Origin of the sequence: Stenotrophomonas sp. C3(2023) (assembly GCF_032911385.1) — a bacterium.
Taxonomy (GTDB): Bacteria; Pseudomonadota; Gammaproteobacteria; order Xanthomonadales; family Xanthomonadaceae; genus Stenotrophomonas.
Genome location: NZ_JAWJLO010000001.1, coordinates 3,501,853 through 3,559,523 on the forward strand (window position 1 = coordinate 3,501,853; position 57,671 = coordinate 3,559,523).

40 protein-coding genes and 1 pseudogene (2 of these 41 only partly in view) are annotated in these 57,671 nt (G+C 66.4%); 7 read left to right on the plus strand and 34 right to left on the minus strand.

The features are described from left to right. The 8 genes from RZA67_RS15550 to RZA67_RS15585 all read right to left on the minus strand — a co-directional run. On the minus strand, positions 1–684 hold the start of the coding sequence (locus RZA67_RS15550) for a DUF885 family protein (RefSeq protein ID WP_317214046.1). The gene continues 1,062 nt to the left of window position 1, outside the view; the window shows 684 of its 1,746 coding nt (coding positions 1–684); it begins with the start codon at positions 682–684; the stop codon falls past the left edge of the window. 201 nt (positions 685–885) lie between these two features. Beyond that, positions 886–1,227 carry a lipid-A-disaccharide synthase N-terminal domain-containing protein gene (locus tag RZA67_RS15555; RefSeq protein WP_317213628.1) on the minus strand — a complete coding sequence of 114 codons (342 nt, stop codon included), beginning with the start codon at positions 1,225–1,227 and terminating at the stop codon, positions 886–888. After that, positions 1,227–1,949, minus strand: a complete 723-nt coding sequence (locus tag RZA67_RS15560; RefSeq protein WP_317213629.1) for a glycosyltransferase family 2 protein — start codon at positions 1,947–1,949, stop codon at positions 1,227–1,229. Before RZA67_RS15560 ends, RZA67_RS15555 begins: the two co-directional genes overlap by 1 nt. Positions 1,950–2,039: 90 nt before the next feature. Next, positions 2,040–3,005: an NAD-dependent epimerase/dehydratase family protein gene (locus RZA67_RS15565; protein WP_317213630.1), complete on the minus strand. Its 966-nt coding sequence runs from the start codon at positions 3,003–3,005 to the stop codon at positions 2,040–2,042. Positions 3,006–3,060: 55 nt separating this feature from the next. After that, positions 3,061–3,984: a ParB/RepB/Spo0J family partition protein gene (locus RZA67_RS15570; protein ID WP_317213631.1), complete on the minus strand. Its 924-nt coding sequence runs from the start codon at positions 3,982–3,984 to the stop codon at positions 3,061–3,063. Beyond that, positions 3,984–4,781: a ParA family protein gene (locus RZA67_RS15575; protein ID WP_317213632.1), complete on the minus strand. Its 798-nt coding sequence runs from the start codon at positions 4,779–4,781 to the stop codon at positions 3,984–3,986. The genes RZA67_RS15570 and RZA67_RS15575 overlap by 1 nt, the downstream gene beginning before the upstream one ends. Before the next feature lie 113 nt (positions 4,782–4,894). Then, the gene (gene rsmG / locus RZA67_RS15580; protein ID WP_317213633.1) at positions 4,895–5,533 is read right to left on the minus strand and encodes a 16S rRNA (guanine(527)-N(7))-methyltransferase RsmG; all 639 of its coding nucleotides are present in this window, start codon (positions 5,531–5,533) and stop codon (positions 4,895–4,897) included. A 19-nt stretch (positions 5,534–5,552) separates the two neighbouring features. Continuing rightward, positions 5,553–6,161, minus strand: a complete 609-nt coding sequence (locus RZA67_RS15585; RefSeq protein ID WP_317213634.1) for a 4'-phosphopantetheinyl transferase superfamily protein — start codon at positions 6,159–6,161, stop codon at positions 5,553–5,555. Positions 6,162–6,242: 81 nt separating this feature from the next. Here RZA67_RS15585 and RZA67_RS15590 point away from each other — a divergent pair, with 81 nt between their 5' ends. Beyond that, positions 6,243–6,494: a GlsB/YeaQ/YmgE family stress response membrane protein gene (locus RZA67_RS15590; protein ID WP_317213635.1), complete on the plus strand. Its 252-nt coding sequence runs from the start codon at positions 6,243–6,245 to the stop codon at positions 6,492–6,494. A gap of 69 nt (positions 6,495–6,563) precedes the next feature. Here the strand turns inward: RZA67_RS15590 and xth are convergent, their stop codons facing one another. The 4 genes from xth to RZA67_RS15610 all read right to left on the minus strand — a co-directional run bounded on the left by xth (position 6,564) and on the right by RZA67_RS15610 (position 12,189). Further along, positions 6,564–7,331 carry an exodeoxyribonuclease III gene (gene xth, locus RZA67_RS15595; RefSeq protein ID WP_317213636.1) on the minus strand — a complete coding sequence of 256 codons (768 nt, stop codon included), beginning with the start codon at positions 7,329–7,331 and terminating at the stop codon, positions 6,564–6,566. A gap of 71 nt (positions 7,332–7,402) precedes the next feature. Beyond that, complete coding sequence (locus RZA67_RS15600) at positions 7,403–8,812, minus strand: coniferyl aldehyde dehydrogenase (RefSeq protein WP_317213637.1); 1,410 nt, start codon at positions 8,810–8,812, stop codon at positions 7,403–7,405. 187 nt (positions 8,813–8,999) lie between these two features. Beyond that, positions 9,000–10,658: an MFS transporter gene (locus tag RZA67_RS15605; RefSeq protein WP_317213638.1), complete on the minus strand. Its 1,659-nt coding sequence runs from the start codon at positions 10,656–10,658 to the stop codon at positions 9,000–9,002. A 94-nt stretch (positions 10,659–10,752) separates the two neighbouring features. After that, a complete protein-coding gene (locus RZA67_RS15610; protein ID WP_317213639.1) occupies positions 10,753–12,189 on the minus strand; it encodes a DcaP family trimeric outer membrane transporter in 1,437 nt (478 codons plus the stop codon). A gap of 257 nt (positions 12,190–12,446) precedes the next feature. Here RZA67_RS15610 and acs point away from each other — a divergent pair, with 257 nt between their 5' ends. From acs to RZA67_RS15625, 3 genes are all read left to right on the plus strand, one after another. Further along, positions 12,447–14,390, plus strand: coding sequence for an acetate--CoA ligase (gene acs, locus RZA67_RS15615; protein ID WP_317213640.1), 1,944 nt, complete (start codon positions 12,447–12,449; stop codon positions 14,388–14,390). Positions 14,391–14,509: 119 nt separating this feature from the next. Further along, positions 14,510–15,175 (plus strand): response regulator transcription factor, encoded by a 666-nt coding sequence (locus RZA67_RS15620; protein ID WP_317213641.1) that lies wholly within the window; start codon positions 14,510–14,512, stop codon positions 15,173–15,175. 303 nt (positions 15,176–15,478) lie between these two features. Then, positions 15,479–16,054 carry a manganese efflux pump MntP family protein gene (locus RZA67_RS15625; RefSeq protein ID WP_317213642.1) on the plus strand — a complete coding sequence of 192 codons (576 nt, stop codon included), beginning with the start codon at positions 15,479–15,481 and terminating at the stop codon, positions 16,052–16,054. A 117-nt stretch (positions 16,055–16,171) separates the two neighbouring features. On the opposite strand, the gene RZA67_RS15630 is transcribed toward RZA67_RS15625, so the two are convergent. From RZA67_RS15630 to RZA67_RS15710, 17 genes and pseudogenes are all read right to left on the minus strand, one after another. Beyond that, on the minus strand, positions 16,172–19,627 hold the full coding sequence (locus tag RZA67_RS15630) for a PAS domain-containing hybrid sensor histidine kinase/response regulator (protein ID WP_317213643.1): 3,456 nt from the start codon (positions 19,625–19,627) through the stop codon (positions 16,172–16,174). 139 nt (positions 19,628–19,766) lie between these two features. Then, positions 19,767–23,069, minus strand: a complete 3,303-nt coding sequence (locus RZA67_RS15635) for a hypothetical protein (protein WP_317213644.1) — start codon at positions 23,067–23,069, stop codon at positions 19,767–19,769. Positions 23,070–23,327: 258 nt separating this feature from the next. Next, complete coding sequence (locus RZA67_RS15640; RefSeq protein ID WP_317213645.1) at positions 23,328–26,126, minus strand: hypothetical protein; 2,799 nt, start codon at positions 26,124–26,126, stop codon at positions 23,328–23,330. Positions 26,127–26,378: 252 nt separating this feature from the next. Beyond that, positions 26,379–29,660: a hypothetical protein gene (locus RZA67_RS15645; protein WP_317213646.1), complete on the minus strand. Its 3,282-nt coding sequence runs from the start codon at positions 29,658–29,660 to the stop codon at positions 26,379–26,381. Between the two features lie 71 nt (positions 29,661–29,731). Then, complete coding sequence (locus tag RZA67_RS15650; protein WP_317213647.1) at positions 29,732–32,680, minus strand: hypothetical protein; 2,949 nt, start codon at positions 32,678–32,680, stop codon at positions 29,732–29,734. A 118-nt stretch (positions 32,681–32,798) separates the two neighbouring features. Further along, positions 32,799–34,490 carry a type IV secretory system conjugative DNA transfer family protein gene (locus tag RZA67_RS15655; RefSeq protein WP_317213648.1) on the minus strand — a complete coding sequence of 564 codons (1,692 nt, stop codon included), beginning with the start codon at positions 34,488–34,490 and terminating at the stop codon, positions 32,799–32,801. Continuing rightward, the gene (locus tag RZA67_RS15660; RefSeq protein ID WP_317213649.1) at positions 34,487–35,842 is read right to left on the minus strand and encodes a type IV secretion system protein; all 1,356 of its coding nucleotides are present in this window, start codon (positions 35,840–35,842) and stop codon (positions 34,487–34,489) included. Before RZA67_RS15660 ends, RZA67_RS15655 begins: the two co-directional genes overlap by 4 nt. A 14-nt stretch (positions 35,843–35,856) precedes the next feature. Further along, positions 35,857–36,621 carry a hypothetical protein gene (locus RZA67_RS15665; protein WP_317213650.1) on the minus strand — a complete coding sequence of 255 codons (765 nt, stop codon included), beginning with the start codon at positions 36,619–36,621 and terminating at the stop codon, positions 35,857–35,859. Beyond that, complete coding sequence (locus RZA67_RS15670) at positions 36,596–39,079, minus strand: VirB4 family type IV secretion/conjugal transfer ATPase (protein WP_317213651.1); 2,484 nt, start codon at positions 39,077–39,079, stop codon at positions 36,596–36,598. The genes RZA67_RS15665 and RZA67_RS15670 overlap by 26 nt, the downstream gene beginning before the upstream one ends. Positions 39,080–39,112: 33 nt before the next feature. Then, positions 39,113–39,436 carry a VirB3 family type IV secretion system protein gene (locus tag RZA67_RS15675; protein WP_317213652.1) on the minus strand — a complete coding sequence of 108 codons (324 nt, stop codon included), beginning with the start codon at positions 39,434–39,436 and terminating at the stop codon, positions 39,113–39,115. Further along, positions 39,424–39,750 (minus strand): TrbC/VirB2 family protein, encoded by a 327-nt coding sequence (locus RZA67_RS15680; RefSeq protein ID WP_317213653.1) that lies wholly within the window; start codon positions 39,748–39,750, stop codon positions 39,424–39,426. The genes RZA67_RS15675 and RZA67_RS15680 overlap by 13 nt, the downstream gene beginning before the upstream one ends. Positions 39,751–39,965: 215 nt before the next feature. Beyond that, positions 39,966–40,337: pseudogene (locus RZA67_RS15685) on the minus strand (lytic transglycosylase domain-containing protein); the annotation flags it as partial. A gap of 26 nt (positions 40,338–40,363) precedes the next feature. Further along, positions 40,364–41,431 carry a P-type DNA transfer ATPase VirB11 gene (gene virB11 / locus RZA67_RS15690; RefSeq protein ID WP_317213654.1) on the minus strand — a complete coding sequence of 356 codons (1,068 nt, stop codon included), beginning with the start codon at positions 41,429–41,431 and terminating at the stop codon, positions 40,364–40,366. Then, positions 41,428–42,642 carry a TrbI/VirB10 family protein gene (locus tag RZA67_RS15695; protein WP_317213655.1) on the minus strand — a complete coding sequence of 405 codons (1,215 nt, stop codon included), beginning with the start codon at positions 42,640–42,642 and terminating at the stop codon, positions 41,428–41,430. The genes virB11 and RZA67_RS15695 overlap by 4 nt, the downstream gene beginning before the upstream one ends. After that, positions 42,639–43,367 (minus strand): TrbG/VirB9 family P-type conjugative transfer protein, encoded by a 729-nt coding sequence (locus RZA67_RS15700; RefSeq protein ID WP_317213656.1) that lies wholly within the window; start codon positions 43,365–43,367, stop codon positions 42,639–42,641. The genes RZA67_RS15695 and RZA67_RS15700 overlap by 4 nt, the downstream gene beginning before the upstream one ends. 8 nt (positions 43,368–43,375) lie before the next feature. Next, a complete protein-coding gene (locus RZA67_RS15705) occupies positions 43,376–44,128 on the minus strand; it encodes a type IV secretion system protein (protein ID WP_317213657.1) in 753 nt (250 codons plus the stop codon). Then, on the minus strand, positions 44,125–44,511 hold the full coding sequence (locus tag RZA67_RS15710) for a TcpQ domain-containing protein (RefSeq protein WP_317213658.1): 387 nt from the start codon (positions 44,509–44,511) through the stop codon (positions 44,125–44,127). The genes RZA67_RS15705 and RZA67_RS15710 overlap by 4 nt, the downstream gene beginning before the upstream one ends. 333 nt (positions 44,512–44,844) lie before the next feature. Here RZA67_RS15710 and RZA67_RS15715 point away from each other — a divergent pair, with 333 nt between their 5' ends. Continuing rightward, positions 44,845–45,231 carry a helix-turn-helix transcriptional regulator gene (locus tag RZA67_RS15715; RefSeq protein WP_345784955.1) on the plus strand — a complete coding sequence of 129 codons (387 nt, stop codon included), beginning with the start codon at positions 44,845–44,847 and terminating at the stop codon, positions 45,229–45,231. 59 nt (positions 45,232–45,290) lie between these two features. On the opposite strand, the gene RZA67_RS15720 is transcribed toward RZA67_RS15715, so the two are convergent. The 5 genes from RZA67_RS15720 to glyQ form a co-directional block, all read right to left on the minus strand. Next, entirely contained in the window at positions 45,291–47,438 is a 2,148-nt protein-coding gene (locus RZA67_RS15720; RefSeq protein WP_317213660.1) for a S46 family peptidase, read from the minus strand. A gap of 207 nt (positions 47,439–47,645) precedes the next feature. Continuing rightward, positions 47,646–51,485 (minus strand): translocation/assembly module TamB domain-containing protein, encoded by a 3,840-nt coding sequence (locus RZA67_RS15725; protein WP_317213661.1) that lies wholly within the window; start codon positions 51,483–51,485, stop codon positions 47,646–47,648. Beyond that, entirely contained in the window at positions 51,482–53,266 is a 1,785-nt protein-coding gene (locus tag RZA67_RS15730) for an autotransporter assembly complex family protein (RefSeq protein WP_317213662.1), read from the minus strand. Before RZA67_RS15730 ends, RZA67_RS15725 begins: the two co-directional genes overlap by 4 nt. A 140-nt stretch (positions 53,267–53,406) precedes the next feature. Then, entirely contained in the window at positions 53,407–55,482 is a 2,076-nt protein-coding gene (glyS, locus tag RZA67_RS15735; protein WP_317213663.1) for a glycine--tRNA ligase subunit beta, read from the minus strand. 65 nt (positions 55,483–55,547) lie between these two features. After that, positions 55,548–56,459: a glycine--tRNA ligase subunit alpha gene (gene glyQ / locus RZA67_RS15740; RefSeq protein ID WP_317213664.1), complete on the minus strand. Its 912-nt coding sequence runs from the start codon at positions 56,457–56,459 to the stop codon at positions 55,548–55,550. A 358-nt stretch (positions 56,460–56,817) separates the two neighbouring features. Here glyQ and RZA67_RS15745 point away from each other — a divergent pair, with 358 nt between their 5' ends. Together RZA67_RS15745 and RZA67_RS15750 are read left to right on the plus strand one after the other, a co-directional pair. After that, positions 56,818–57,564, plus strand: coding sequence for a glutamine amidotransferase (locus tag RZA67_RS15745; protein WP_317213665.1), 747 nt, complete (start codon positions 56,818–56,820; stop codon positions 57,562–57,564). Positions 57,565–57,612: 48 nt separating this feature from the next. Continuing rightward, a protein-coding gene (locus tag RZA67_RS15750) for a BPSS1780 family membrane protein (RefSeq protein WP_317213666.1) crosses the window boundary here: on the plus strand, positions 57,613–57,671 show its beginning. It continues 829 nt past the right edge of the window; the window shows 59 of its 888 coding nt (coding positions 1–59); the start codon lies at positions 57,613–57,615; the stop codon falls past the right edge of the window.

Genomic DNA, 57,671 nt, shown 5'->3' on the forward strand with positions numbered 1-57,671 from the left:
CGCCGCCTGCAGTGCGGTCTTCTCGGCCGCCGGCATCGACGCCGGCAACCTGGTGAACGGCGCATACAGCGGCGAGGCGGTCGGGTCACGCAGCTCGGACACGGTGGCGATGGAGACCTCGCGGCCGTCGAGCACGGCGCGCGGCACGCTGAAACCGCGTGCGAGACCGGCGCGCATGTTGTCGGTCTGCTGGCTGAAGTAACGCGGTACATCGTTGAGCCGCGCGATGTAGTTGCGGTAGTCCTGCGCGGTCTTCATCTCGCGCCGGGCCATGAAGGAGAGATTGGACCAGAACGAGGAGTCGGAGTTGAACGGCATCTCGTAGGTGCGCAGGCGCACTTCCTGGGCCAGGTTGAAGACCTGGTCGCGGTAGATGGCGTAGTTGATCTGCTGCGCGTCGGACAGGGCCTTGACGTCGAGCCGGTCGAGCTGGGCCAGCACGTCCTCCCAGACCTTCAGCCGGCTCTGCTGGGCCGCGGCGCTGACATCGGGCAGACGCGAGGCACTGGCAGGTGCATCGCCATCTTCGCTGGCTTCACCGCCACCGGCCTGTCGCCAGGCCCATTCCTTCTCGTAGATGGCACGGAAGGCCGCATCGGCTGGCGATTCGCTGGCCACGCTGGCAGGTGCGGTGGTGGCGGGGGCGGCGGCGAGGGCCAGCGAGGGGGAGGCAAGCGCGAGCATCAGCGCGACAGCAAGACGGGTTTTCACAAGCAGCAGGTTCCCGGAAGAGGCAGACCCCGATCATCGCACCCCTGTCCGGTATGGACATGGGATAAAGGTCCTGCCCGCGCAGCGCCGCACGGTGCCCGTACCATGTCACGGGCAGCCGACCGTGGGGTCGGCATGTTGCTGTCTGACAGGAGAGCAGCCGGGGGCCCGGCTCTACGATACGGCCTTGTCGCGCTTCCAGCCGTGGTGCTGGATGTCCAGGTGCAGGCTGTACAGGGCGGTGAACGCCGGGAACAGGTTCTGCAGCACGCCCACCGAATCCTGCTTGGCCGAAAACATGAAGTAGCTCAGCGTCATCAGGCTGCCAATCACGCTCATGTACCAGAACAGCCGGGGAATTACCGGCCTGCCGGCGCGCCGTGAGGCGACGAACTGCACCAGCCAGCGCCCGCCGAACATCAGCGCGCCGGTGTAGCCGATCAGCTTCCAGCCGGTGACATGCAGCCCGGTCCAGTACAGCCAGGTCAGCGGCTGGTCCAGCCAGTGAAGCTCCATCAGCACTCCTCCACGTCGGTACAGCGGCTGCGGGCGATCAACCAGGCCACGCCGCGCAGGTCGCGGATGCCGACCAGCGCGCGGCCCAGGTTGTTGTACTTGGAAACCCCTGCGGTGCGGTGGCGGTGGTTGACCGGCACGCTCACCGTCTTCCAGCCGGCGCGCTGCATCAGCGCGGGCAGGTAACGATGCATGTGATCAAAATACGGCAGGTCAAGGAAGGCCTCGCGCTCAAACAGCTTGATGCCACAGCCGGTATCCGGCGTATCGTCACGCAGCACGCGGGCCCGGATGCGGTTGGCCCATCGGCTGGCCCAGCGCTTGCTGCCGCTGTCCTGGCGGTTGACCCGCCAGCCGGCGAACAGCTTGACCTGCGGCGCAGCGGCAGCGCGTGCAGCCAGCAGGCCCGGAATATCGGCCGGGTCGTTCTGCCCGTCGCCATCGAGCGTGGCGATCCACGGCGCGCGTGCCTGTTTGACGCCGGTGCGCACCGCCGTGCTCTGGCCGCTCTGGCTCACGTGGCGCAGCACCCGCAGTTCCGGAGTACTGACCTTGAGCCCCTGCAGCACGGCCAGGGTGTCATCGCGCGAATGGTCGTCGACATAGACGATCTCGAACGGCAGCCGCCCGCGCAGGGCCGCCACGATCTCGGCCACAAGCGGAGCGACGTTGTCGCGCTCATTGAAGACAGGAACAACAACGGAAAGCTCGGGATGGCTCATCGGCGACTCGGCCAGAGGGATCGGGGTATCCGCGCATTCTCCGAGGCCGAGGTTATCCGATGATGAATACGCCTGCACGCGCTCCCTTGCTCAGGCGCGCTCACCAAAGTAATCGCGGCACCAGGCGACAACCGGGGGAAGGCCGACGTTGATCGGCGTGATCGGATCAAAGCCGAACGCGTCATGGGCGCGACGGGTATCGGCCATCGTGCGCACCATGTCGCCCGGCTGCATCGGCTTGTACACCTTGTGTGCCGGGCGCCCGGCCGCTTCCTCGATCACCGCGATGAAGCGCTCCAGCTCCACCGGCGTGTGATTGCCCAGGTTGAATACCCGGTGCGGCACGCGCTCGTGGCTCGGATGCGCGAACGCGCCGAGGATACCGGCGACGATGTCGGACACATGGGTGAAATCGCGCTGCATCCGCCCTTCGTTGAAGACCTCGATCGGTCGCCCGGCCAGCACCGCGCGCGAGAACAGCAACGGCGCCATGTCCGGCCGGCCCCAGGGCCCATACACGGTGAAGAAGCGCAGCCCGGTGGCTTTCAGGCCGTATAGCTGGGCGTAGGTATAGGCCATCAGCTCATTGGCGGCCTTGGTGGCCGCGTACAACGAGCGTGGCTGGTCCACGCGCTGGTCTTCGGAGAACGGCGGCACCGCCGAGTCACCGTAGACCGAGCTGCTGGAGGCATATACCAGGTGCTGCACGCCGCGATGGCGGCACAGTTCGAGGATGTTGACGAAGCCGGTCAGGTTGCTGTCGACGTAGGCATGCGGGTTCTGCAGGGAATAGCGCACGCCGGCCTGTGCCGCCAGATGGATCACCGCGGTCGGCCGGATCTCGTCGAACAGCGCGGCCAGTCCCTGCTGGTCGGTCAGGTCCAGCTTACGCAGGTCCAGCGTGGGGCATAGCGCGGCCACCCGGTCACGCTTGATCTGCGGGTCGTAATAGTCGTTGAAGTTGTCCAGGCCGACCACGGTGTGGCCGGCCTGAAGCAGCGCGCGGGCGGTGTAGGCACCGATGAAACCAGCGGCGCCGGTGAGCAGAAGGGTCATGTCCAGATCCGGGCGTTGGCGCGGACGTCGGGCCGCCCGCGCGTGAAGGGGCGGCTCAGGGCTCGCGGCGGGCGCGGAGCTTTTCCAGCACGCCGTCCAGCGTGTCCAGATCGGTGTAGTGGATGACCAGCTTGCCCTTGCCACCGCGGCCGTGGTTGATCGCCACCCGGGTGCCCAGCGATTCGGACAGCTCGGTCTCCAGCGAGGCGATATCGGCCTGCGGCGCGCTACGGGTGGGCGCCTGGGGACGGTTGCTGGGCACCTTGCCGGCGGCGAAGGCCTGCGCGCGGCGCTCGACCTCGCGCACCGACCAGCCTTCATCGGCCGCTTCCTGGGCAAGCTTGCCAGCCAGTTCCGGGGCCAGGGTCAGCAGGGCGCGGGCGTGGCCCATCTCCAGGCGGCGGCTTTCCAGCAGCAGGCGGATGGCGATGGGCAGCTCCAGCAGGCGCAGCAGGTTGGACACCGCCGCGCGCGAACGCCCCACCGCCTCGGCCGCCTCGGCATGGGTCAGGTCGAACTCGCTGATCAGCCGCTGCAGCGCTTCGGCTTCTTCGAGCGGATTGAGGTCTTCGCGCTGGATGTTCTCGATCAGCGCCATCGCGATGACGGTGCGGTCTTCCAGCTCGCGCACCACCACCGGCACTTCGTCCAGCCCGGCCAGCTGCGAGGCACGCCAGCGACGTTCGCCGGCGACGATCTCATAGTTGCCCGCCGGCAGCTGGCGCACCAGGATCGGCTGGATGACGCCCTGCGACCTGATCGAGTCGGCCAGCTCGGCGAGCTTGGCCTGGTCCATTTCGCGGCGTGGCTGGTATTTACCGGGCTGCAGCTGGCCCACTGCGAGCTTGCGCAGCACTTCACCGGGCAGTGGCTCGATCACCGACGTCTGCACCTGGCTCACCGTCGACTTCGGGCCGAGCAGGGCATCCAGGCCACGGCCGAGGCCACGTTTCTTGCCGGCGGCGGGCTTGCTGCTCATCAGGCGGTCTCCACGGCCGTGTCGGCCTTGCTGCGTTCGTTGTTGCGGCGGATGATCTCGCTGGCCAGACCGAGATAGGCCACACCGCCGCGCGAGGCGCGGTCGTAGCCGACGATGCTCTGGCCATGGCTGGGCGCCTCGGCCAGGCGCACGTTGCGCGGCACGATGGTGCGGAACACGCGGTCACCGAAATACTCGGTGAGCTGGGCCGAGACCGCATTGGCCAGGTTGTTGCGCACATCGAACATGGTGCGCAGCACGCCTTCGATCTCCAGCGCGGGGTTGAGGTTGACCTTCAGTGCGTCGATGGTCTCCACCAGCGCGGTCAGTCCTTCCAGCGCGTAGTACTCGCACTGCATCGGCACGATCACCGAATCAGCGGCGGCCAGCGCATTGAGCGTCAGCAGCGAAAGTGCCGGCGGGCAGTCGATGAGGATGAAATCGTACTCGTCGCGTACCGGCGCCAGCGCGCGCTTGAGACGCTGCTCGCGATCGTTCTGCGCCATCAGCTGGATTTCGGCTGCGGTCAGGTCGATGTTGCCCGGCAGCAGGTCATAGCCTTCCTCACAGGCCACACGGACCTCGGCCGCACTGCCTTCGCCCAGCAGCAGGTCGTAGGTCGAGGCGACCAGCTCGCGCTTGTCCACGCCGCTGCCCATGGTTGCGTTGCCCTGCGAATCCAGGTCCACCAGCAGCACACGCTTGGGGGCCTGGGCGAGGGACGCGGCCAGGTTGACGGCGGTCGTGGTCTTGCCGACGCCACCTTTCTGGTTGGCGATGGCGATGATGCGGGCCATGCAGGTGAGCCTCGTCGACGGTTACTTCGGATCGGTCATTATGCGTACAACCGGCCCCGGGCGGAAATCGTGCGTTGCCACACGCGGGCCGGAACCGGTGGCGGCGACCCGTTTCAGGGGCCGTGAACGGCGACCAGGTGGCGTTCGCCGTCCAGTCCCGGCACCTGCAGCGCGGTCACTTCGCGTACCGACCAGCCCGCCGGCAGCTCGGCGATCTCTTCATGCGGGTACACGCCTTTCATCGCCAGCAGCACACCGCCGGGGCGCAGCAGATGACCACCGACGCGCACGATGCCGGCCAGCGTGTCCATCGCGCGCGCGGTCAACTGGTCGTACTGGCCCGCTTCATCGAGGGCTTCGGCCCGCGACTCGGCCACGCGCGCATTGCCCAGCCCGAGCTGGCGCACCGCCTCGCGCATGAACCGCGCTTTCTTGCCGTTGCTCTCCACCAGCGTCACCTGCAGGCCGGGACAGGCAATGGCCAGCGGAATGCCCGGCAGCCCGGGACCGGTGCCCAGGTCGGCCAGCGAGCCATCGGCCACGAACGGCTGCATCGCCAGCGAGTCGAGCAGGTGACGGGTCACCATCTCCTGCGGGTCGCGGATGGCGGTGAGGTTGTAGGTCTGGTTCCAGCGGTGCAGCAGGGCCAGATAGCGCAGCAGCGGCGGCGCCAGGTCGGCGGCCAGGCCCATCTGCGCCAGGCCGCGCTCCAGCGTCTGCACGACGCCGGGCGGAAGGGTGGATTCGCTCATACCGGCATTATCGCCGGTTTCAGCGCGTCTGCGGGTACCACGCCAGCGCCGCGCGGAAGCGGTCACTGGCCTGCCATTCGTGCAGATGCCACTGCGTCGGATCGCCCAACGCGGGGTCGCACCAGGTCAGATGCAGCGCGCCATCGTCGCCCGGGGCCAGCAGCAGGCGGTGCAGGCCAAACGAAAGCCCCTGCCCCTGGGCCTTCAGCAGCGCTTCCTTGGCACACCACAGACGGAAGAACCAATGCTCGCGCGCGGCCAGGTCCAGTCCCTGCAGCCACTGGTATTCCTGCGGATGGAAAAAGCGCTCGGCGATTTCCAGCATGCGGGGGCGGGGACGCAACAGCTCCAGGTCGACCCCCAACCGCACGCCTTCGCCCAATGCCACCAGCAGCACATCGCCACTGTGACTCCAGCCGGTGCCGTACTGCGAGAATTCCGCGGTCAGCTCCGGGCGGCCCCGCGGGTCGCGACAGATCGGCACGGCGTCCGGCGCAAGCGACAGGGCCAGGGCCAGCACCTGCCGCGCCTGCGGCTCGCCGCGTTGGCCGGGTTGATGGACGCGCCGCCATACGGTGACCGGGCCGAAGTGCCAGGGCCCGTCCAGCGTTGCCGGCAGGGCGCTCATCGCGCCCTCCTGCACGGGCTGCACGGCGGTTTCACGGCCAGGCGCGTCAACTGGTCACAGTCCACCCCGGGAGTCATCGCAATGGGCATCATCATCTGGTTGATCGTAGGCGGTGTCGTCGGCTGGCTGGCCAGCCTGATCATGCGACGTGACGCCCAGCAGGGCATCATCCTCAACATCGTGGTCGGCATCGTCGGCGCGCTGATCTCGGGCTGGTTGTTCGGCGACGGCATCAACGCTGCCATCACCCTGCGCTCGTTCCTATTCTCGCTGCTGGGTGCGGTGATCCTGCTGGCCATCGTCAACCTGTTCACCCGCAGAAGCCTGCGCTGACCATGTGGCACGGCAGGTGGCGGCCCATGGTCGTCACCTGCCCCCCGCCGGATGCGAGGTTGATCGGCATCAGCCCAGCTGCACCCACGCCGGCGCATGGTCACTGGGACGCTCCCAGGTGCGCGGCTCGCGGTCGATACCCGAGGCCACGGCAGTAGCCTTCAGTGCATCGGAAACCAGAGTCAGGTCGATGCGCAGGCCCAGATTGCGACGGAAGCCGGCCGCACGATAATCCCACCAGCTGAACACCCCCGCCTCCTCGTTGTGCAGGCGGAAGCCATCGCTGAGACCCAGCTGCAGCAGCTTGTTCAGCGCGCCGCGCTCGGCCGTGGAGGTCAGGATGTGGTTGTCGTTCCACACCAACGGGTCATGCACGTCGCGTTCGTCCGGCGCGATGTTGAAGTCGCCCAGCACGATCAGCCTGGGATGGCGCTGCAGCTCGGTGGCGATCCACGCGTGCACAGCCTCCAGCCAGCGCAGCTTGTAGGCGTATTTGTCGGTGCCCACGTCCTGGCCATTGACCACGTAGAGGTTGATCACCCGCAGGTCGCCAAAGGTGCCGGCAATGACGCGCTTCTGCTCGTCCTCGAAGCCGGGAATGCCGATCTGCACGTCCTGCGCCGGCTCGCGCGAGACCAGCGCCACCCCGTTATAGGTCTTCTGGCCGGCAAATACACTGCGGTAACCTGCCGCAGCCAGCGCCGAGTCGGGGAACTTGTGGTCCTCCAGCTTGGTTTCCTGGATGCCCACGATGTCCGGGCCGAAGTCCTTCAGCCACTGCTCCAGGTGCGGCAGACGGACATTGAGCGAGTTGACGTTCCACGATGCGATTTTCATGGCCGCATTCTACCCGGCACCTCCCTGTGCTGCCGGACTCTGCCCGCCAGGCTCACAGATCGCCGCTGCCTTCAGCGCAGCAACATCCGCAGCAACCCGGCAGTCCTCGCGTACGGCGGGCGCAGCAGGTCGGTGACAGCCCAGCGCGACTGCCACAGCACCGGCAGCAGCTTGCTCATGCCATCAAAGCCGGCGCGGCCGTGGTAAGCGCCCATGCCACTGGCCCCCACGCCGCCAAACGGCAGGCCGTCGGCGGCGAAATGCAGCAGGGTGTCGTTGACCGTCACGCCGCCTGCCACCACCCGGCCGAGGATATGTTCGATGGTGCGGCGGTCATCACTGAAGGGGTACAGGGCCAATGGCCGGTCGCGGGCGACGATCTGGTCCAACGCGGCATCCAGCGCGCGATAGGCGCATACCGGCAGGATCGGGCCGAATATCTCCTCGGTCATCAGGTCCAGGTCCGGTGGCGGGTCGAGGACCACGGTCGGCACCAGCAGGCGCTCGCGCTCGGCACGCGCCGGGTCCACCTGGGCCAGCGCGATCACCGCACAACCGCGCTCGCGCGCCTGCGCCAGGTAGCCCTGCAGCCGCCGGTACTGCCCTTCATTGATGATCCGGGTGTAGTCGTCGGCCCGGCTGAAATCACCGTAGCGCGCGCGCACCTGCTCCTGCAGGGCCTGCACGAGCTCGCGCTGGCGTGCACTGTCCACCAGCACGTAGTCCGGTGCGATGCAGGTCTGGCCAGCGTTGAAGAACTTGCCGGTGGCCAGCCGCGCGGCCGCCCTGGGCAGGGGGTAGCCGGCACACACGATGGCCGGCGACTTGCCACCAAGTTCCAGCGTCAGCGGGACGAGGTGCTCGGCTGCGGCCGCCATCACCTTGCGTCCTGTTGCGGTGGAGCCGGTGAATACCAGATGGTCCAGCGGCAGCGCGGACACCGCGGCGGCAACATCGGCACCGCCCTGCACCACCGTCACCCGGTCGGCAGGAAACACGCTGGCCAGCAGATCGGCCAGGAAGGCACTGGTGCGCGGCGTATGTTCGGAGGGCTTCAGCAGGACATGGTTGCCGGCGGCAATGGCGGTGGCCAATGGCACCAGAGCCAGAGTCACCGGATAGTTCCACGGCGAGATGACCCCCACCACCCCAAGCGGAGTCGGGCGCAGCTGCGCGCGCGCCGGCCACAGCTTCCAGCCCGCCGCCGCATGGCGCGGACGCACCCAGCGGTGCAGCTGGCGCAGGAGGTGGTCGATGGCCGACAGCACACTCATGCCATCGGCGATGCGCGACTCATCCTGCGAGCGGTGGCCGAAATCGGCGGCGATGGCGCGGGCCATCTCGTCCAGACGTGGCTTCAGTGCCGCACGCAGGCGGCGCAGGTCATCCTCGCGCTGCTGCACACAGGGCCGCTGCCGCAGCCAGGCAGCGCGCAGGGTGTGCAGCAGAGGCTTCAGGTCGGCGGGGATCGCGGCGGTCATGGCCCGACTATAAAGGCAGGGGCGTCGCGCGGGATGCGAAGAGCAGGCCTTGGCCGCAACGGCACGGCCGGCTCAGCACGCAGCGTGACGTCCCACGGTCGCTGCCCACCAGCGGCAACCGGGCGCCGGTGAAAAGAAAGGCCGCGGTTCGCACCGCGGCCTTTCTTCATTACAGAACGTCTGCCGGTTACTGGCGGATATCCACGTTCTTCGTCTCACGCAGGAACAGGCCACCGATGACCACCGACATCAGCGCGATGATGATCGGGTACCACAGGCCGTAGTACAGGTTGCCGGTACCGGCCACCAGCGCGAAAGAGATCGCCGGCAGGAAGCCACCGAACCAGCCGTTGCCGATGTGGTAGGGCAGCGACATCGAGGTGTAGCGGATGCGGGTCGGGAACAGCTCGACCAGGTAGGCGGCAATCGGGCCATAGACCATGGTCACGTACAGCACCAGCAGCCACAGCATGAAGATCGTGCCGGCCCAGTTGATGCGCGCGTTGTCAGCCTTGGCCGGGTAGCCCGCAGCGGTCAGTGCGTCCTTCAGCTCGCCACCGAAGGCAGCGGCCTTGGCCGTGCGGTCCTCGGCGGTCAGGCCCGCCGCCTCGTACGAGGTGACCTTGCCGTCACCCACGCTCACCACCGCCAGCGAACCCGGCTCGGCCGACTGCACGTCATACGGCACACCCGCCTTTGTCAGTGCCGCGGTGGCCACATCGCAGGAGCTGGTGAACTTGCGCATGCCCACCGGATCGAACTGGAAGGAGCAGGTGCTCGGGTCGGCGATGACCAGTGCCGGTGCCGAGGAACGGGCTTCTTCGATGGCCGGATTGGCGAAGTGGGTCAGGCCCTTGAAGATCGGGATGTAGGTGATGGCGGCCAGCAGGCAGCCGGCCAGGATGATCTTCTTGCGGCCGATACGGTCGGACAGCCAGCCGAAGAAGATGAAGAACGGCACGCCCAGCGCCAGCGCGGCCGCGATCAACAGGTAGGAGGTGGTGGCATCGACCTTGAGCATGCTGCTCAGGAAGAACAGGGCGTAGAACTGACCGCCGTACCAGACCACGGCCTGGCCTGCGGCCGCACCCAGCAGCACCAGCAGCATCAGCTTCAGGTTGCCGCCCCTGAGACTGTCACGGAACGGGGTCTTGGAGCCCTTGCCCTCGGCCTTCATCTGCTGGAACAGCGGCGATTCGCTCAGCTGCAGACGAATCCACACCGAGATGCCCAGCAGCACGATCGAGACCAGGAACGGAATGCGCCAGCCCCAGGCTTCAAACGCCTCATTGCCCAGGAAGTAGCGGCAGGCCAGGATGATCAGCAGCGACATGAACAGGCCGAGGGTGGCGGTGCACTGGATGAAGCTGGTGTACAGACCGCGCTTGTCATCCGGTGCATGTTCGGCCACGTAGGTGGCCGCGCCGCCGTACTCGCCGCCCATCGCCAGGCCCTGGGCCAGACGCAGGATGATCAGGATCACCGGTGCGGCAAAGCCGATCGAAGCGTAGTTGGGCAGCACGCCGACGAGGAAGGTCGAGATGCCCATGATCAGGATCGTGACCAGGAAGGTGTACTTGCGGCCGATGCGGTCGCCGAGGCTGCCGAAGAAGGCCGCGCCGAACGGACGCACGAAGAAACCTGCGGCAAACGCCAGCAGGGCGAAGATCATGCTGGTGGTTTCGTTGAAGCCGCTGAAGAACTGCTTGGCGATGATGGCTGCCAAGGACCCGTACAGAAAGAAGTCATACCACTCGAAGACCGTGCCGAGGCTCGACGCGAAAATGACCTTCTTGTGGCCTTTGGTCAGGCTGCCCGCTGGCGCGGCGCTGGGTGTGCTGGACATGAGACGCTTCCCCTCCGAAGCAATCGTTGTTGGTGGTTGCCGGCCGTAGCCGGCAACCGCGTAGCTGTATTGGCCGACCAGGGTCGGCCGATGTTCAGAAGCTGTACTTGGTGGTGAACTGGACGCGGCGGATGTCACCGCGGCGGCCGTCCTCGATTTCGCGCACGCCGTACATCAGCTCGGCGCCGACATCGACCTTGGGCATGGGTGAGTAGAAGACGTTGCCGCGGATGCTCTGCACGCTCTTGGTGACCAGCGGACCGAGGCTGCCGTCGTTGTCGTAGTCGCTGCGCGCATAGATCAGGTTGGTGCGCAGTTTCGGGCTGAAGGCATGACGCCAGCCGACATAGCCGGCGAGCACGCCGGTGGTGGCCAGCTCGTCGCGTGCGGCGTCATAAGCGGTATCGGCGGTGATGCCCAGACCGATATAACGCGAAATACCCTCACCACCGGTCAACTGGTAGTGCAGGCTGTCGCTGTCGGCCATGACCCACTTGCCGCCCAGGGTCAGGCCGCCGGCGACCTTGCTGGCATCAGCGCCCGTGCCCTGGTTGTCGACCTTGAGCTGACGCACCAGGCCGGCCACGCCAAAGGTGCCCCAGTCGCCCTTCCAGCCGTAACGCACGGTCAGGTCAGGCAGGCCGCCCCGGTCGGCGCTGGCGCTGGCATTGGTCCACACGCCGGTGACCGGATTGCGCGTGCCGGTGAGCGTGGTGGTTTCCGGGTTTTCCAGCGCGACGCTGAAGCCGCCGTTGGTGTAACGGATCTGTGCCTGGCGGACGAACACCACGCCATCGGTCGGGCCGACGAAGTCGACCGCCTCCGGCAGCGATGCCGCGTCCATGAAGTTGGACCAGGTCTGGCCGGCCATCCAGTTGTTCCAGTACATGTAGGCGTGACGCAGGGTCACGCCATACGTGTTGGTTGCGGTCTGGTTGCCCAGCGAGTTGCCGAAGAAGTCCATTTCAAAGAACGCACCAGCCTTGTCACCGGACTGGCTGACGTTGTCGATGCCCAGGTTGAAGCGCGAGAACTTGGCGTGCGCGTTGTAGTCGACGCCGGAGCGCTCGCCACTGCCGCCGGCGCCCTGCACCGGCGTCTGCCCGGGCAGGTACAGCGCGCGCCCGGTGGCGTCGTCGGCAAGCTGCCCATCGCCGGTCTGGGTGGCCAGGAAGTCGGCCTTGATGAAGCCGCCGATCTTGACCGTGGTGCCCGGCGCGGCCCCCGGGGTGATGGTGGTGACCTGGATCGGCTGCTTGCCGGCTGGTACTGCCGGGCGCTGCTCGGCCTGCACCGTTCTCACCTCGGTGACGGCCTGCTGGGTCTGGCTGATCTGGCTCTGTTGCTGCTGCTGCGAATCCAGCAGTCGCTGCACCTGGCGCTCCAGGTCGGCGACCCGTGCCTCCAGCGCCTGTTCGCGTGCGGACTGACCCTTTGCGGTCTGTGCGAACGCCATGCCCGGTGCAACCAGCGCGACCAGCAGGCAGGCCGCCAACGGTTTGCGCACGGTGTTCAACGTACGGTGGCTCATGTTGCCCTCTCTCCCAAGTGGCAAGGTTGAAGCCGCGCGTGGGGCACGGTTGACCCGAGCGTGCGACGCCCTGCCGCACCCCCGCTATTGGCCATTAGTCGTACCCGCCTCGTCCCGATACGCGTTACCCCTGCCGGTTACGACCAAGGTCTAAGCACCGTCGACACGCGCGTGCCCGGTGATGGGGCAAACTGGAAGGGAAAGGTCGCGCGGCATGCTGCGACCGCACATAAGTCCACGTGCAAGTGAGGGTGCAGATGGCTGACGTTTATCCGGTCGATTCCCAGTTCGCCGCCAAGGCGCGCATCGACAAGAGCACTTACGAGAAGCAGTACAAGGCGTCCATCGAGAATCCAGACGCGTTCTGGGGCGAGGCGGCCAAGCGTCTTGACTGGCTCAAGGCGCCGACGAAGATCAAGAACGTCAGTTATGACCTGGCTGACTTCCACATCAAGTGGTTTGAGGATGGCGAGCTCAACGCCAGCGTGAACTGCCTGGACCGTCAGCTGGCAACACGTGGCGACAAGACGGCCCTGCTGTTCGAGCCGGACAGCCCGGAAGCACCGGCGCAGCACGTCAGCTACCGCGAGCTCTACGAGCGCGTGTGCCGGCTCGGCAATGCGCTGCGCAACCTCGGCGTGCAGAAGGGCGACCGGGTCACCATCTACCTGCCGATGATCGTCGATGCGGCCGTGGCGATGCTGGCCTGCGCGCGCATCGGCGCGATCCACTCGGTGGTGTTCGGCGGCTTCGCGCCGAACTCCATCGCCGACCGCGTCAGCGACTGCCAGAGCAAGCTGATCATCACCGCCGACGAGGGCCTGCGCGGTGGCCGCAAGGTCCCGCTGAAGGCGAACGTCGACGCAGCGCTGAAGCTGCCGGGCACCAACACCGTTGAAACCGTCCTGGTGGTGCGCCACACCGGCGGCGCGGTGGACATGCAGGCCCCACGCGACCGCTGGTTCCACGATGTGGTCGACAGTCAGCCGGCGACCTGCGAGCCCGAGCGCATGAATGCCGAGGACCCGCTGTTCATCCTGTATACCTCCGGTTCGACCGGCAAGCCCAAGGGCGTGCTGCACACCACCGCCGGCTACCTGCTGTATGCCGCCTACACGCATGAGGCGGTGTTCGACCTGCGCGAGGACGATGTGTACTGGTGCACCGCCGACGTGGGCTGGGTCACCGGCCACAGCTACATCGTCTACGGCCCGCTGGCCAACGGTGCCACCTCGCTGATGTTCGAGGGCGTGCCGAATTTCCCGGACACCTCGCGGTTCTGGAACGTGATCGACAAGCACAAGGTCACACTCTTCTACACCGCCCCGACCGCAATCCGCGCCCTGATGCGCGAAGGCGACGAGCCGGTAAAGAAGACCTCGCGCGCCTCGCTGCGCCTGCTTGGCAGTGTTGGCGAGCCGATCAACCCCGAGGCCTGGCGCTGGTATTACGAGGTGGTCGGTGACAGCCGCTGCCCGATCGTGGATACCTGGTGGCAGACCGAGACCGGCGGCATCCTGATCTCACCGCTGGCCGGTGCGATGGACCTCAAGCCGGGCTCGGCCACCCTGCCCTTCTTCGGCGTGCAGCCGGCGCTGGTCAATGCCGACGGCGAGATCAAGGACGGCGCCACTGAAGGCAACCTGATCATCCGCGATTCGTGGCCGGGGCAGATGCGCACCGTCTACGGCGATGACCAGCGCTTCATCGATACCTATTTCCGCACCTACCCGGGTGCGTACTTCACCGGCGACGGTTGCCGCCGCGACGAAGACGGCTACTACTGGATCACCGGCCGCGTGGACGACGTGATCAACGTCTCCGGCCATCGCATCGGCACCGCAGAGGTGGAAAGCGCGCTGGTCTCGCACCCGAAGGTGGCCGAGGCCGCTGTGGTGGGCTTCCCGCACGATGTGAAGGGCCAGGGCATCTACGCCTATGTCACCCTCGTCGCCGAAGAAGCCCCCAGCGATGAACTGCACAAGGAGCTGATCGCCTGGGTGCGCAAGGAAATCGGTCCGATCGCGACCCCCGACCACCTGCAGTGGGCGCCGGGCCTGCCGAAGACACGTTCGGGCAAGATCATGCGCCGCATCCTGCGCAAGATCGCCGAGAATGCACCTGACCAGCTCGGCGATACCTCGACCCTGGCCGACCCCTCGGTGGTGGCTTCGCTGGTGGACGAGCGCAAGGTCAAGTAACGCCGCACGGCGGTGACGCAGCGATGCGGCCTGCAGGCACCCGGGGTGGGAGGGCTCCGGGCACCGGCACCGCATCGGGCGCACCGCCCTGCCCCCTGTTCCCCCGTATGCTGAACATCATGCCCACCCTCCTGATTGCCGACGATCATCCGCTGTTCCGCGAAGCCCTGCGCGGCGCCGTGCAACGTGTCATTCCGGGTGTCCAGCTGTTCGAAGCCGACAGCGTCGAAGCGCTGTATGCACTGGCCGACCAGCACAACGACGCCGACCTGGTCCTGATGGACCTCAACATGCCCGGCGCACAGGGCTTCAACGCGCTGGTGCACATGCGCTCACTGCACCCGCACCTGCCAGTGGTGGTGGTGTCGGCCCGCGAAGAGCCCATGGTGATGCGGCGCGCACTGGACCACGGTGCGTTCGGTTTCATTCCCAAGTCGGCCGACTCCGACACGATCGGCCAGGCACTTGGTGCCGTGCTTGATGGCGAAACCTGGGCGCCCCCGGAGGCACATAACGTGCCGCCCACCGGCCGCGAGGAGCGCGAGGTCGGCCAACGCCTGCGCGAACTCACCCCGCAGCAGTTCCGCGTGCTGCAGATGCTCGGTGCCGGCCGCTTGAACAAGCAGATCGCCTACGACCTCAACGTCTCCGAGGCCACGATCAAAGCGCACGTCACCGCCATCCTGCGCAAGCTGGGTGTCACCAATCGCACTCAGGCAGTGCTGATGGCCGGCAAGCTGGCCATCGATGACGACGCGATCGTGCTGCCGCCGGAAGAGGACTGAGATCCCGCGGCCGGGCAGCCTTCGCGCCACCGGGTGCTGATATAGCCTTGGCTATGAAAACCAGCCTTCCCTGCGCATTCGCGCGGGGACGGTGACAGCGAGCGCAGGGGTGCTAAGCTTCGCGTCCCCTTGGGGAGTAGCCGGATTCCTTTGCAGGAGTCGTCCACGTCAACATACTCGGCCAGTGCGCCGTGGCGTGGACAACCATGATGGTTGGCGAGACCAGCGGTCTGCGTGCGCAACATGAGGTTGGGCGCGAACGCAGGCCGTGCGTCCGTCTTCGCCCGACCCTCCGCTGCCGCCATGTCTCCTGTTTCCATGCTTCTCATCGGCTTTGCCATGTCCACCGACGCCTTCGCCGCCGCGATCGGCAAGGGCGCGGCGATGCGCAGGCCGGCGTTCCGCGATGCGCTGCGCGCCGGCTTGATTTTCGGTGCGATCGAGGCGATCACCCCCGTGATCGGCTGGCTGCTCGGCCGTGCCGCTCTGCAGTACGTGGAAGCCTACGATCACTGGATCGCTTTTGGCCTGCTCGGGGTGCTGGGCCTGCACATGATCTACAACGGGCTGCAGCCGGAAGAAGCGGAGAGTGACGAAGAGGCCGCACGCCACCATGGTTTCTGGCGTCTGGCGCTGACCGGCTTCGCCACCAGCATCGACGCACTCGCCGTCGGCATCGGCCTGGCGTTCCTCGACGTCCACATCGGCGTGATGGCACTGGTGATCGGCCTGTGCACCCTGACCATGGTGACCGCCGGCATCATGCTCGGCCGCGTGCTCGGCAGCCTGGTCGGCAAGCGCGCCGAGATCGTCGGTGGCGTGATCCTGCTGCTGATCGGCGGCACCATCCTGTACGAACACCTCAGCGGCGCCGCCTGAGCCGTTGACCGGCTTCCGTAAAGCTGCTCCCCGGTCGGCTGCTCTCCGTGCAGATCGCGATCACCCCAACGCGCTGCGCGCGTGAGCCGACCGTAGGGTCGGCTTTACCCGGTCGCGCTAGTCTTCGCTGCGGGTCTCGCGCAGGGCGGCCAGGAAGGCGCGCAGTGATGCGGGTTTGATCGGCTTGGTCAGCACGCGATAACCGCGGTCGCGGGCCATGCGCTTGAGCTCGTCGCGACCATCGGCGGTCAGCAACGCGCCGGGCAGGGGCCGCGCTGCCGCCTCGCGCAGCGCGATCAGGGTGTCCAGTCCGTCAAGGCGATCATGCAGGTGGTAATCGACCAGCATCACATCCGGCTGCTCGGCGACCTTCTGCAGGGCCTGGTCCACCGTGCTGGCGGTGATTACCTGCACCTGCCAGCGGCCGAGCAGCGCGCGCATGCCATCGAGGATCTCCTCATCATTGTCCACACACAGTACCCGCATCCCCGCCAGCGAATCCGATCGCATCGGCGAGGCGGATGAAGCTGGTACGGCTGCCGCTTCTGTGACCCCCTGTGCCGGTACCACCCGTGGCAGGATGATCGAGAACATCGATCCCTTGCCGACGTGGCTGCGGGCATTGAGTCGATGATCCAGCAGGCGCGAGATGCGCTGGCAGATCGACAGTCCCAGCCCCAGCCCCTGTTCGCCCCAGTCGAACGGCTGCTGGTACCGGTGGAACTCCTCGAAGATCTGCCGCATGTGGTGCTCGGGAATACCCGGGCCGGTATCCCATACCTGCAGCTCCACCTCTGCGGCACGGACTCGCACGGCCAATACAATGCGACCCTGCCGGGTGTAGCGCAGCGCATTGGCGAGGAAATTCTGCAGCACCCGGCGCAGCAGACGGCGGTCGCTGCGCACCCAGGCGGGCCGTGCGAATACGTCCAGACGCAGGCCCCGCCCGGCGGCCACCGGTGAGTACTGAGCGGCGAGTTCGCGCATCAGCGCGCTGACGTCGAACTCACCGATCAATGGATGCAGGCCACCGGCATCCAGCCGCGACACGTCCAGCAGCCCGTCAAGCAGCTCTTCGGCGGCACGCAGCGAAGCATCGACACGCTCGGCCAAGTGGCGCTGTTCCTCGTTGTTGCCATGGCTGTCGCGCAACGCAGAGGCGAACAGCCGCGCTGCGTTCAACGGCTGCAGCACGTCGTGGCTGATGGCGGCCAGGAAGCGGGTTTTCGACTGCTGGGCCACCTCGGCTTCGTGCGAGCGCTCGGCAACGCGCTGCTCCAGCGTTTCGTTGGCTTCGAGCAGGGCCTTTTCCGCGTGCTTGTAGTCGGTGATGTCGTTGTAGCTGGTCACATAGCCGCCGCCGGGCAGCGCCTGGCCGCGCATTTCGATGACCTTGCCGTCGCTGCGGGTACGCTCGAACACATGCGCCGAACCGGCCCGCATGTAGCCGATCCGCCGGTTGATCTGGTCCTCGATGTCACCCTCGCCCAGCTCGCCGCGCTCGGCGTTGTAGCGGATGAGGTCGGCCACCGGGCGGCCGACATACAGCATTCCGTCGGGATACCCGAACATGTCCTGGTAGCGGCGGTTCCACGCCGTCAGCCGCATGTCCGGATCGACCACACTGACACCGGCGCTGATGTTTTCCAGCGTGGTGGACAGGATCTCGCGGTTGAAGCGCAGTTCCTGGCCGGCCTCATCCAGTACGGCCACCACCTCGCCCAGGTCCATACCCGAGCCACGCAGCAGACTGGTCAGCAGCAGGCGCGCCGAGGCCGCGCCGATCGACGCGGCCAGCAGGCGCTCGGTGAACTGCACCCAAGGCCGGTCCGCCGCTGCCTGGGTCTGCAGGTCCCGCCCCATCGACTGTGCCTGCTCGAAGAACGAGCGGCGCGCGTGACGTTCACCAACCACGCGCGAAGCCAGCGCGAGCAGGTCGCCGACATGCACGTGACCCGGCCAGCCACCGGCCACCGACGGACGTTGCGCATAGGGGTCAAGGAACGGCGCGGCACGCAGCCGCTCATCCACGCCCGGCCGCCAACGCGCTGATACGAGCATCATGGTGGCTGCATTGACCAGCAGCGACCAGAAGGTGCCATGGGTCAGCGGATCCCAGCCACGCAGGCCGAACAGGGCCTGTGGACGCAGCCAGTCGAGACCGAATGGCCCCTTAAGCACCCAGCCCGCATCCAGCCACCCGGCCAGGGTCAGCGCGGGCAGCAGCAGTGTGTAGATCCAGGTGGCGAAGCCGAAGATAATGCCCAGCTCGACGCCACGCCGGCTGGCACCACGCCAGTACAGCCCACCGATCAGCCCCGGGGCGAACTGCGCAACAGCGGCGAACGCCATCAATCCGTACGAGGCCAGCGTGGCATCGTTGCTGGTGCTGCGGTAGTAGCTGTACGCCATGAAGGCCAGCAGCAGAATCGCCAGGCGGCGGATCCACAGCACCCTTGAGGCGACATCCGCCGCTTCCTGGTGGTCGCCACTGCGGCGCAGCAGCACCGGCATCACCAAGTCGTTGCTGACCATGGTCGCCAGCGCGATGGAGGAGACGATGACCATGCCGGTAGCGGCGGAGAAACCGCCGACGTAGGCCACCAGGGCCAGCGCATTGCGCCCTTCGGCCAGCGGGAAGGCCAGCACCATGGCATCGTCGGCCACGCCACTACCCGCCCCGAACAGGGTGACGCCGGCGGTGGCGATCGGAATCACCATCGCCGAGATCACGACCAGGTAGCCGCCGAACATCCAGCGCGCGCGGCGTACATCGCGCACGTCACCGCATTCAACGACGGCTACATGAAACTGACGGGGCAGACAGATGATGGCCAGGAAGCTGAGCAGCGTCTGCGACACAAACCCCACAGGTGGCAGCGAGGTGAACAGCGTATGTGCCGACTCGACTACTGCATCGGTGCGGTCGTTGAGCCACACATAGGCGAACACGCCCACGGCTACCATGGCCAGCAGCTTGACCACCGACTCGAAGGCAATGGCCAGCATCATGCCGTGATGATGCTCGGTGGCGTCTACCTGGCGGGTACCGAAGAGCGTGGCGAACAGTGCCATCAGCAGCGCCACATACAGTGCCGGGTCGCTGAAGTAACCGGTGGGTCCGTGGTTGTCGGTCAGCACCTCCAGGCTCATCGCCACCGCTTTGTACTGCAGGGCCAGATAAGGGACGATGCCGACCAGCGCGATGACCGCCACCAGCGCGGCCAGCCGCCGTGAGCGGCCGAAGCGCGAGGAAATGAAGTCGGCGATGGACACCACGTTCTGGCTGCGTGCCACCAGTGCGAGGCGCTCGATCAGCCGCCAGCCGAACACCATCATCAACAGCGGGCCGATGTAGATCGGCAGGTAGCCAAAGCCACTGCGCACCGCGGTGCCCACCGCGCCGTAGAAAGTCCAGGACGAGCAGTACACCGCCAGTGCCAGGCTGTAGACCACCGGCCGCAGCCACGGCCGATCGGGGTACATCGGCCGACGGTCGCCCCACCATGCCACGCCGAACAGCAGCGCGGCGTAGGCGATGGAAACCAGCAGAAGAACCCAGTTGGAAACCAAGGCAACGCTCCGGGGCAGGCGGTCGCGACAGTTTAGAGCGACCGCCGCCTGCAGACGAGCCATGCGGTCCGCATGGCCGTTGCTTCAAGCCAGGCCAGTCAGCACGCCGCCAGTGGCGGCCTGACCTGGGCGCGTGCCATCAGCGCGTCAACCCGCGGGTCTTGCCTGCCGAGGCCTCCCGGCGACGTCCGGCCACCTCGGCGACAGCCTCGTTGATACGCTGCTGACGTGCACTCATGCCCGTAGGCGATGAAACTCCAGCCTGTCTCGCCGGCATGGGACCCGACGTGGCGCGTGATTCCCGGTACTGCTGTGCCTGGTACTGCCTGGCGGTCGCCTGCCGCTGCTCGAGAGTATGTTGCCTACTGCCGCCCAGTGGGGTCCCTGCCGATGTCACCGACACGCTCGAGGATCCTGCACGAACGGGCATCAAAGCAGGTGCCCGCTGCGCGGGACCGCGCGCCTCATAGCACTCGACGTCTGGCCCCGGCACCCAGGGATTGGGCGGCCCCGGAATACGCGTCGGCGGGTTCACGACCTCCAGTGGACCAAAGGGCACGTTCGCGCCCGCGACCCGGATCATCGGCTGCACCAGCTGGACCTCGTTGGCAACCTGCGCGCGCGCCTGCTCTCGAAGCAGGCTGCCCATGTCACGCAGCCGGCCTGCGCCGTCCGCCGATGGAGGGGCTACCGCCGCCATTGCTGCAACAGGTGCCGGCTGAACCTGCGGCGGTGGCCGGTTTCCGGAGTTGCCGGCAGTGGGCGTCTGCACCACGACCGATACCGATTCAGTCGTGCCGTCTGCGCGATAGATCACCTGCTGCTGGACCCGCACGGGCTCGACAGGGAGCAGCGAAGCCGCATGGGCCGGCAGGGTCGTCAGCGCCGGCTGACTCGCCCCGGCCGCGGACACCGCCTTCGGCGTGGCGACGACGCTGCCTGGCGGTGCACCTGAAGGAGCATTCTCGGGGCAGCTCCGCTCCAGCAACGCCGGTTGAGCCGAGGAGCATGACATCGACCTGCGGATGGCTGCCCGTTGCGATTTCCTGAGCTCGGTTCGCTGGAACGAGGCGGCACATGCGGCGATGTTGAATGCACTGCTCTGCGCACTCCACCGGGCACTGATCGCCCTTCGCTCGGCTTCCCTGCGATCCCGCTCCTGTGACCGGAGCTGGGCCGAGTACTCCCTGGCATCGGCATACTGGGCCTGCCGCCGCTGTTCATGGAGGAGGTTGGTCGACAGCAGGCTGCCCAGTGCCGCGCGTGATGCAGCTACCGCTTTTTCATGTCTGGCCTGGAGCTGGGCTTCACGTTGACGCTGCTGCGCTGTGGCCTCGATGCCTGCAGCATACGAACGATGGGCATTTTCCTGCTGCGGCGCGACGTTGCGTTGGATCTGCGCGTTCAACGTCTGCAGATCGCGATCCACCGGCATACCTGGCCGATCCCGCAGTGCCTGCGCAGTTGCCGGAGAGCCGAAAACCGGAGACTTTGCCAGCGCCTTCTTCAGCGGTGCTTTCTTTGGCGAACCACTGAAAACGCTTCTCTTCGACTCATCGTAGACATTCAACTCGAGCAGGTCGGGGCAACGCTGCCCGGCAATCTCGCCGTAGATCAACTGGGTCAACGGCTGCAACGCCTGACATGCACGTCCAGGCAGCAGTTCCTGCAGCACCGAAGCTGCGCGTGGCTGTCGTGCAGAGGCGTGCGTTGGGGTTTCCTGCCCGGCGATAGCTCTCCTGACCTCGGCATCCGAGGCATGCGGCAGCGCATCCCGCAGCGATTGCGCCACCATCGCCGGAAGCAGCCCGGCATTGCTGTGCGCACTGCTGCCTGCGGGCGGAAACAATGCCTCGTTCCTTGCCAGACGGACCAGCCCGAGGGTGACGTCCGGAGCAAACAGAACACGGGCGCGATCGCGCGGCGCTGCTCCAGCCAGATCCGCAAGCTGCTGCGCCACCAGGGATACCCGTCCTGAATGACGACGCGCGTCGGTTGGCTGGCATAGGCTGAGGAGCTTCTCCACCACCTGCGCAGGATCGATCTTCTCCCTCGAGGGCAGCGCCCCGCCGCTGACGTCGAACTGGTGGCGATAGGAGTCGATGTCATCCAGCATGAAGTCGGCCAGCCGGTGACGCAATGTCTGCACGGGGTCTGCGCCTTCGGCAAGACCAGGCTCAGCATGCAGCAGCGCGTTGATCAGACAATCCCCATCAGCAGGCACGGTCACGGTGCGCTCGACACGCATCGCATCTGCGCCAACCAGCGCCCTGCCCACATCGTAGTGCAGCGCCCCCGATCGATCCTGGCTCTGGATCAGCACCACATCGTGGGCCAGATCCAGGGAAGCTGCATCCCGGCTCTCGTTGCCCTGAGCGTCGTAACGCACAAATGATCCGGCACGTTCACTGTAAACAACCAGACCGCGCTGTGCTGGCCACGTGGCGAGCCGTACTACCGTGGCCGGTACCAGATCGCCTGCTTGAATGTTCCAGGCGCGAGGTACCCGTAAGCGATCAATCTCCGCAACTGCTGCTGCGAGCCTGTCAGCATCGTGGGTGCTCGTTTCCTGCAGGAAACGCTGCATGGGAGCGCTGTACGCATCCCTCTCTTCCGGCTCTGCAATGGCCGGTACCGTGGGGGCTCGCGTCCATTGCAGCGCAGGGTTCTGGCCACCGGCCCGCGCCATGGCATAGTCCTGGGTCGTCGACCAGTGCTGGTAGGCGACAAACGTATCCAGCGGGACGCCCCGCTGCGCGTTATGCAGATTTGCACCGACGAGTTCTGCAATGAGCCGTTGGGCTGCCGGGTCGTCTGAATCGAGCAGACCCACACGGGAGACCGGCACCGGTCCGATATGGATTTCATCCATACCATCAAAGTCGTAGCGCCCCCCGGACTCCGGGACCGATTCAGCTCCATCGCCATCGACCCAGCCGGCAACATCGATCCCTTGCAGATCCAGCACGTACTGGTACAGGCGGCCGTCGTGCTCCCCCGACCAGGTATCAAAGATGGAGTTGCTTGCCCCGACGGTCGCACTGCCCATCAGCGAGCCGCCACCACGCATGTCATCAATTTCGCGAAAGCTGTCGGATGCTGGGAAGACCCCCATCCGCTGCAGGGCTGCAGGTGTGAATCTTCCGTCCACACGGAAGCCGACGGTACGCTCCGGGTCCGCGCCTGACTCCCGCGCGATCTCCTCCAGCATTGCGCGCCGCTCATCCACGGTCTGTCGCAGCATTTCGACATGGTCATTGCTGATGGCTTCAGCTTCGTCCACTTCCATCATGCTGTAGCCCGCCGCATTGAACGCCGCCTGTATCGAGGCCTGAGTACGTGCGCGGTACGCCGGCCGCAGTACCGCCGGTGCCCGGCGCCTGGCGTGCCTGGCATCCCCGTTGACAGGCCGGGCGTTGTTGCTGTCCTGGTTTTCGTTCACGCTATTGCTCTCCTCGATGATGGGTTGTCCGTTGCTGCGGTGTGAGTGCTGGTTGGTATAGCCGCAGGGCCCGTCGTTGCCAGCAGAGTGACCTGCGGGGGGGGGGCGAACATCAGGGCATGGTGGCGCCTGCCACGATGATCACGCGCCGCCACACGTGCATCTGCGCAACGAGAGCGCTTCGATCGCCACGGATGCCCACAGGCGGCACGGGCGTGCCCCGCGGCCATGTTTCAGTTCCAGGAGTGGATGGCCGCCTCATCGCTCCATGCCCGGTCGCGAACGCGGCGTGCGACAGCCCTGCTCGAGTGCGCGATGCTGTTGCCGGTAGTAGATCGTGCCGCTCTCGGAGTGAAACGAGACATTCGTCCCGCGCGGCAGGACCGCGGCAAACGGCTGCTCGGCGCCGCGGTTGAACAGGATTCCAACCCCGCCCGACGTGACGCGCACATCACCGGGATGAAACGTTACCGGTGCCCGTTCGGGCTGCGCCGCACGGCGGCCACGCTGCGTGTCGAGTCGCGCCGACGACGGTGCCAACCAGTCGCGTGTCTCCAGCGGTCGGCGCAGCTCCGCATGCAGTCGCTGCTGCTCCGTCTGGTGCGGCAGGACCAGTGTCGGTGTTCGTTCCCAGCTGGGCCACGTCGCTTGAAGCGTGCCCTGCTGGTCAAACTCACCACAGCGGGCGGTCACCGGAACGGACACTGTCTGGCCGATCAAGGTCGTACCGGCTGGAACGTGCAGCAGGCACGTAGCATCCGCCGTGCCCGGCAGCACAGCGGGATGCGGCGATGATGCGGCTGCACCGGGCAGCCCGGGCCGGGGCGGGCTGTCGCGCGAGGGCGCAACCGGTGAATGCTCGACAGCCAGGGCGCGCGCCCCCTCCACGGGCCGCATCGGCGGCGGCGCCTGCTGGACCCGGGCGTGACGCCGGGCGTCCGCCTGCGCCATCATCCGCGTGCTGAAAGCCGCCATTTCCACGGCGCACTGCGTTCGCAGCCGGACCCGCTCATCGTGGCTGGCAGCCTCTTTTCTGGCGGCGTCGTGCTCCCATACCTGGCGGACATCGGCACGCGCCATTGCGCGTTGCTCATCATGCCGATGCTGGTCCGCCAGGCGCTTGGTTTCGAACGGCTGCATGAACTCATTCCAGCATTGTTGCTTGAGGGCCCAGCGCGTCTGGGCCGCGATCTCGCTGCCGCGGCGGGCGAGATCGGCCTGCGCTGATGCTTCAGCCAAGCGGATACTTGCAGTGCGCCAGAATCCCGAGGTCTGCCGGACCTGGCCGATGAGCCCATGCAGATCGGATGACGTGCATCCGCCTGCGTCCTGCGCTGTGAGCACCGAGGGATCGAGCACGGTCGGAGGGTAGATCCCGATTCGCGGCTGCTCCTGGTCCAGCACCTTTCTGAGCCGGCGGTGGCTGGCCCGGAACCTTCGTGGTTCGGCTGGAACGCGGGTGTCGTCAAGGCCATTGCCGCACAAGGACGGGGCCTTCTGATAGAACAGAGTCGTCAGCGGCTCAAGTGCCGCCATTCCACGCCCAGGCAGCAGGCCTGCCAAGGGTGTGTCGGGAACAAACACGGTCTGGTCCGGGTCGGCCCCCAGGGCGGCGGCGATGGCCTCCCTGCCTTCCGCCGTGACAGCCATGTCCTCGAACGTCTGATCCAACGCTTCGGCCAGCAGTGCAGCCACCGGCGCAGCGATCGACAGGCCGGTGCGCAGCACGGCCGCAGGTGGGTAGCATGCGTTGTGTACCAAGGCGTTGACCACGCCGTTCAGAATCTTCCTGTCGAGCAGGATCAGTCGCCGGTCGGCCAGGTCGCGCCCGCTCAGCTCGTACACATGCTCGGCCAGCAGGGTGAGCCGCTCCACCCTGTCCGTTTCCGAGGCCGCCGGCATCAGCAGCCGCTGCATCTCCTGTCGCAGCGCCTCTGCGTCGGCGCCGGGGCCGGCAAGGGCGCGCGGCCATTGCGGAGGACCCGGATCCGGCTCCCCGCGAACAGCGGCCCGGGACTTCGCCGAAGCGTCCTTACCTGATTCGCAGACCTCGGCAAAAGCGCTCATGTACTGCGACACCTGGTCCGGCCGCCCTTCAAATGCACCGATAAGCGGCAGCGCCGGCTGCGCCGTCCGGGGCAAGGCGCGGGAGGGATATTCGCCAAGCAGGGGTTGCTCATCGGCGAGGACGCTTGCCAGCTGGACGGCGCGCCCGTCAGCGGTGCTCACCGTGGCCTGCGTGAGCTGCGGCGCCAGGCGGACAGCCTCGTCAAAGATCAGCTCCACAAGCGGCTGCAGCGCCTGCATGCCTCGGCCGGGCAGCAGTTCGGACACAGCGCTTCGGGCATCGGCGGCGTCGCGGCGCAGCAGCCCGACAACCGCTTCGCTGCCGCCGCTGCCAGCTGCAGCATGCAGGCTCGTGCGCAGTGTATCGGCCAGCAGCATGGCGAAGGGGGCGGCCAGCGAAACGTTCGCCTTCCAGGCCTCGTCCAGTGGGTGGCAGGCGATCTGGGTGGCTGCGCTGACCAGGCTGGCAATTACATCCGCATCGTCAAGTACCTCACTGCGCTGCGCCGGCGGTAGTTCGCGGGCGGCGTGCAGCAGGCTGCATAGCGCTGTCAGCGTATGCAGACGCGAAGATGCATCCGGACCGAGCCCGCACAGGCCCACCAGCAACTGACGTGTCTGCGTCGGCGTCAGCGCCTGCGGTGGCCCATCCTGGCCCAGGAAGGGAGCGTAGGCTTGCATGTGCTGGCTCATGTAGTCAGCGACATGGCCGCGCAGCATCCGCACATTGCGCGCCACTTCGGCAGGTGGAAGCAATTCGGGCAGACTATGTAGAACGGCATGGAACAGGCAATCGCCATCAGCTGGCATCCGCGCGGCAACGCGGAATTGGAGGCTGTCATCGACCTGCTCGACAGCACCTGCATCGTAATGCCCATTGTCGTAGATCAGGATGACGTCGTTCTCGACATCAACCCCCTCCCTGCCGTGCACAGGATCGTCTTTCCCGTCGAAACGCACGACGCTGTCCAGCGTGACATCGTGTATCACCAGACGCCGACCCCGTGGCCATCCCTGCAGGCGGGTCAATGTCGGCGCCACAAGGTCGGCCGCAGGCGTGTTCCAGACGCCACGGCGACACAGGGCATTGATCGGGTCCAGAACCGTATCCGGCGCCCGGAAACGGTTCGTGGGGTGTGTTCGTGGCGTCGGTACACGGTGTGTCGCCGGCCTGCTGGAACCTGCTCCCATATGCTGCTCTCCTCGCGTTGTCTGGTTGATGCCGCTGACGTTGCCGCCCTGTCATCGACTCATGCCGCCGCCGGACCTTCCCGGCGTCGACGGGGTGCCCGGTTGCAGAGCACGTGTGGCGGGTTGCGCCAGGCGACGCACCGCTGCACTGTCCGCGATGGCACCCGGTCGCTGGGACCCCCGCAGCATGAGGGTGGACGTGGATACGCCCGGCAGAACCGCAGGTGCCTGCCTGCCGTCACTGCCCGATGGGTGCCGTCCAGCACCCCGCACCGGTACCGCATCGCGCGCTGCCAGGTGCGCAGCGGATGCCATCCGCTGCTGCTGCCTCTCGAGGCTGATCCGCTGCGCTGCCTGTTCGGCATTGGTCTGCATCACCTGTCGATGCTCCGCGCGGAGATGGGCACGACGTTGATCATGGGCCTGCTGCCCCGACACCCGCAGATTGTCGAAGGTCGCCTGCAGCTGCTGCTCGCGTTGCTGGCGCCATGCGGCCTGCGCCGTCTGCTGCGCCTCGCGTATCGCCGATGCAGCCGATGCATGTTCAACAGCCGCGGACACGTGCTCCTGTGCTACGCGAAGCGTTCGACCCCGCATGCGTAACGTCTGCAGCGTCACTGGCAGCATCGCGGGACGGGCAGCCGCCGCCGCGGCTGGGGCGGAGGCGCCGGTCTGCGTTGCTTCGGTCGCGTCCTGCGCGCGTGGATGACCGCCCAGCCTGGGCACCGTCGAGGTGCCCTCCATGGATGCCTGCGTTCGCGCGAGTCCGATCGCGGCCGCGTCTGCTGCAGCCGGCATGCGCCGCCGGTCGGCACGCACCGCCTCCTCCTGCAGTGCCTCTATCTCTCTCCTGCACTGCGCTGCAGCCCTGAGTGCCTTCTCGTTGTAGTCCTGGGTCTGCTCGACCTCCGCGAGGTGGTCCTCCGGTGTCTCCCCTTGGAGTAGTGCAGGCGGCGGTAGTTCGCTGATGGCTTCGTCACGGCGATTGAAGGCCGCCGTGATGCGATCAATGAACCCGCCCGGCAGCAGGTCCGCTACGCAGCGGTGCTGGTAGATGAAGGTGATATGGTCCCGGGACCCGTGCTCACCCCGCACCTCCCCTATGGCGGTCAACGCCCAGAGTTCGGCCTCGCCGAGCCACTGGCCATCCGATGCCAGATTCTGCCCGCCGATGAGCCCGCGTCCGTAGGCCCGCGCGACGCGACGCGCCCGCAGCACGAGCTGGGCTTCGCTCGCCGTCTCCTGGTAGAAGGCCTGCTCGCGTGCGCACCGGTCGAGCATCACGCAGTTGAAGTCCTGTGTGGCTATCTCCAGCCTGGCGGGAAGATCCCGCGCAGAAACCAAACGTTCCTGCTGGTCAATCACCATGCAGGCGTCGTCGAGCGCCAGCAGTGTGGCGTCCCCCCCCTTGCCGGCCGCGCCCTGCAGAATGGTACGCAGCGGCGCACGCAACGGTGCCGCATCACCCTGCATATGATCAAGAAGTCGCGCCACACCCCGCATCAGCGCGGCGTAGCGGGGCGACCCCTGCGCCATCGCGCCTGTGTTGACGACCCCGGCGAGGTCGTCGATGAACTGCCTGGCCGTTTCATCGTCCGCACGCACTCTCAACGCATCAAGATGGGGCGCTGGCGATGCTGGAGGCGTGCCTGCCTCCACGTCCAGTGCCGGTGTCATCGTCACCCGCGTTGCGTCACCGCCGCTGCCGAAACGGTCAGTCTCGGCGGGCGCTGCATGGTACTGGGCTGATAGCGCGCCTACCGTCTCTTCCATCTCTCGCATAGCGACTTCGGAATGCGTCGCGCGCCATTGGCGCTGCTGCGCACCCTCCCTTTGCAGCGAGTCAATCAGCTCGTCGCGCAGCGTCGATAGCTGCTCGTCCTCGTAGGCTTGGAGCCGGTCCTCCGCGATCTGCGCGTGCAGCCGACTCATCTGTTGGACCGCATCCAGCGCGCTCTGTTCCTGGCCAGGCGCGTGCACCTCACCTCGCTGCGCGAGAATATGGCTGTCGAATCCCTGTTGTAACGTGTCCAGATAGACCGGGTTGAGTGAATAGCTGCTCCCGGGCTGGGGATAGATACCGACAGGCGGCTGCTCCCTGGCCAGTACCTGGCGCAAAGGTCGGGCATTCGCCCCGAACAGCCGCCGACGTGAAGACGACACGCGTGTTTCCAGCACCTCATCCCCCAGTATCTCCGGCACTTTCCGAAACACCATGTCGACCAGCGCTTGAATCGCCTGCAGGCCGCGCACGGGGAGCAGGAGCTCCACGGCCGAGCCCGCGGGAGCGCGTTCCCCCGCTCCCCCGTATCCGAGCAGCGCCCGCGCATTACCGATTCGAATGCCGCGGGCCATGATTTCGGCGATGCGGCCACCAGATGGAGGCGCGGGAGGCTCGCCAGCGGCCGCCATCCTCTCAAGGTGGCTTTCGTCACAAACCGCGTTGCTGATCTGAAGGGCGACGGCTTGGGCAAACCCACGCGCCACCGAAACGCCAGGAGCGACTCCGCCTGGGGCGGGATGCTGAGCCAGTTGGATCGCCGAGGCAACCAGTCCGTTCATCACTTCCGCGTCGGCAACGTCGCGCCAGGTGCCGAGCAGCGACCACAGGGTCGAAGCGCGGTCAGCACGATGAGGAACGCCCGGGCCCAGGTCGGCCAGCTCCAGCACCATCTGACGCAGCTCGTCACAGGAGAAGGCACGTGCTCCGCGGTCGTATCGCAGCAGCAATCGCAGGCTGTCGAGGTCGTCCCGACGCAGCTCACCGCGGTCGTCGTCCTCGGGCATGAACGGCCGGTACTGGTCCCGGTGGTCGATCAGATGGGTCACCACCGCATCTCGCAGCGCCTGGACGTTCTGGTCGGCGTCCGACGTACGCCGCAACGCCGGAACCTGGTTGAGAACGGCGTTGAAGAGACAATCACCGTCCTGTGCGATATGTTCGACGATCTCAAAGCGGGGTCCCTCCGGCGTCAGCGTCGCCGAGGCGACGTTGTAGTGACTGCCGTCGTATTGGACGATGACGTCCCGCTCAGGATCGACCTCGCCAGCATCATGCACCACGTGGCCGCCCGGCGTTGCACGCATTACGGCGTTGTTGCGCGCGTCGTGCACCACCAGTCCGCGGTCGGCGGGCCACTCATCCAGACGCAGCAGCGCCACCCACACCAGGTCGGCCGTGTCGCTGTTCCAGTGACCTCGACGTGCCAGAGCGAGCATCGCGCCCAGGCGCGACCTAGGCCCGGCCCGTTGTCGAATCACGGAAAAAGCGCCCTGCTCTTCGGGCTGGACAGTCGTCGATCGCCTTGCCGCATCTTTCTTTGGAGTTCCCATTCAACACCCTCCTTGCTCGCTTCCACGTGGTTGTCTATTCATCTGTTGCCGGTGGGCCAGCCGCGCACGGTTCATCGGCTCATGCCGCCGCGTGGGCAACGTGACGCGCTGCCTTGCCGGCTGGGCGGCAGCTGCGGCAGCCGGCGTTCAGGGCTCGGCGCCGTCAGCGTGCGGCCATCGCTTGTGCGCGCAGGAACCAGGCTGTTGCGCTGGTTGATTGCCGCTGGCGCGGATGGATACACGCCTGCCACCGCTGGCGTGGTCATCCGGCCCGGCAGCGCGCAGGATTCCGATGGGGCAGGCTGCAGCCGCGGCGTGCTGGCACGCGCCCCGCTGACCGAGTACAGCCGTGCGGCATCCTGCACACGGGTGTACTCGCGCTGCAGATATTCTCGCTGGATGCGCGCCTCTGAATCCCGCAGCATCAGCTCGCTGTGCGCTTGCCGGGTCCGCTGCCGCTCGCTGTCATGACCTTGCTGCGCGACGATGCGCTGCCGATCCCATTGCATGAGCTGCTGCTGCACGGCCTCCATACGGACGTCTCTGCAGGCTTGCACAGCAGCCTTGTTCTCCAGACTGATCTGGTCCGCCCGCCTTCTCGACGCCTGCATGCGGTCATGCGTACGCATCAGCAGTGGCCGGGTGGCTTGCAGTGTCTGTAATGCCTCCAGGGCACGTGTACCGCGCCGCTTCCGTGATGCAGGGTGGTCCTGCTCGATCGCTGTGGACGCGTGCGGCTCACGGGCGGCCGGGCAGCTGAAGTGATGGCGATAGGTGTGCAGCCGAAGCAGCATGTAGTCGGCGAGTCGATGCCGCAGCATCTGACGGGCATCACGGCCGCGCGCCAGGGTCGGCTCGGCGTACAGCAGCGAGCGGATCAGGCAGTCACCGTCACCGGCAATGCGCTGCGCGCAGACCCAGTCCAGCCCGTCTTCACGGCGCTCGGCGCGGCCCACGTCATAGTGGAGAGCACCGCCGGGCAACGTACTCTGAAGTAACACCACGTCGGTGTCCGGGCGCACCTGATCGATACCATGGCTCTCATGCCCTTGCGGGTCATAGCGCGTCGTGTGACGCGTGCGGACGTCATGTATCACCAGCCCCCGATGGGCGGGCCACTCAGGCAACTGCACCACCGTTGCGGGAACCAGGTCGCCCGCCTGGATGTTCCAGACGCCCGGCTGGCGCAACCGATTGATCTCCGCCGCAGCGGTGGGATAGTGCTCCTCGTTGAGCCGGCATGCGGGCTGGGGATCGTTGCACACCACCGCAGCGACCATTGCACGGCGCATCCGTTCGTACCCTGCCTGCGCAGCTTGCAGCCTGCGCTCATAATGGGCTCTGGCAGCGGCCTTCTCCGCCCTGACCGCCGCATCATCGCCCGCTGCAGCGTCCTGCGGATACTCCAGCGCGACTGCATGGCGGAGCTGGTCTGCGTCAGCGATGGCAGCCGTGGCCCATGCGGGTGCCTTGGCGTGAAACCGGTCAAGCAGCATCGGATGATTGCAGATGTACCTCTCACATCGCTCGCTGCCTTCCAGGAGACGGATCTCGTGCAGCTGCTGTTCCAGCCACGATTCGCTGAGCTCCCGGTGGGTATTGCGCATCGGCAGTGCCGACCCTGGAATGAAGGAGGCATCGCGCGCGATGGCCATGTTGCGTGCCTGCAGGATGTACTCGACCTCCTCGGTGTAGGGTGCCCACTCGCCCTGGTAGACCTCACCGGCCAGGCGCCGCGCGCGCTCGTCCAGTTCAGCGCCACGGAAGTGCCTGAGCGCAAGGTCCCGCAGATGCGCAAGCGAGATTCCGGCACGCCGGCTCTGTACATCGTCCTCGATGAGGCTCTCCACGTTCCAGCGCGCCAGCGTCATCCGGTTCCCGCAGGTACTGGTTGCCTCCTCGATCAGCTCACCTATCCGGTCGGCCAGCGGCCCACCCTCCCCGCAGTGCGCCAGTACCCTGGCGCCAGACACGATATGCGAAGCCGCGCGACCCTCATCAAGCTCATGCTCATATAGACCGGCCGTCTCGATCCACCGGTCAAAGAACAGCCGGATGGCAGGCTGCGCCTGCAGTGCGTCGAGCGCCGCCACGTCGCGGCCGGGCAGCGGATGCGCGCTCCAGTCTGCACGTACACGCTGGAAAATGGCGTTCCCGACACGAGGCCCCCATTCGGGCATCTGAATCCCGCCGAGTCCAGGCCGCGGTTCACTTCCTTCATCGCCGCTGCTCATGAAGTCGCTGGTGCCGGCATCTTCATCGTCCGGCTCTTCCTCCTGCAGCCGCTCCGTCAGACGGTGCATCGCCTGTTCGGCATCCATCAGGGCCATGTGCTGCGTATGCTCATCCACCTCCTGCGCTTGCGCAATGGCCGCATAGGACGATTGAAGCTCGGGCGGCAACGACCAGGGCGCGGTCAGATCAGGTTCCAGTGCCGCCTGGGCGGCGCGAACCGTCCTTCCGAGATGGAACGTGAGTCCTGCTGCGACCACGTCCTGCCGGGTGCCCGCCAGCACCATCAGACGCGGCAGCGGAGCGGCCATGCGTGCATCGGGCGAGCCCCCGTGGCCCATCAGAGCCACCAGCATTTCCTGGGTGATGTCGTTCTCGCTGATCGACCCGGCCAACCTGCGCAGGAACGTGGCCGCCATGGCAGCGGGCGCCTCGGATGCACTGTTGCTTCCGTCGCAGATCAGGCCGGCGTCACCCATCATCGATGCCGCCGCACTCAGCAGGCGGTCGGCCGCCTGGTTGAACAGGCGCTGGGCCAGCCGGTCGGAAGCCTGGTCGACCTGCACGCCGATGCTGCACAGCTGTTCGGCACGGACCAGCAGGTCCCGTTTCTGGTCTGTCATTTCATCCAGCAGCTCAAGCATGACGTCGAGGAGTTCTTCGTCGCGGTCCAGGCTTTCGTGCGTCTGCGTGCTGAGCGATGAAGCCGCGTCGCCCGCGCTGTTCCGGTCGTCGTTCTCGGTGTCCGCATCGCGATGGCGGTCTGCATCAAGCGTCTCATCGATCATGTGGCTGCTCTCTGGTCGCATCGGTGCCCGCATGGCGGGCTGGAAAGACTCGAACTACGTTGTCGGCGGTGGGGTCCGCCCACGTCGTGGCAGGCATCGCGGCTGCTCTGCCCGGTGCTCAGACCGGCAGCAGGGGAACATCGGCAGGGGGCAGCAGGCGTGGCATGAAGTACGGGTCCTCGTAATAGCGGATCTTGTCGCATAGCACCGGTCCGGAAAGACGTTCGTAGAACAGAATCTCGCGATCGAACCCGAGGTCTTTAAGCTCCTGCGGCAGCATCAACGGGCGTTTTTCATCCGATTCGCTGATGCTGGTTTCTCGCCCCTTCGAGCGGCTGTTCTTGCGCACTGTGCGATAGCCCAGCATCTCCGAGTACTCATTGGCGTCCTGCTGCTCGCGGGGCGCGTAGACGATCTGCATGGCGTGGTTGGTGACGATGGTGCGCGCGACCTCCTTGCCGTACACCGCATGGAGCTGGGACAGGCTCTGGATGATCGGCAACAGCCGCAGGTTGTAGCCAGCCATGTAGGACACCGCGGCGCTGACGATGCCGACCTTGCCCATGGCAGTGAACTCGTCCATCAGCAGCAGACACTGATACCGCAGCTCGGGGTTCTGCTGGGGAAGCTCTCGTGTGTTCTCGTTGATCAGCTGGCTGAAGAACAGGTTGATGATCAGTTTCGCCTGGCTGAGCTTGTTGGGCTGGATGCCGATGTAGATCGTGGTCGGCCTGCGTCGAAGGTCAGCGAAGTTGAAGTCGTCGGCCGAGGTCGCAGCATCCAGAATCGGACTGATCCACGCATTGAGCGGCTCCATCAGCGTGGAGTAGATCGAGGAGAAGGTTTTCTCTTCGTTGGCTGCCAGTGAGCTGAGCGCGTTACTTGCTTCGAGTGATAGGAAGGGCTGGCTGGCCAGCACCTCGATGTAGTCCTTCATGCTGCCCTTGCCGCTGGAGGCAAGCCGGTAGATTCCACCGATGCTGGGTGCAGGCAGCGACTCCCCCGAGCGCTCCGCATCGGCGTGGTCTTCCAGCACGTAAAGCGCCAGTCCGACGAAGGCATTGCGTGCCAGCCCGACCCAGAAGCCATTGTCACCACCAACCTCGGGATACAGCATCGCTGCGATGCCCTGCAGGTCGGTGATGCGCAGCGCATGGTCCGCCGAGACGTAGCTCATCGGGTTCCAGCGATGGCCACGTCGGTTTTCGGCATAGGGGTTGAACAGATAGACCGCCTGGCCTTGTTGCTGTCGCCAGCCGGAGGTCAGGTCGAAATTCTCCTGCTTGATATCCAGCACCACCACCGAGTGCTGGTAGTCGAGCAGGTTCGGGACGACGATGCCGACGCCCTTGCCCGAGCGGGTCGGTGCGGCAAGGATGACGAACTGCTGACCGGACAGCCGCAGCAGCTGATCGCGCATGCGTCCAAGAACAATGCCGTCGGGGCTGGTTGAAAACAGACCACTCGCCCGTACCTCGGCCATCGAGGCGAAACGCGCACTGCCATACAACGGCTGCTCGCGGGCCTTGACGATCAGGGCGACCGCCGTGGCCGTGACGCCAAGCGTGCAGGTGATGCCGATGACGCCGCCCAGCTGGATCTGCAGCACGTGCGGCTGTGCGGCCGGCGTGGACAGCGCGTCCAGGTACTGAAGATAAGTATTCCAGCGAACAGGAAGATGACCGAGCTGAAGCAGCTGCAGCGTGACGTACCCCGGCAGATAGAGGGTGCCCGCCGTCGCCGCGAAGGCGACCGCCGTCAGCAGCGTCAGTTGCCAGCCACGCCCCTGTGCCGACCGGTGCGCCTTCATGCGGTTCCCCACGATGGCGCGGCGGCTTCCCGGGAGATCGGCATCTGTGCCGGTACCGGCCCGCCGTGGGCGCCCGGCTCGCGCCGGGGTGTTGCTGCGGTGATAGATCCGGCGTCCACCGCGACCTCGACTGACGCCGCCCTCGACGGTATGCCCGCACTTGCCAACGTCGGGCGCGGCAGGTGGAAGCCGCCATCGGGCCAATCCGACAGCTGGGGCACGGGCGCTGCCGCCGGCGCGGTCGACATCGCTGAAGTCGAGGCAGGCGGTGCCACACTGCCCGGGTTGGGCGCGCTGGCCATGCCGCTGCGGTCGCCGTCGACCACGCTGCCCGCCGCCCCTGCCAGACGCTCTGCGGCCATGCCATAGCTGCCGGCAGGTTGACCCGCATTACCGATGCTGGCATTGCCGGCCCATGCCGAGTAATGCATGAGATGGCCCAGCGATCCCTGGAAGAAAGCAGCGACCATCGGCGGCGTGCTCAGGATCAGCAGGGTCAGCAGGATACCGATGCCGCCCTGCTGGGCCGCCTGGCTGCTGATGCCCTCCTGCAGGTTCAGGCCGGTGAGGCCGCCGAGCAGCTTCTGCGCCCAGAAGGAGGCGCTGACGGCGATCAGCAGCTTCAGCGCAAGGCTGATGACAAAGCTCAGCACAGCCAGTGAAAACAGCGTGCCGACACCGTAGAACAGCCAGCGCTGGAACATGCCGCGGGTCTGCTCGAACATCAGGGCGACGATGAACAGCGGGCCCAGGCCGATGAACAGCGCGAGGGCGACCTGGTAGGTGAGCAGCAGTGCGCCTGCGGTGATGGGGGGGCCTGCTGCGCCGAACCCTGCCAGCAGGACGGCACGGGCTTTGGTCGCACTCAGCTCCGGGTCGCCGTCGACCGCACCGATGGCGTCGATGGACGACATCACCAGCTGGACCTGTAGCAAGGCGTTGTCGATGCTCGATGTCACATCGCTGTCGTTGCCGGTCACCACGAAATGGATCAACCGGCTCATGTCCCGGGTAAGGAACTCGTGCAGCGGCGTTCCCATGAACGCCATGCTCGTCGCCGTACTGAGGATGATCACCGAGCGGGCCGCGTTCATGACCACCGCCGACATCGGCTCGCGCAGCGTGCCGGTCGCCATCCGATACCCCTGCAGCAACAGCCACAGGGTCATCAGGATCAACGCGACACTGCCCGCCCATCCCATCAGCCGCCCCATCATCTCCAGCCCGAAGCGCTGCACCTCGCTGCTGAGGTAGTCATAGACGATCCTGAAGTAGACGAAGTCGCCCAACGACTGGACACGCAGGGTGCCAGGGTGCCAGCGAAGCAGGTCAAGCAGAGAAGGGACGGTCATGCAGCGGCTCCCGGTCAGCGGATGGCTTCGATGGCGGCTTTGAGCGTGGCGGCGCCGATGACCGTTCCCAGTGGAGATGGGTTGCCGTCAAACGCACGGCGCGCGATGCTTCGCTGGTCCTTCTTGAGCGCGTCGATCAGGTTGTTGTAGCCCTGCACCGTGCTTTCCCAGCGCTGCAGGTCCATCTGCATGTTCAGTGCGAACAGCTCCATCTGGTTGCTGTTCGCCACCAGGTCACCCTGCTTTCCCTTGCCGATCGAGAAACGCTGGCGGCTGATCCTGGCAAGTTCCTGTTCGCGCTCGCGAAGCTGCAGCAACAGGTCCACCGTTGCGTTGTACTTGGCATTCTCGGCGACGACGATGCGTGCGCAGAGCTCCTGCTGTTGCGCTGCCAGCCTGCCCTCCATGTTCGGGACGAAGACCTGCCACAACCGGTCCAGCCCCCCGGGGGCAGCCCTGGCGCAGGTCTCGGACACGCCAGATGCAGGCGCGCGTCTGACGAACCGCTCGTCAGGCGCCAGCAGTCCGGTCAACCCCATGCTCTGCAACGCGAACAACTGGTCCTGCATGCGTTCGATCTGGGATGTCCAGTGCGCGATCTCCTTTCCCATATGTTTGAGCTCCTTGCCCCACTTCGCTGCCTGGCCGGCAACGTTGGCTCCGGTCAGCGCGGTGTGTGGCCCATCGAACACTGGCCATGCGATAGCAGCGGGCGCGAGCGCCAGCAGCAGTGATGCGGTCAGGCGGGCGGCTTTACGGCGAGAGATCTGCGCTTTCATGGTGGTTCTCCTTGAAGGATTGCAGCCTGGTGGAGTGCGTCGTCTCGGGCCGGCGCGTGGCGTTGCTCTCGCGCAGGAAGGTCTGCAGCCACTGCCCAGGCTGCAGGTCGTCGCGAAGGACGTCAGACGCACGTGCGGCCTGGTCGAGTACCTGGTGCAGCAGCGCCACGTTGTCTGCCGACGCAGACAGCACAGCAAGCACATCGTCCATGCCCTGCAGGTCGAGCCGGCACATGGCCACGTCTTCTCCCTGCTTGACCAGGAAGCAGCGCGACCGCTCGCCCATGCTCCGCACCAGCTCGTACTGGGCTTCGTTGAGCTTCAGGCCGTCGATGTAGTCCTCGCGGTTGGCACCTGGGTTGGGCAGCAGGATCAGCGTCGCCATCTGTTCGACGATCGCGCCGGCGATGTCGCTGCGCAGCGCGTCTTCCGGGCTCTGTGTCGCAAAGACGCCCAGACCGTTCTGCTTGCGGATGGTCTTCTGCTTGTTCCTGGCGAAATCCTTGAGCCCCCCCTCCCCTTCGAGGATCTTCCAGAACTCGTCCATGACGTAGATCAGCGGCCGACCATCGATCATCTCCTCCAGGCGGTGAACCAGATAGGCGATGACCGGTACCCTGGCGTCGGGGTGATCAAGCAGGTCGGTGTAGTCAACGCCGACAATGCTGGCGCGATCGAGCGCGACCCGATCGACCGGATTGTCGAACACCCAGCCCAGCGCGTTGCCTTCGGTCCAGCGCCGCAGTCGCGCGTACACGCTGTCTTCGCCGGCATTGGGCAGGCTCTTGCGCAGGTTCTCCATGCGGCGCAGATGGATGGGACTGTCCAGCACACCCAGGACGGCACGTTGGATGTCATGCTCCTCGATCGCGCTGTAGTGCGCCTTGCCTGCCAGCATTCGAACCCAGTCGACCAGAAACTGTACGTTGCGCTCGCTGGCCTCGCACTGCAGTGGATTGAACCCGGTCGGCTGACCGCTTTCCACCGCCATGTAGTAACCGCCACAGGCGCGGACGAAAATCTCTGCGCCGTGGTCCTTGTCGAAGAAGAACACGCGCGGTGGCGGATCGAGCTGTTGCGCCTGACTGATCAGAAAGTTGATCAGCGCCGTCTTGCCGGTACCGGACTTGCCGATCACCAGGGTGTTGCCCAGGGCTTTCTCGCCACGTGAGTTCTCCGCGCCGCAGGTTGCATGGAAATTGAAGTGATAGGGTTGGCCGTTGACCGTCTGCAGCGTGGAGATGCATCGTCCCCAGGGATTGCCATCGGCCTTGCCGCCGACAAAATTGTGCAACGGCGCCAGACCGATGAAGTTCAGCGAACTCAGGTTGGCGATCCGCGGGCGGTACTTCCAGTTGCCAGGCAGCTGGGCGTAGAACGAGGAGGCGATTGCGATGTCCTCGCGTACGGCGACAAAGCCGGCGTTGGAGAGCTCAGCGCGTGTTGCGGCCAAGGTCGACCCGAGCACGGCAAGGTCGTCTGCGAACAGGGCCATGCAGAAGTGATACTCGCCGAGCACGAACTGGCCCGCGCTGAGCTGATCCATCGCACTGGTGAGCTCGACGATCTGGCTGACCGCCCTGTCACCAGAGGAGATCATCATGCCCTTCGTTCGTTCCAGCGACTTCAGCGCCTCCTGTCGGCTCATCGGCGTGAACGAGTGCGTGATCACGTAGTCGCTGTCGAGATACTTCAAGCCATTGAGGACACCCGGCCACGACCCGGGCGGATACTCCTTGATCGCCAGCATTGCACCGTAACGTGTGCTCCCGTCCGCGGCCTGCAGCGCGAAGCTGCCTGTCCGGCTTGAGAACGTGTGTCGGGTGGCAGCGATGTAATCGGCAACAGCCGGCAGTACCGGAACGCGTTCCTGACAGTGGTTGAGCAGGTAGGCATGGAACTCCAGAGCTTCGGAGAAGACCGTCTCGTTCTCGGCGATGTACATGCCCAGCCTGCGCGGCCGATGCTCGGCGAGCACGGCTTCCAGGTGGCGTGCCAGTTCATCGATCCTGCTGATGGCCTGTTCTTCACGCGTTCGCAGCACCTCGATGTCAGCGCTGCGCTCCTGGAATGTGCCGCCTGCGGTGGGCCGGTAGATCATGGTCAGGTACAGCACATTGGTGCGCATGCTTCGCCCGGCCAGCAGGCCGGCATACCGCTGCGCCAGCATCTGGTCGAATGCCCTGCTGAACCCTGACGACAAGGACGTGCCGCAGGTCCGGCGGATGTCGTGTACCCAGAACGCGACGTTGACGAAGTCAGGCGCGCGCATCGACTGCAGAAGGCGGTTGAAGGCACCGTGGACCTGCGCCACCGAGGCGGCATCGCGGCCGACGAACGACCAGCCCTTCAGTTCCCAGGTCATGGCGTAATCGCCCGCTTTGGTCTTCAACACCGAGGGGGCCACGTGGCTGGATATGGGAATGAAGGTGCCGATGTGGGTATCAGGTGTCAGCATGGCGCTCGTTTCCGCTCCGGGTCCGATGAGAGGTCATGGCCGTGCCGCTCGGGGCAACCTGCGCTGGGGTGCCGGCGCGAAGCTGATGTCACCACCGCGCAGCGCGCGGTTGCGTGCCAACGCGAGCATGCGCCACCGCATTCCCAGCAGACGGAAAATCATGTCGTCGCGCGCCGTCATGCGCCGCATGACCAGCAGCACCACCGGAAGAAGGACCAGCAGGCCGAAGTGCAGATACAGCGCGAGCAGCATGCAGGTGCCGGCACCGATGAAGAAGGGAATCGCCGGTACGCCCAGGAAAAGGGGAGGACGGGTGCAACCCAGAAAGATTGGATCGCGCCTGATCATGATGCGCATGTGTTGCCGGAGCCGATCAGCATGGCGGCGACCTGTGCAGCGGCGCCGATCAGCACGGCGCCGACAAAGATCGGCATGACATCGAGAATGCGCTTGTGCGCGAAGGCGATCTGGTAGCCAGCGAACATCAGGGCGATGGTCACCACACCGATCGAGCCGATGTTGAGCAGCGAGGTGATGTTGCCGAGAAATCCGCAGAACTTCTCCTGGGTGTCGTTGCTTCCGGACTGCGCGGATGCGCCCAGCGGAAGCATCAGGAGCAATGGCAGCAAAGATACTGCGCGGCGTGGGCCAGTGGGTCGTGCATGACGCATGATGAAACTCCTCGTGGTGGAAGGCCGGCAAGGGCCAAGGATCAGAAAACGCGTGATGTGTCGGTTGCGCTCACGTCATCGACGCTCGTCGGGCCGGGCCCTGAGGTCGACGCCTGCGTCGGTTGCAGTCGTCGCCGCTGCACCGCTGCCGACGCAGGTGGAGGCCCCTGTACGGCATGCGCCGTGCCCGCGGCGTGCTCGAGGACGCGCTTCACCACCTTCTGCACATAGCCGTGCTCGAAGCCTGTCTGTGCGTTGCCTGCGTAGTAGCAGCTCAGCGCCTTCTCCCAGCTTCCGTAGCGCTGGTGACAGGCGGCCAGGATGCGACTTCCGGCGACGACGTTGGGGCAGGGTTCAAAGGCTTTCTCGTGACTGTGCAGCCCCTGCGCTGCGAGGTTGTGTACATTCACCTGGGCCAGCCCAAGCGAGTAGTTGCGTCCCTGGCGGCGCAGCTGCCCGGCAAGTTCCACCGCCTCTTCGAGCCGTGTCGGCTGACGTGACAGGGGCGTACCGACCACGCCGATCGCATGCGGATTGAACGACGACTCGACCGCCACCACGTGCTGCATGAGGCGCCAGTCGACCATCAATCCCGGGCAATGGGCCAGATCGTTCAGCATGGCGCGGCCGCCCGCCCGATCCGCTTCAGCGGATCGAAGTCGATGGCGCTCACCAGGCGCCGTCCCTTGTGCACCTGGAGGTGGACGATGATGTCGACGGTCAGATGGAGCAGATGCTTGATGACGGCATAGTCGAGGTTGCTGCCCTCCGCGGATGCCTTGATCATCAGCGCCAGCTGGTCCCAGGCCTGGCTGGTGCTGCCTGCATGACAGGATGTGATCGTGCCCGGGTGCCCCGACGCGCAGTTACGCATGAAGTAGAACGTCTCGTCACCGCGCAGTTCCGCAAGGATGATGCGATCGGGCCGCATGCGAAGACAGGCTTCCATGCAGGTCTTGGCCGTGATCGCCGCACTGCCCTGCCCGCCCTTGGAATAGAGCAGATGCACCCGGTTCTGCTGTGTGATGAACAGCTCGCGCGCGTCCTCGATCGTCACGACGCGCTCGTCGGCAGGAATGAGCGACACCAGCGATTTCATGAACGTGGTCTTGCCCGAACCCGTGGCACCGGCTACGACGATGTTGCGGCGGTACTGCACGGCTTTCTGGAAGAAGCCCACATGGTCACCACGCTGCAGCAGCGCCAGCAGCTCGGTATCTTCGTCGCCAAGGCCAGACCGGGCACTCTGCACACGGTCGAAGTAGCCCGCCTTCCGGTAGCTGGCCAGGGTCATCGTGCCCGTCGACGGCAGCCGGATGGTGATGGACAGCTCACCGGGTGCGCAGGCAGGGGGAATCACGAACTGCGCGCGTTGGCCGGTCGGGAAGGTGAGTGAAACGAGCGGCTGCGCGTCACTGATGCGTTGCCCGGTGTTGCTTTCGTTCAACGTTGCCACGCAGAACTGCCGTGCACGCTCCAGGGTCAACTGCGGAACGGACTGCTGTCGCCAGCCTGACGGCGTTTCCAGATGGATTTCACCAGGCCGGTTGATGCAGATCTCGGTGATGTTGCTGGCCTGCATATGCTGGTCGATTCCCAGCAGCGCGTACTGGTGTTCGAGAAACGAACAGGCCGGTTGAGGTGCGCCTTCAGGGGCGTGGGTCGCAGCAGCCAGGCTCATGGTGTCTCCCGGTCGGGAAAGGCCACGTCCTGCATGACGTACACGTTCAGTCGCGCACCGGGCTGCAGGGTCAACGTCGGCCGTCTGCGCGTCGCGTCGGACACAGCCTGTTCGGCGACGCGCTGCAGGGTCCGCGCCGTGTTGCTGTCGAACGGCTGGCTGACCACGGTGCCGCTGGCAGGGAAGCTGATGTCGCGGCGTGGGCCATGCTGTTCACCGGCATACTTGACTGCGTCGCCCAGCAGGCTGATCAGCATGGCCGCACCAATGCGGCTGCCCCAGTGGGCGCTGTAGTGGCCGGGGTGGCCCGCACTCCCCATGTCGTCGACCCCCGGGTTGGCCAGATCGACCTCGATCCCGTCTGGTGTGACAATCCGGTCCCAGACCATTGCCAGGCGTTGCTGCTGAAGGTCGCCGGCCGTATAGGCACCCAGCACCCGGGTTCCGGGAGGGAGCAGAAGGCGACCGCCATCGCCGGAATAGACCGGCTCGCTGACCGTGCAGGACGCGAACCCGGACACGTCGGTAATGATGCGGTTGTTCAACACGCAGCGGATGTAGGTACCGCGCAGCAGCAGGTCGCCCAGTGCCGGCAGGCGGCGCGCGATCGCCCGGCGTGCGATCGCCGTATGGCTGTCCGGGCGCGGCGGCAGAGCCGGTGCGGCCTGGGCACTGGCCGCGAGCTGCGCGGAGCGCTTCAGGCCGTCGTTCCAGGCAGCAATGGCGGGATCATCGGCATCGGCAGCTGCCAGGTCAGCAGGCCGCTGGCTGCGGCGTTCGCGCAGGCTGTAGGCGGGTGCATCCACCTGGCGGTCTGCGCCGTGCAGCGTCTGCTCCGGGTCGGGCACGAGCGGCGCCCGTCTGCGTGGCACTTCCTGCCCAGGGTACGGCAGTGGCGCTTCGGCATCGTCTGCGACGATGCTCTGCGGATCCCGCGCAGCAGGTTGCCTGTCACTGATGTTCCCGCGCGTCTTCGGAAACTGCGGCAGGCTGACCTGTTCGCTGGCGGCCGACGTCGGCGAGGCGGGCAGTGATGCGCTGCCGGGCGGACCCCGCCACAGCAGCAGGGCCGCGACCGCAAGCACGCCGGCCATTGCGAGCAGGAACAGCAGCGCGCGCCGGTTCAGACGAGGTGCCGCCCGTTGCGGAAAGCGTGGCGTGGCGGCATCGAGCCGCTCGCTCAGCGGAGGCGATGCCTGCGGCTCGCTCATGCGCCCTCCTCCGCCGGAAGGCGACGGATCAGCGCTGCCCCTCGGCCGTGGCGCAGCACCAGGTAGGGGTGGACACCATGGACGATGATGACCCGGTCCTGCACGCTCGAGTTGACCACGACGTCGTCGCCACGCTCCTGCTCGCGGGCCAGGACCGAGGGGAACCCGCCGGGCATTCCAGCCTCTGAACTGACGTGGACGTAGGTGAACCGCCCGTCGTCATAGACCTGCGCCGGCTGCAGCCAGCGGCTGCGCGCGTTGGTCCGCGCGGCGTAGGCGAAGTGATAGGCGCGACCGGGCTGGATGGTCACGCTGGGCGCTTCGCGGGAGGCGGTCGCTGGGGCCGCACGCGCGGGGGGCTGCGGGGGGACCTGCACGGCCACGCGGTACTCGACACCCGCCGCTTTGGCCTGCTCGAGGGTCTTCCAGTCCGCAGCCACGACCCGCAGTTCGAACATATGGAGACCCTTGCCGGTGCGGACGGCCAGATTCGTGTCCACATCGACATCCAGCGGCTTGAGGTACAGCAGGTGGTCGCGCTGTCTGGTTTCCCAGCCGCTGCCGAAGCCGGTGGCGTAATCAAGAATGTGATTGCCCTCACCCAGATCAATTACCGTGGTGATGCCGACGCCTGCGTGCACCGGATAGATGCGATTGGGATCGTGCAGGTACTCACTGGAGGTCTGGGCGCAGACACCGCCGGTGACCAGCAGGGCCGCGAACACGGCCCGCCTCACGCCGGTTCTCCGCTGCCGGCGGCCGGGATCGACGTCGCCAGGTCGGTGTCGACACGGTACGCCGTGACCCGGAAGCCGAGGGGGTTGAGCAGACGCGCGTCCTCGGTCATCTGCAACGCGTCGTCATAGACGTATGCAATCGTCGCAATCCTGTTATCCAGCACGCTGCTCTCACCGTTGCTGTTGTTCCGCAGGCTGCGCTGGAAGCGCACCGTGGCCAGCCTGGCGCCTGCGACGGCCGTATCGGCGAGCTGCAGGCTCAGTATCTGCACGCGGATCGAGCGTGCATGGCCATGCACCTTGTGCAGTGCCTTCGGGTTACCCGCGGCGTGCAGCTGCGCGTACGCAGCGCGCACGTCCGCGCTGGCCATGGCAAACACGATGTTCCAGTCCCGTTCGCCGATTTCACTGAGCTCGTAGCCTTCCCGCGCACGGACGAACGAGGTGAGATTGGCGCGGGTGATGGCTTCGTTACCGGTGTAGGTCACGCCCTCAGTGTCTGCGCCAAGGCGGGTCAGCGTGGCCCGGCCCGTGCCTGCATCAGCCAGTACCAGATAGGGCACGCGCTCCTTCAAGGGCAGCATCAGCGCAACAGCACCGGCGCACAGCATGCAGACAATGACGCTGGCGATGGCCACACCCCACGCCCGACGCTCGCTGCGGTTCACCACCGCCATCAGGCTGGTCTCGAAATCCACCGCGCGCCGCTGTGCAAGGAGGTCGGCGCGCTCTCCGGACTGCGCGCTCATGGCATGGCCTTTTCGGCTTCATCTGCGCGGCGCGAGACAACGATTCTGCCCGGGACAAGCGACAGGCTGATCTGCTGGTCGGCATAGGCAGCGCCCAGCCGCTGCAGCGCATCTGCGAGATGTTCCGCCCGAACAGTCGTTATTGGCTTTGTTAGCGTGTAGTCTTGAGGCAAACGCCAATCCAACGTCATTCCGGCTTCATGCGCCCAGCGTTCCAATACGCCCTTGAGAGTGCGATCGACCGGCGCGGCGTGGTATTCGAGCAACGGTTGCAGGCGTAGCGCCTGCGGCACCTCGTCCAACCGATTGATCGGCTGCCACTGGCCGCTCCAGTCACGATTGTTTGCACAGCCACATACGGCGACACTGATCAAGAGAAACATGGTGTTCCTGGCCACTACGAATTTCCTCGGACTGCACGTGTTGACGCCCCCGGTGACCTGGGGTGGGCATGTTTTCGCGGGATGGGGAAAGTGGGCGCATCATGCGCCCGCAAAACGCCCAAACGGGCAAATCTTCCGTGCGTATTTCAGTCTATTTGGGCGTAACAATTGGGTCAATACGCCCAATTGGGCGAATGAACGGAAGTGTGATGCCACGCACCTATCGCCCCTGCACGCGAGGGCGCGATGATGAATTACGAGTCCGCTCGCGAGAGCTGGATCCCGATTGGGAGGCGCCTGGCGGAGCTTCGGGGGGAATCATCCCAATTGGAGATGTCCCGCCTGCTCGACATCAGCAACTCAACCTATAGTCGGCTGGAGCGCGGCGCACGTGAGGTGGGGGCTGATGTGCTGACCCGGCTCGAAGCACTGGGTTGGAATGCTACGTGGGTGCTGACCGGCCGCGGCCCCTCGCGAAGTGCGTCTCCCGCGCCTGCCGAAAGTGGGACGGCGGTGTCCGCGTTGGATGCAGGCCAGCTTGCGGTCGCCATTGAACTGGCCGACGAAGTCGTCGGCACGCAGTGGCTGCCTACCGGGTTCTACGCGCAACTGGTCAGCGCGCTCTATCAGGCGGTCGTGGCCGGTCAGCCCTGGCACGATCTGCATGCGCAGGCGCAGACATTGCTGGCGGGACTGCTGCGCAGCGCGCGTAGTCAATGACCCTCCGCCGCGGGCGGAGGGCCTGAGCAGAGGCCACGGTACACGCCGTGGCCGAGAGCTTACTGGGCCGGTACGCCCATTTCCTCAAGCAGCGCCGGTGCCGGGTAGACCTTGGCCAGCAGCCAGCGCAGGTAACGCATGTCCACGTGCACCGCACGCTTGTAGCGCGGGTCGAACCACCAGCTGGCGCTGACCGATTCCCAGTTGCTGTCGAAGTTCAGCCCGATCAGCTCGCCCTTGGCATTGAGCACCGGTGAGCCCGAGTTGCCGCCGGTGGTATCCAGGTTGGTGAGGAAGTTGACCGTCTGCGTGCCCAGGGCCGGGTCAGCGGTGCTGCCGAAATCACCCTTGGCGATGGCCGCAAGCAACGGCTTGGGCGCGTCGAACGGGTAGGCGTTGGTGTTCTTCTCGACGATGCCCGCCACCGTGGTGACCGGCGAGAAGCTGACCGCATCGCGCGGGTGCAGGGCTTCGACCTTGCCATAGCTGATGCGCAGGGTGCGGTTCGCATCCGGGTAGACCGCGCGGCCCTGCTTGGCGCGCCAGGCGAACAGGGCCTGCATGTAGGCCGGCCGCAGACGCAGCTGCTCGCCTTCGCGGGTCTTGGTCTCGTTCTCCAGACGCAGCTGCGCGGCCACCAGCGGTGCGGCCACGGCCAGCAGGGGGTCAGCGGCGAGCGCCCTGCCCTCACGCGCGGCGGCGAACGCGGCCAGCCTCTGGCTTTCATCGCCCAGGCGGGTGCCTGCGTACAGACGGTCCAGCGCCTGGCCCAGCTGCTGCGAGGTGCGGCCGAACACGGTGTCGAACTCCACCACGCGCTGGGCATCGGGCAGCTTCTGGTAGCGGGTCAGCAGCTGCGTCAGCAGCGCCTTCTCCACCGCCGGTGCATAGCGCCGCTGGACCTGCCTGAGCACGCCTTCGATCAGGGCCTGGTCGCGTTGCTGGTAACCGGTCTCGCGCTCGGCATCGGGCTTGGCCGATTCGATGCGCAGACGTTCCAGCAGCAGCGCAGAGCGCAACAGCTGGGTCTGGCCGGCAATCTGCTCCAGCAGCAGGTTGCGCTCGCCTACCGCTGCGCCCTGCGAGAGATTGGCCAGCAGCGCGCGGATGTCGCCCTGATAACGCGCATCGGTGGCGCCGAGCATGGCCTGCTCGTCGGCGGCGCGCTGGGCCTTGGCGTCGCTGCGCAGCAGGCCTTCCAGTTCACCGGCCGCACGCTTGCGGTTGTTCTTCAGCGATTGCAGCTGCGATGCGTAGAGGGTGCGTGCGGTTTCATCATTGGCTGCCGCAACGTCGATGGTGTCGATCATCTGCTGGAACAGCGCTACACGCCGCGGCAGGACGCTGTCGATCTGGCTGGCAAACTCGGCAGCGGTACGGTGGCGATAGGTAATCCCCGGGTAGCCGGCCAGCATGGCGTAGTCGCCCTCCTTCGGTCCCTCGACCGACATGCGCAGATGCGCCGGCGGCTGGTACGGCACATTGTCCTGGCTGTAGGCCGCCGGCTTGCCGTCCTTGCCGACGTAGGCGCGCAGCAGGGTGAAATCGCCGGTGTGGCGCGGCCACATGAAGTTGTCGATCTCATCGCCGTAGTTGCCGATCGCGCGCGGCGGCGCGTAGACCAGCCGCACATCGCTCAGCTCCAGCTGCCGGATACGGTAGAAGTCGGTGCCGTAGTACATGTTGGCCACCGAGCAGCGCACGCTGCCGTCGCGCTCGCAGTCGGCAACGATCTGCTTGCTGGCCGCATCCACGGCGTCGAAGTAGGCCCGGCCGGTCTTGCCGCGCGCGTTCTGCAGCACCTCATCGGTGACCTTGTCGAAGCCTACGGTCACCAGCACACGGAAGTCCGGGTTCGACGGGCGTTCGTCGGCGCGCCCGGCAGCGATGAAGCCCTCGTTGATCAGGTTGTGCTCGGCGCTGCTGTTGTACTGGATGATTCCCATGGCCACGTGGTGGTTGGTCAGCAGCAGGCCGTCGCCGGATACGAACGAACCGGTACCGCCGCCGGCACGCACCACCGCGCTGAGCGGCGGCGCGGTCACGTCGGCCAGTTCGGCCGGGTCGCCCTTGAAGCCTGCAGCCTTCAGCGGCTTGGCCAGCTCGGGCAGCTGGGTGGGCATCCACATGCCTTCATCGGCATGCGCGGCCGAGGCCAGGGTCAAGCCCAGAGCCAGGGCGACGGGAAGGGTTTTACGGGCAGACATGGGCATTCCGGGGATTCATGACAGTCCCGGACCTTAGCGGCTGCTGCGCTGGGGGACAACATCCGATGGTCAGGGTTGGCCTTTGTGGTGCGTGACGACCAACGGTCGCCACCTGCCAGAGGCCGCAGCCCGCGCGAAACCCGGTAGGTGACGACCGTTGGTCGTCACGCCGTTGCTCCCCGGTGCCGGGCACGCACCCGGCAAGCCCTATTTCTCGCGTCGCCAGTTGAGCGAGCCACGGTTCTCCACCGTGCTCGATTCCACTTCGATGTCGAAGCCGCGACGCAGCAGGTACTTCAACGTCAGCACCGAACCTGCGCCCACCATCGAAACACCGTAGCCGACGTAAAGCTTGGGCGAGATGAACTTGCCCACGCCGATCACCGAGCCGCCCAGCGCGCGCGACTGGCTGACGCCTGCATCATCCAGCCCCAGCTTGGCGCCGAGCTGCGAGGCCAGCAGACCACTGCCGGCCGACAATGCGGCCGAAGCAGCGTCGACCTGCTGCGCCTGGTCGCTGGTGGCACCGGTGAGGCTGCGACCCAGAACCAGGTAGCCCAGCGCTTCGGACTGGGACATTGCCGGGTCCGACCAGACGGTGGCGCGTGGCTGCATCGCGCGGCCGGTGACATCGATACCGGCGGTGATGTCGGAGATCTGCCGTTGCGCGCGGATGTTGATGCGCGGATCGGAGACGGCGTTGTAGTTCCAGGTCAGCTGGCCGCGGGTGATGGTCAGATCCTGACCGTAGGCCTTGTAGCGCCCGCTGACCTCGAGCCCGCCGTTGGCGGTCATCTCGCGGCCCGGCCGTGCCCACACCTGCATCTTGCCGGTCAGGCCACCCTTCAGGCCGAAACCGGCCATCCGCACCTTGTCACCCAGACTCACCGTCAGTTCCATGTCCAGCGGCGAGGTGGCGGTTTCTTCCGGATCCACCGGGTCGAGCACCACCACGTCGGCCGAGACCGAGGTGCCCCGGTCCAGCCGCTCCAGGTCGAGATCGGCTTCGGGCACATGCACGCTGCCACGCAGCTGCATCGCCGTGCCGGCCAGGGTGAAGTCGAGATCGGGGTTGGCGACGATGCGCAGTTCGCTGGTGTTGGAGAGCAGCACGTTCTCGCCATGGATGTGCAGCTGCAGCGGCTGCGCATCGCCGAACCAGGACAGGCCGCCGTCCACGTACAGCGTGCCCTGCCCGGAGTTGGCCTGCGCGGTGATTTTGGCCGAGCCATCGGGCTGGGCGACAAAGCTGCCCTGGCCCTGCTCGAAGGTCAGGCCCAGCGCCGGGAACTCACCCTTGAAGTCGCTCAACCTGGCATCGCCGCCCAGCGAGGGCTGGCCACGGGTGCCACGCAGACTCACGTGGCCTTCGATCAATCCGGTGGGACGCACGATGTCGGGGGAGAACAACTCGAGCCAATACAGGCGTGACATGTTCAGGTACAGCTCGCCATCCAGCGGTGCGTTGGCATCCCAGCCGGTGCGTACCTTGGCGTCGACGAAGCCGTTGCCCTGGAAGCCGACACCCAGATAGCCATTGATCTGCGCCGGGGTCATGTCCAGCTTGATCGAGAAATTATCGTAGCGGACCAGTTCGCCGCGGGCGTTGTCGCCCAGGCGTATGCCACCATCGGCCGAGCGCACTTCGGCATGGCCCTCCCACGCGTTGCCGCGCGGACGCAGCTGGCCATCCAGGTTGACCTCACCGCGCACATGGATGCGGCGGCCCGATGTCGGCGGCAGCCACGGCTGTACCAGGGTCAGCGGCAGCGCATCGCCGCGCACGACCACGCCTTCGCGCGGCCAGTCCGCGCGCGCGCACAGCGCGCCACCCACGGCAGCGCCCAGGCAGCTCTCGGTCAGGCTGAAACTGCCGCCGTTGATCGCAAAGCTCGATGCCTCGCGCAGGCTCCAGGCATCGCCCTTGGCCGGGGCGATGCGCAGCGCAGCCAGCGTGCCGCGCCACTGCTCGCCCTGCTGGCGCACGCTGCCCTGCAGGTCGAGCGCAGCCATGTCGTTGCGGGCCTGTGCGGCCAGACGCAGGTTGGACACGCTGCCCTGTGCATCCACCGCCAGGCTGTCCAGCAGCATGCCGGCTTCAACGCCACTGCCCTGCAGCGACAGGGTCCCGTTGTCACCCTGCCAGGGCAGCCGGCCCTTGAGGCTGATCGATGCGGCCTTGTAGCCATCCCAGGCGAGATTGTTGCCGACCAGGTCGGCGCTGATGTCCGGCGCCTTGGCCAAACCGGTGATGCGTACCTGGCCGCGCAGACCGCCATCGGCGGCCGGCAGCAGGTCGGCCAGCTGCAGTGGCTCGAAGCGCGCATCGATGTCCAGGCGGTCACCGACCTTGCCCCGGGCAGTCACCCGGCTGCTGCCCAGCGACAGCCGCAGATCACCCTCGCCCTGCGAGCCCTGCAGGGCAAAGCGGCCCTGCGCATCCAGCGCGCGCTTGCGCAGGGTTCCCTTCAGCGAGGGCAGGTCTACCGTGGCCTGCAACGGTGCGGTACTGCCCGGCGGTGCATCGGTCGGCAGCGGCTGCTGCGAGCCGGTGCTGGCCAGGCTGCCGGACAGGCGGCCGTCCCAGCCAGGCGCGAAGTACCCTGGATCAAAATCACGCAGGGTAGCCCTGGCATCCCAGCGCAACGCCGGCGCCCAGGCCAGCTGGCCCTGCACCGAGAGCTCGCCACCTGGGGTCTGGGCCTGCAGCTGCTCGATGCGGGCCGCCTCGGTATTGCCGCGCACATCGAAGCGCAGCTGGGCTTTCTGCGCGTCGCGCGCGATCTCGGCGCGTCCGATCGCAGCCCACGCCTGCAGCGTGCCGGCCAGGCCCATGCGCGCCTCCTCCAGGGTCACCGGCACCGGCGCAGCGGCACCGGCCGTGTTCGGGTCCGGTGCGGGCGTCCAGGTCAGGTCGCGGGCAATGATGGAGAAGTCGACTTTCTGGTTGTCGGCGTCGCGCAGGTCGGCACTGCCGGTCAGACGCGCTTCGCCGCCGAAGGCCTTGATGACCAGCGGCGAGACGTTCAGCACCTGGTCTTCAAGGGCAACCTTGGACGGCGCCAGCTCAACCCGCGTCTCGCCCTGCTGCAGCTGGCCCTGCAGATCGGCATTGCCGCCTTTTCCGGTAGCGGTGAAATCCAGTGAGAGCGGCGCGAGCGTGGTGCCCGCCAACGCCGGCCCCAGCAGCACCGGATCCAGCTCTTCGCTGCGCACCGTGGCGCTCCAGCGCGGGTCGGTCCGCCCATCGAACACCAGCACGGCGCGCAGCGGCTTCGGCGCGCGACCGGCAACGGCCACTTCCATATGGGCAAGGTCGCCGCGCGCCACCAGCCCCAGCACCGCCGGTGTGCGGCCCGCCGGCGCGGGCAGGATGGCGGTGGCGGTCAGGTCCGCGTCGTAATCGCTGCGCGGCAGGTAATGACCCTGCACGCGGAAGTTGCCCATGTCGCTGTTCACCGCCAGCTGGGTGGCCTTGAACTCGCCATTGGCGATCTCCAGCCCGCCAGCGATACGGCTGATGTCGATGGTCGGTTCGCCGCCGGTGGTGACGCGCAGGCCATCGACCACGATCACATCGGCCTGGATCGCCAGCGGCATCTCGATCTGCGGCAGCGAGTCCGGCCACGACGGCAGGGTGAAGGGTTCGTCGCTCTTTGCCAGGTTCAGGCTGGCGTTGTCCAGCTCCAACCGGTCCAGCAGCAGCTTGCGCCCCAGCAACGGACGCAGGTCCGGTTCCAGATAGGCGCGGTCCGCATGGAAGTGGATGTCGTTGTAACGGAAGTCGACGTTGTACAGCGTCAGCGGACCGGCCACCGGTCCCTCAACGCGGTCCCAGGTAAAGCTGGCACCCGCCGGCAGACGGGCCACCACCTGCGCCAGCAGCACATCGCGCCCGGCGACGGTCTGCAGCAGCCAGTACACCGCCAGCAACAGCAGCAGCACCACGCCGAGCACACCGGCACCGGACCATGCCCAGAAGCGGCGGCGGCGGTAGAAGCGGACGCGCGGTGGCGCCGGCGGGGGGGGCGGGCTCGGCGTGCTCACAGGTCGGCTCCGATGTTCAGGTAGATCTGGAAGCTCGAATCGGGGTCATTGAGCCCTCGCGCAACGTCCACGCGCACGGGGCCTACCGGCGACTTCCAGCGCACGCCCAGGCCAACGCCGGTGTGCAGGTCGATGCTGTTGTCGAATGCACTGCCGGTATCGACGAAGGCAGCGGCGCCCCAAGGGCCGCCACCAAAGTAGTGCTCGTATTCGGCCGAGCCGATCACCAGGTTCTTGGCACCGAGCGCGAACCGGTCCGGGCGCGGGGTACGCGGGCCCACCTCACGGTAGGCATAGCCGCGGATGCTGCGGTCGCCACCGGCGAAGAAGCGCAGGCTCGGCGGCATCGAGACCAGGTCGCTGGTCCAGGTGGTACCGCCCTCACCGCGCAGAATCAGCCGGTTGCTCTGGCCCACCGGAATGTACCAGCGCGCGACCACGTTGGCCTGCACGAAGCTGGTATCCGAACCGACATTCTCGATACCGCCACGCAGTGTGGCACTGCCGCTCAGACCCGAGCGTGGAAACAGCGGATCGTCCACGTTGACGTAGTCGGCGAGGATCTGCGGGTACAACAGGGTCGAGTTCTGGTAGATCGCACCATCGAACTCGTTGCCCGAGGCGTAGCGCCAGCGCTCGCGCAGCGCATTGACCGAGGCCACCGCGGTCCACATCTCATTGATCTGACCGCTGCGTGCGGCGGTGAGCTTGACGTTGCGCAGGTCGATGTAGTCGGTCTGCTCGTCGTAGACGCCGGCCGAGAAGCTGTACCAGCCGTCGAGCCAGGCGAATGCCGGGATGCGGTAGCTGGTGATCAGGCTCTTGCGCTTCTGGGCGTAATCAAGCTGGGTGTTCATCTTGTGGCCGCGGCGGTTGAGATAACGCCGCTCGAGGCCGCCACGTACACCGGCGCCGCTCTCGCTGCCATAGCTCAAGCCGTAGGTATAGATGCTGCGCTTGGCACGGGTCAGGGTGACATCCACCGGCACTTCGGCGTTCTCATCAGCCTGGTCCGGCCGTGGCTGGATGTCGATGACACTGAAGTAATCCAGCTTGGTCAGCGACTCGCGCAGCCGGTCCAGCTTGCCTTCGTGGTAGTAGCTGCCCTGCTCCCAGTACACCAGCGGGTCGAACAACCGGTCGACGAAGTAATCCTGCTTGAAGCGGATCGGACCCATGTTGTAGCGGCGGCCACTGTCCCAGGTCAGGTCGATGTCCGCCGCGTTCTCGGCACGGGTGATCTGCACCTGGTGCTGGGTGTAGTCGGCGTCGAAGTAACCGCGCTCGGCCAGGCGCCGGGTCACGGTGATCTTGCTCGCCTCGTAGGTCACATGCTCGAAGGGCTGACCCTTGCGTGGCTTGAACGCTTCCAGATCTTCCTGCAGGTAACGGTCAAGGCTGGCCGGCCCGGTGATGTCGACATGCTCGCGGCGCACCCGCACCGGCTCGCCCTTCTCCACCTTGATCAGCACACGGACGTTGTCGTTGTCGCGCGGCGCTTCGACGCTGATGGTCGGGTTGTAGTACCCGAACGGCTCCAGCGCCTGCCGGGTCTGACGCTCGGCCTGCGACAGCAGGTATTCCAGCCGCGACTCGCCTTGGACCTTGCCGATGGTGTCGTACAGCGACAGCGAGACCTCGATGTTCTCGATGATCTCGGCGTCGTCGCCCTTGTCCAGTCCTTTGATTTCCACCTTCTGGATCGTGCCGCGGGCCTGCGCGTCAGGGACGCTGGCAACGGCGATCAACAGCAGGGGAAGGGCGAGTTTGAATGGCTGCATCACCACAGCATACCGGCCCGATGTTGCCTTGCGAAATCCGCCGGGCCGTTTCATATCAGAGGTTAATGCGCAGTCAAAAATACAGCGTCGCACGCGGCCTGTGACGGTCGCGTGCGACGCGCGGTGGCTGAACCCCGCCCTCAGGCGGAGAGGTGCTCGATGGCGGCCACCTTGCCCAGCCGCTCGCCGAGCAGGGTGAGCAGGGCCAGGCGGTTGCCACGCAGCGCGGGGTCCTCGGCGTTGACCATCACCTTGTCGAAGAAGGCGTCGACCTGCGGACGCAGGCGCGCCAGACGGGCCAGCACGCTCACGTAGTCCTTCTGGTGCAGGCTGGCGCCGGTGTCATCGATGGCCGCGGTGACAGCTTCGGCCAGTTCGCGTTCGGCGTGCTCCTGCAGCAGGGCCGGGTCGATCTGACCGGGAATGTCACCCTCGGCCTTGCGCAGAATGTTGCGGATGCGCTTGTTGGCCGCTGCCAGCGCTTCGGCCTCGGGCAGCGCTGCAAACGTGCCGATCGCGTCGATGCGGCGATCGAAGTCATACAGCGAGGCCGGCTTCAACTCCGCCACCGCGTTGAAATGCGATGCCGGCACGCCCTTGTCGCTGTAGTAGCCCTTGAGGCGGTCCAGGATGAAGTCGTACAGCTCGTGGGCGTCGGCCTGCAGCCCACGTGCGGCCAGCGCGGCATTGGCCTGCGCCAGCAGCACGCGCAGGTCCAGGTCGAAGCCGCTTTCAATGAGCGTACGCGCCAGCCCCAGCGCATTGCGGCGCAGCGCGAACGGGTCCTTGTTGCCGGTCGGCTTGAGGCCGGCGGCAAAACCACCGGCCAGCGTGTCCACGCGTTCGGCGATGGCCAGCACCTTGCCCAGCACCGACAGGGCGATGTCGTCGCCGCCGAAGCGCGGCTGATAGGCCTCGTCGATGGCCAGCGCGACCTCGGCCGCTTCCCCTGCGGCCGCCGCGTAATGACGGCCGGCAATGCCCTGCAGTTCCGGGAACTCGTTGACCATGCGTGACTGCAGGTCGTTCTTGGCCAGCTGCGCGGCCCGCCGGGCCTGTGCCGGGTCGGCGTCCACCTGCGGCGCGATCACTTCGGCCAGCGCGGCCACCCGCTCGACCTTGTCGGCCACCGAGCCCAGCTTGGCCTGGTAGGTCACCGTCTTCAGGCCGTCGCCCATCGACACCAGTCCCTGCTTGAGGTCTTCGTCGAAGAAGAACCTGGCGTCGGCAAAACGCGGACGGATCACGCGTTCGTAGCCCTTGGCCACCTCGGCAACGTCCTTCGACTCGATGTTGGCGATGCCGATGAACTGCTCTGTGAGTCTTCCGCCCGCGTCGAGCACCGGGAAGAATTTCTGGTTGATCTCCATGGTCTCGATCAACGCTTCCTGCGGTACGGCCAGGAAGTCGGCCTCGAAACTGCACAGCACTGCGGCTGGCCATTCGACCAGGTTGACCACCTGCTCCAGATTGTCATCGGTGATGCGGGCCAAGCCGCCGCCCCGGGCCGCCGCCGCCTGCACTTCGGCCACGATGCGCTCGCGACGTTCGGCCGGGTCGACCAGCACCCTGGCCCCACGCAGGGAGTCGATGTACGCCTGCGGCTGCGCCAGCGACACGGTGGCGTCATGGTGGAAGCGGTGACCGCGGCTCTCGCGGCCGGCCTGCAGGCCGAACACCTCGGCCGGCACCACCTCGGTGCCATGCAGCAGCACCAGCCAGTGCGCCGGACGTGCAAAGCCCCAGCTGTGGTCGCCCCAGCGCATCGGCTTGGGAATCGGCATGCCGGCAATCGCTTCACGCAGTACCTCCGGCAGCAGGGCGGCCGTGGGCGCGCCCGGCTTGACCGCACGGTGCACGAAGCGCTCGCCCTTGGCGTCGGTGGTCTTTTCCAGCGCGCTCCAGTCGATACCGGCCTTGGCAGCGAAGCCCTGCAATGCCTTGGTCGGCTGGCCATCGGCGTCCAGCGCGATGTTCACGTACGGGCCCAGCACTTCACTGCGCTGTTCCGGCTGCTCCAGGCCAACGCCGGGCAGCAGCACGGCCAGCCGGCGCGGGGTGGACAAGGGACGGGCATCACCGGTTTCCACGCTGACGCCGCGCTTGCGCAGGCCGTCGACAATACCGTCGAAAAACGCCTGGGCCAGGCCAGGCAGCGCCTTGACCGGCAGTTCCTCGGTGCCCAGTTCAATCAACAGGGGAGAGATGTGGCTCATGGGTTGGATCCAGTGGGGGGCGCAGCGCAGCATGCGGCCGGCGCCCGGAAGGAAGGGAGGCCGGCTCAGGCCTTGCGCGCGCCGGGGAAACCCAGCTTCTCGCGCTGCTCGTAATAGGCCTGCGCCACGGCCTGGGCCAGGGCGCGCACACGCAGGATGTAGCGCTGGCGCTCGGTCACGCTGATCGCGCGGCGGGCATCGAGCAGGTTGAAGGTGTGGCTGGCCTTCATCACCTGTTCGTAGGCCGGCAGCGGCAGGCCAACAGCCACCACCTTCTGTGCCTCGCGCTCGCACGCATCGAAACGGTGGAAGAGCTCTTCCACATCAGCGTGCTCGAAGTTGTAGGTGCTCTGCTCCACCTCGTTCTGGTGGTAGACATCACCGTAGGTGACCGGCGTGCCGTCCGGGCCGTAGGTCCAGACCAGGTCGTAGACGTTGTCGCAGTTCTGCAGATACATGCACAGCCGTTCCAGGCCATAGGTGATCTCGCCCAGCACCGGCCTGCATTCGATGCCACCGGCCTGCTGGAAGTAGGTGAACTGGGTCACTTCCATGCCGTTGAGCCAGACCTCCCAGCCCAGCCCCCACGCGCCCAGCGTCGGCGATTCCCAGTTGTCCTCGACAAAGCGCAGGTCATGCACGAGCGGGTCGATGCCCAGCGCCTTGAGCGAATCCAGATACAGCTGCTGGATGTTGTCCGGTGCCGGCTTCATCGCCACCTGGTACTGGTAATAGCGCTGCAGGCGGTTGGGGTTTTCGCCATAGCGGCCATCGGTCGGGCGCCGGGACGGCTGCACGTAGGCGGCGTTCCAGCTTTCCGGCCCGATCGCGCGCAGGAAGGTCGCCGGGTGGAAGGTACCGGCCCCCACTTCCAGGTCGAGCGGCTGGATCAGCACACAGCCCTGCGCGGCCCAGTACTGGTTCAGGGTCTGGATCAGGCCCTGGAAGGTGATCGGAACGGTCGGGGTCGCGGACATGCGGACGATTCTTGGCCGGTTTTGGGGTTCATCAGTATAGCCAGCGGCCGCGCGGGACGCGGCGGCAGCGTCCGCCCGAATCGCCGCTGATACCGGGAATGCATATGCAGATGCCTGCCGGGGCAGTGACGTCGGGCCGCCGAAGCCGGCCCGGCAGCCCCCCCGCGCCCCCGGCGAAAGCGGGAGTCCTTGTGCGGCAAGCGTCCGCGCCATGGCCCGGGTTCATTGCGGTACGTGCACTGGCAGCGCCCTACAGCGACGCAGCCGGCGTGCTGGCAGAAGATCGGGCAAAGCGCCCTTGAATGACTCCCCCGGCGCCTGCCTACAATCGGAAAACCGCCAATCACGCCAACGCCTCATGACTGCTGCCCCCTTTCTCATCCTGGAGACCGGCCGCCCGCTGGCATCGCTGCGGCGGTATGGGCGTTTCCCGCATTGGATCCGGGTCGCCGCAGGGCTGGACGCGCAGGAGACCGAGGTTGTCGATGTCGAGCACGGCGCTGCGTTGCCCGACGCGCGGCGCTACGCCGGCATCGTGGTCACCGGCTCGGCGGCCTACGTCACCGATCGCGCCGAGTGGAGCGAGCGCAGTGCCCGATGGCTGCGTGCGGCCGTGCACGACGGCAGTCCGGTGTTCGGCATCTGCTACGGTCACCAGCTGCTGGCCCATGCGCTGGGTGGTCAGGTGGCCTACAACCCGGCCGGCCGCGAGTCAGGCACGGTCGAACTGACGCTGGAGCCGGCCGCCGGTGCCGATCCGCTCTTCAGCGGCCTGCCCGCCCGGTTCCCCGCCCATGCCACCCACCTGCAGACGGTGCTGAAGGCACCCGAAGGTGCCGCGGTGCTGGCCCGCTCCGCGCTGGACAACTGCCATGCCTTCCGCTGGGGCTCGCAGGCGTGGGGCGTGCAGTTCCATCCCGAGTTCGCCACCCACCATATGCGCGGCTACATCCGTGCACGGGCGCAGTGCATCCGTCAGCACGGAGGGTGCGTGCGCAGCATCGAGCGCGGGGTCAGTGCCGCGCCGCTGGCCAGGCAGCTGTTGCGACGGTTCGTCCACCAGGCGCGCCGCGCTTCAGGTGAAACGTTCGTAAAACAGCGATAATCGTCGGCGCGGGCACTGGCCCGCGACTCCCCTGTGCTTCGGAATGCTATGAGCGAGATTCGCAAGCTGCCGGCCTCTGCCGGCGCGGAATGGTTGCTGTCCGGGTT

What these genes read in the sequence shown, in the direction of transcription:
- RZA67_RS15680 (WP_317213653.1), bottom strand. Translation starts at nt 39,750, where the DNA reads ATGCGTCATGCACGACCCACTGGCCCACGCCGCGCAGTATCTTTGCTG.
- RZA67_RS15745 (WP_317213665.1), top strand. Translation starts at nt 56,818, where the DNA reads ATGACTGCTGCCCCCTTTCTCATCCTGGAGACCGGCCGCCCGCTGGCA.
- RZA67_RS15620 (WP_317213641.1), top strand. Translation starts at nt 14,510, where the DNA reads ATGCCCACCCTCCTGATTGCCGACGATCATCCGCTGTTCCGCGAAGCC.
- RZA67_RS15625 (WP_317213642.1), top strand. Translation starts at nt 15,479, where the DNA reads ATGTCTCCTGTTTCCATGCTTCTCATCGGCTTTGCCATGTCCACCGAC.
- rsmG (WP_317213633.1), bottom strand. Translation starts at nt 5,533, where the DNA reads ATGAGCGAATCCACCCTTCCGCCCGGCGTCGTGCAGACGCTGGAGCGC.
- xth (WP_317213636.1), bottom strand. Translation starts at nt 7,331, where the DNA reads ATGAAAATCGCATCGTGGAACGTCAACTCGCTCAATGTCCGTCTGCCG.
- RZA67_RS15645 (WP_317213646.1), bottom strand. Translation starts at nt 29,660, where the DNA reads ATGGGAACTCCAAAGAAAGATGCGGCAAGGCGATCGACGACTGTCCAG.
- RZA67_RS15575 (WP_317213632.1), bottom strand. Translation starts at nt 4,781, where the DNA reads ATGGCCCGCATCATCGCCATCGCCAACCAGAAAGGTGGCGTCGGCAAG.
- glyQ (WP_317213664.1), bottom strand. Translation starts at nt 56,459, where the DNA reads ATGTCCGCGACCCCGACCGTTCCGATCACCTTCCAGGGCCTGATCCAG.
- RZA67_RS15705 (WP_317213657.1), bottom strand. Translation starts at nt 44,128, where the DNA reads ATGAGCGCGCAGTCCGGAGAGCGCGCCGACCTCCTTGCACAGCGGCGC.
- RZA67_RS15570 (WP_317213631.1), bottom strand. Translation starts at nt 3,984, where the DNA reads ATGAGCAGCAAGCCCGCCGCCGGCAAGAAACGTGGCCTCGGCCGTGGC.
- RZA67_RS15565 (WP_317213630.1), bottom strand. Translation starts at nt 3,005, where the DNA reads ATGACCCTTCTGCTCACCGGCGCCGCTGGTTTCATCGGTGCCTACACC.
- RZA67_RS15585 (WP_317213634.1), bottom strand. Translation starts at nt 6,161, where the DNA reads ATGAGCGCCCTGCCGGCAACGCTGGACGGGCCCTGGCACTTCGGCCCG.
- acs (WP_317213640.1), top strand. Translation starts at nt 12,447, where the DNA reads ATGGCTGACGTTTATCCGGTCGATTCCCAGTTCGCCGCCAAGGCGCGC.
- RZA67_RS15710 (WP_317213658.1), bottom strand. Translation starts at nt 44,511, where the DNA reads ATGTTTCTCTTGATCAGTGTCGCCGTATGTGGCTGTGCAAACAATCGT.
- RZA67_RS15560 (WP_317213629.1), bottom strand. Translation starts at nt 1,949, where the DNA reads ATGAGCCATCCCGAGCTTTCCGTTGTTGTTCCTGTCTTCAATGAGCGC.
- RZA67_RS15555 (WP_317213628.1), bottom strand. Translation starts at nt 1,227, where the DNA reads ATGGAGCTTCACTGGCTGGACCAGCCGCTGACCTGGCTGTACTGGACC.
- RZA67_RS15650 (WP_317213647.1), bottom strand. Translation starts at nt 32,680, where the DNA reads ATGATCGATGAGACGCTTGATGCAGACCGCCATCGCGATGCGGACACC.
- RZA67_RS15655 (WP_317213648.1), bottom strand. Translation starts at nt 34,490, where the DNA reads ATGAAGGCGCACCGGTCGGCACAGGGGCGTGGCTGGCAACTGACGCTG.
- RZA67_RS15600 (WP_317213637.1), bottom strand. Translation starts at nt 8,812, where the DNA reads ATGACCGCCGCGATCCCCGCCGACCTGAAGCCTCTGCTGCACACCCTG.
- RZA67_RS15665 (WP_317213650.1), bottom strand. Translation starts at nt 36,621, where the DNA reads ATGAAAGCGCAGATCTCTCGCCGTAAAGCCGCCCGCCTGACCGCATCA.
- RZA67_RS15605 (WP_317213638.1), bottom strand. Translation starts at nt 10,658, where the DNA reads ATGTCCAGCACACCCAGCGCCGCGCCAGCGGGCAGCCTGACCAAAGGC.
- glyS (WP_317213663.1), bottom strand. Translation starts at nt 55,482, where the DNA reads ATGAGCCACATCTCTCCCCTGTTGATTGAACTGGGCACCGAGGAACTG.
- RZA67_RS15590 (WP_317213635.1), top strand. Translation starts at nt 6,243, where the DNA reads ATGGGCATCATCATCTGGTTGATCGTAGGCGGTGTCGTCGGCTGGCTG.
- RZA67_RS15715 (WP_345784955.1), top strand. Translation starts at nt 44,845, where the DNA reads ATGTCCCGCCTGCTCGACATCAGCAACTCAACCTATAGTCGGCTGGAG.
- RZA67_RS15610 (WP_317213639.1), bottom strand. Translation starts at nt 12,189, where the DNA reads ATGAGCCACCGTACGTTGAACACCGTGCGCAAACCGTTGGCGGCCTGC.
- RZA67_RS15730 (WP_317213662.1), bottom strand. Translation starts at nt 53,266, where the DNA reads ATGCAGCCATTCAAACTCGCCCTTCCCCTGCTGTTGATCGCCGTTGCC.
- RZA67_RS15720 (WP_317213660.1), bottom strand. Translation starts at nt 47,438, where the DNA reads ATGTCTGCCCGTAAAACCCTTCCCGTCGCCCTGGCTCTGGGCTTGACC.
- RZA67_RS15675 (WP_317213652.1), bottom strand. Translation starts at nt 39,436, where the DNA reads ATGCGCATCATGATCAGGCGCGATCCAATCTTTCTGGGTTGCACCCGT.
- virB11 (WP_317213654.1), bottom strand. Translation starts at nt 41,431, where the DNA reads ATGAGCCTGGCTGCTGCGACCCACGCCCCTGAAGGCGCACCTCAACCG.
- RZA67_RS15695 (WP_317213655.1), bottom strand. Translation starts at nt 42,642, where the DNA reads ATGAGCGAGCCGCAGGCATCGCCTCCGCTGAGCGAGCGGCTCGATGCC.
- RZA67_RS15670 (WP_317213651.1), bottom strand. Translation starts at nt 39,079, where the DNA reads ATGCTGACACCTGATACCCACATCGGCACCTTCATTCCCATATCCAGC.
- RZA67_RS15660 (WP_317213649.1), bottom strand. Translation starts at nt 35,842, where the DNA reads ATGACCGTCCCTTCTCTGCTTGACCTGCTTCGCTGGCACCCTGGCACC.